This is a genomic window from Staphylococcus sp. HMSC13A10, from assembly GCF_001808005.1.
Taxonomy (GTDB): Bacteria; Bacillota; Bacilli; order Staphylococcales; family Staphylococcaceae; genus Staphylococcus; species Staphylococcus pasteuri.
In genome coordinates this window covers 127,675-171,618 of the sequence record NZ_KV791842.1, presented here as the reverse complement: position 1 = coordinate 171,618, position 43,944 = coordinate 127,675, and the positions used below count along the sequence as shown (strand labels likewise).

The window sequence follows — 43,944 nt, the reverse complement described above, 5'->3', positions numbered from 1 at the left end:
TGTGTACAACGAAAAAATATTAATAGAATTAAGTTGTTTTAATTGGTATTTTAATTTAATTCATGATACTATGTACATGTAGTTATTAAGTAACTACAAAGTCTTTTATATTCATGAACATAATACTCCTGGATGGCGTTACCCAGCGTCATCCTCTTTTTATGCAAAAATTTAAGTGATATTGCAATTTGCATTTTATAAATTATTTAAAAACCATTTACTTTATTTATTAACTATCTTTTAGGGTACAAAATAAATGAGGAGGGTTTTTATGAAAACACTTATTATAATATTAGGCATACTAGTTATGTTGTCATGGAGTTACCTATTCTATGTATTTAAAAAGAAGGGGTATGGCCAACAATCAATTAGAATTCAAAATATTATCCTTCTTTCTTGTCTTTTAACACTTCTAATGACCATTTTAGCAAGCATATACGTAGAATAATGATGAATTGATACTTACAGTTTCAAAATAAGATTATATATAAAAATAGAGATGTCCTTATTTTCGAAGGTCATCTCTATAACTATATTTCAATTATTTTTTTCTTAAAGCTTTTAAGATTAATGAAACTACAAAAATTAAAATAATTGAACCTAGTAATGCTGGGAAGATATGAATTCTACCTAATTCTGGACCCCAATGTCCAAAAATCATTGATCCAACCCAAGCACCAACGATACCAGCAATAACATTACCTAAAATACCGCCTGGGATATCTTTACCAAGAATTGCGCCTGCAATCCAACCGATAAGACCACCTACGATGATCATTCCTATTAGACCCATGTATCTTCACTCCTTTCAATATGTAATTATTATATTGTCTACTTAAGGTGTATACCCCATATTCACTATTCAAAACGAATTTGGATAAAAATTAATTAAATTCAGTAAATAAATAGATATTTATTGATTGATTCTTATTAATCATTAGTTTAAAATTTTTAATTGCGATTAATTTAACAAAAATAAATAACTACTAACTCAATGGGATGGTTGTTAACATAATGATTATGGGAGGATGCATTATATGAAGAAAAATAAACTATCCTTTTTTAAAATATGCTTCGATGTGTTGAGTGGTATTTCAATTATTCTAATCCTATCTATTATTACGCTTAACTTTTTTATCAAAGGTCATTTACACGGTCAGTTTGAAATCGGATTTCATGTGGAAAGCAAACAAATATATTTAATGACATTTTTAATTCTATTAATTATTTGTAGCAGCTTAACTTCATATATTATTGGCCATGTTAGTAAGAATAAATAGGAAAAAGCTATGGTTATGACATTTATTATCAAGTGTCTTAACCATAGCTTTTTTGATGATTTATATTTGACTTTATTCAGGAATAAATACTTCTGTTTCACTATCATTGGGATAGTAATATCCGTTTGGAATACATTGCAATTCTATCAATAAGTTCCATTCTGTTTTTAAATAAACACTGCTACTCTTTTCACTATCTTCATATCTAGAATTATCATGTTTTTCTGATAAAGGTATTGCTCCTGCTTCTACAGCTTGTTTGATTGCTAAATCCATATCTTCTACAAAAATTGAAATGTGATTAAAACCTAAATCCTCTAATCTCAATGGTGATTTTTGATCACTATTTTGAATTTCAAACATTTCTATATTGGCACCATTACCTATGACAATCATTCTTTGCTTTATAATTTCTGCTCCTTCTGATAAACCAAGCATTCTCTCAACCTCTTTGCCCTTACGAGGTTCGTCATCATAAGTTAATCCATCATAAGCAACTTTTGCTCTAAATGCATTTTTTAAAAACTTTGTTGCTTCATCGATATTGGGAACAGTTAAACCTACATGATTAATACCTTTAATATTATTACTCATCAACAATACTCCTAACCGTATTTTTATTAACTCGTTACTTCTAATAACAAGTTGTAACAAACGATTTAATTTACTCTACTTACTTTCCCCTATTTAATGGAGCATATTCATTGATAAGATTTTTAATAATATTAAGATATTACTTACCTATCTTTTCTAAATCATTCGTACATTGCCTTATCTCTAGTTTTAAAAAACACAAAAATAACCCCGTAAGCATTAAGCTTACGGGGTTTGACAATAAATTATATATATTATTGTTCTTCTTTAACATATGGTAATAAAGCCATATGACGTGCACGTTTGATAGCAGCTGTCAACATACGTTGATATTTAGCTGAAGTACCAGTTACACGACGTGGTAAAATTTTACCGCGTTCTGAGATAAAACGTTTTAATAATTCAGTGTCTTTATAATCGATATGAGTAATACCATTTGCTGTGAAATAGCATACTTTTTTACGACGACGTCCGCCTCTTCTTGGTCCACCTGCCATGGTTAACTGCCTCCTTTTAATTTATTTTTTAATTAGTTATTTTTTAGAATGGTAAATCATCATCACTAATATCAATAGGTCCGTTTGCATTTGCAAATGGGTTATCTGATTGATTTGAATTAGATTTAGATGAATTGTTGTTATACGAAGTATTTTGTCCTGATTGTTGACCACCGAATCCTTGACCGTAATCTTGGAATTCGTTGTTTTGTGAACGTTGGCCACCACCGTTTTGTGAATTTTTAGGTTCAAGGAATTGAACACTGTCACAAACGACTTCAGTTACAAAGATACGACGACCTTCTTGATTTTCATAACTACGTGACTGTATGCGACCATCAACGCCAGCTAAACTACCTTTAGATAAGTAGTTATTTACATTTTCTGCTTGTCTTCTGAAAACAACACAGTTAATGAAATCTGCTTCGCGTTCCCCTTGAGCATTCGTGAAAGTACGATTAACTGCTAGAGTAAATGTCGCTACACTTACGCCTGAGGGAGTGGTTCTGTATTCTGGATCTTTCGTCAAACGACCTACTAATACAACTCTATTTATCATTTAAACGCCCCCGTCCAATTATTACTTATCTTGGTCTTCACGGATAACGATGTAACGAATGATATCGTCATTGATTTTAGCTAAACGTTGGAATTCGTCAGTAGCTCTATTGTTATCTGATTTGATACGTACGATGTTATAGAAACCTTCTTTGAAATCATTGATTTCATAAGCTAGGCGACGTTTACCCCAGTCTTTTACTTCTAAAACTTCTGATCCTTCTGAAGCTAAGATACCGTTAAAGCGTTCTACAACTGCTTTTTTCGCATCTTCTTCAATGTTTGGACGTACGATGTACATAATTTCATATGTTCTCATTGTATATTTGCACCTCCTTGTGGTCTATACGGCTTACCATCATTTTTGTGATAAGCAAGGAATAATTTTCATTACTCACAATCAAGAATTATAGCACAGAGTATTACTTTTTACAATCATATTTAATAATACATAGTCCTTAAAAATTATCATTAGCTTAGTAACTGACAGTTATCCATTAATTTAGAATGCCCGCTCACTTATTTTGCATAATTTTTTTAATAATTTTTTATAAAAATAAACATTAATCTACATAGTAAAATCTATTGGTATATTGTGCAATTTTCATCATTGTAAATAGAATTTAATTGTAATAATATCATTGTTATGTTTTTAATTTAATTGCATTTAATTTTTATAAACAAAGGAGTACATATATGTTAAAGAAAGTATCATACTCGATGTTAGCCGCATCGATGTTAACTACAATTTCAAGTATCAATTTATCATACGCTGACGAAAATTCAAAAAATACTGATGGCAATAAAAATGAAAAAGGCACAATGGGTTATGGTTATCAACAATATATGAAAAAACATCCAGAAAAAGCTGAAAATAAAACACAAAATCGTTCTACTTTTTCAACTAAATCTCGTGCAGCAACAACAAATAATGGTGAGCGAGTATTAGATATTTCTGAATGGCAAGGTAATTTGACTGACGCTCAAGTCAAACAATTAAAGAAAAAGTATGACTTTATAATCATTCGAGGACAATACGGATCTGAATATGTCGATAAATGTTTACAACATAATTCTGAACTATTAGATAAGAACAATATGAAGTTTGGTGTTTATTCGTATAGTATGTATGAAAATGCTGACGATGCTCGCTACGAAGCGAAAATGTTATATAATCGTGCGCCAAAAGCTGAATTTTATGTTAATGACTACGAACAACAAACTGTTACTTCTGGCGATGCTAATACCGCCACAACAGCATGGGCTAACCAAATGAAAAAATTAGCTGGCGATAAAAAAGTTCTATTCTACTCTTATGAGAATTTTATGGTAAACAATGTGGCAAATGCCGTTAGTTCATACGATGGTTACTGGTTAGCGTCATATCAAGCTCAAGAACCAACTCGCGAAAAAGTACTTTGGCAATATACTGATAGTTTCTACTCACCTGAGTTAAACCAGAACGTAGATGCTAACTATGTAGATTCAAACGTAAACACAAACTGGTTTACATCATAAATTTTCATAAAAAGCACTTCACAAATACGAACACTTGTTCTATAATGATGTTGAGGTGTCAAACATGAAATTGAATTTAGATTGGGATAAAGACTTTCAAGAGTTTCAAGATATATTAAATTGTGGTTTACACCCAGAATGGTTGTATAATGCTAAAGCAAATATGATTTTAGAACCTGCCTATACTGGTGAAGGTAAACAATTTTTTAGAACAACAGATATTATTAAAGCAAGCGAAACTATTCCCTTCTTTTAAAATAAATTATCTTTAAATCAAGCAATGTAGTCTGTCACTAAGCAACTCCGACCTAGCACTACATTGCTTTTTTTAATATTAAAAAACTACTCTAGGTATTCTAGAGTAGTTATAATCCGTATTATTTAACGTTTATACATTAAATCTGAAGTGAACAATGTCGCCATCTTGCATGATATAATCCTTACCTTCTAAGCGTTGTCTACCCGCTTCTTTAGCACCATGTTCTCCACCATGTTCAACGTAATCACTATAACTTGTTACTTCTGCACGAATGAAACCACGTTCGAAGTCTGTATGAATAATTCCGGCACATTGAGGTGCTGTCATTCCTTGTACGAATGTCCATGCACGTACTTCTTGTACACCAGCAGTGAAATATGTTGATAATCCTAATAAATCATAAGTTGTACGAATTAAACGATCTAATCCTGGTTCTTCGATACCTAAATCTTCTAAGAACATTTCTTTATCTTCGTCATCTAATGTTGCTATTTCTTCTTCGATTTTCGCACTAATTACAATTACTTCAGAATCTTCTTGTGCAGCATAATCACGAATTGCTTTAACTTTATCGTTTTCTTCATCGCCAATTTCATCTTCACCAACATTAGCAATATATAACATTTTTTTAGATGTTAATAATTGTGCTTGGTTAACCCATTTTTGATCTTCATCATTGAATTCAATACTACGAACTGGTTTACCTTCTTCTAACGTTTCTTTGATTTTTGATAAAATGCGTAATTCCATTTCCGCTGTTTTATCTTTTTGTCGAGCCATTTTTTCAATCTTAGGTAAGCGTTTCTCTACTGATTCTAAATCTGCTAATACTAATTCCATGTTGATAACTTCAATGTCATCTAATGGATTTACTCGTCCAGAAACGTGAGTAACATTTTCATCATCAAACGCACGTACAACTTGGCAAATTGCATCTACTTCTCTAATGTGTGATAAGAATTTATTTCCTAGACCTTCACCTTTTGACGCACCTTTAACAATACCAGCAATATCCGTGAATTCGAATGTTGTCGGAATCGTTTTCTTAGGTTGAACCATTTCTTCTAATTTTAACAAACGTGAATCCGGAACTTCTACGATTCCTACGTTTGGATCAATTGTTGCGAATGGGTAGTTCGCCGCTAAAGCCCCCGCTTTAGTAATTGCATTAAAAAGTGTAGACTTCCCTACGTTTGGTAAACCTACAATACCTGCTGTTAAAGCCATTAATCATTCTCCTAACTTTCTGTATCTTGATTGGATACTAAAATTTTCTTTAATTTTTTATTAAACGTCTGACGTGGAATCATAATACTACGATGACAATTTTCACATTTAATTCTTATATCAGCGCCCATTCTTATGATTTTAAAACGATTTGTTCCACATGCATGTTGTTTTTTCATTTCTACTATATCATTTATTCCGTAATTTGACGTCATGAAATTACCTCCAATGATAACTAGCCACGTTTTCGCTCATCGTATGGGGCAAAAATAGGTTTAGGCATCTTAATATTTTCTCTAACAAATAATCGTTGTACTTCTTTTCTAATAATTCTTCCTCCAGATGCACCTTCGCCTGGTATTGTTTCAGCAGAAATTCTAATAGTAACTTTATTATTGTCTATAGAATCAATACCTTCTACTACTGGATCACTCACAAATAAGTAATACTTACTTCTAAGTGATTGGAATAATTTATTTAACTCTTTCTCAACGTGATCTAAATTTTCTTCTACTGAAACTGGTATAGCTACAATGGATGTACCATTAGTAATAGAAAAGTTAGTAATTTCACCCATACTACCATTTGGCAAGATTGTTAATTCACCAGAAATTGTATTAATACGCGTTGATCTAAGCCCGATAGATTTTACAGTTCCCTCAGCGACTGTAGTACCACCGCTATTAATTTTAACATAGTCACCAACATCAAATTGATTTTCAAATATAATAAAAAATCCAGTTATGATATCTTTAACTATTGTTTGCGCACCAAAACCAACTGCTAGTCCTACTACACCAGCACTAGCTATAATGCCTTCAACACTGATACCAAATTTACTTAAAATTGTAGTAATAACAATAAACCATACTATATATTTAACTACATTTTGTACGAGTGATATTAATGTATTGGAACGTTTTTTATTTCCTTTTTTACTTTTGTTTTGAATTTTAAATCCTTGTTCTATAACTTTGTTCAAAATACTTATTACAATAATAGCAGCTACAATATAAATCAAAATTGTAATAATTTTAATAGCTAAGTTTTCATATGTTTCTACTTTTGTAAGTGGTTCTAATAAAGAAGAAAGGATATGTTTGACCTGATTCATTGTGTAATTACCTCCTCATCTCAATCATTTCATAATTAAATCATTATATCTTAAAATCATGATTTTTTAATCGGTCTACGGTTTTATAAGCTACTAATATATTGCTGTTTATATTATTTTAATCATTACGATTACTCAAAATTTTGATTAAGTTGTTTAATTAACAACTTAAATTCTTCTTCTGATTTGAATTCAAATGTAATTTTTCCAACACTCTTTTTAGTTGATATATCAACTTTAGCACCATATTGTTCTTTTAGTTCTCTTTCTTGTTTTTGAATAAATTTAGGTTTGTTTAATTTAGGTTCGTCTGTATTTATCTTTGTGGAGTTTTGGTTTAAATAATCATTGATATAACTTTCTAAGTATCTTACGCTCCATGATTCTTTAGCTGCTTTTTTAGCTACTGTTTTCATTTTTTGAGGAGATTTTAAACCTAATAGTGTACGTCCATGGGCTCCAGATAACTCACCATTTCTCACCATCTTAGCAACATCAGTAGGAAGTTTTAATAATCGCAACATGTTAGCAATATATGGACGTGATTTAGCAAGTCGTTGAGCTACTTCTTGTTGTGTTATATTTAAATCTTCCATAAGTTTCTTATAACTTTCAGCTTCTTCAATCGCGTTTAAATCTTCTCGTTGTAAATTCTCAATGATGGCTAATTCCATCATATCTTCATCAGATAAATCTTTAACAATTGCAGGAATTTCAGTTAAACCTAATTGTTTAGATGCTCTAAAACGTCTCTCACCTACAACAATATAGTAACCTTGAACAGTTTTTCTTAAAACAATAGGTTGTAATACACCATGTTGTTTTATCGATTGTGCCAAATCATTTAATTTATACTCATCAAATGTTTTTCTCGGTTGATAAGGATTAGCTTTGATTAATGCTAATGAAACGGAATGTATATGTTCATCTTTGTTTAATTTTAATCTTTGATCTTCTTGATGAGCCATTTTTTCACATCTTTCTATATGAATTTAACGCTTTGATATTGATGTATATCGTATCTCTATTCATTTTAAAAATTTACATCTTTTTTCACAAGTAGTAATGATAACTTACAAGAAATTCTTTTCATATTGTTTAACTATGTCATCAGCGTAACATTAATATCTGAATTTATTTTTTAATCTAAATTTTCAGAAAAATTGTTGACAAATGATTCTACTATATGTAAGCTATGTATTAACAATTACAAAACGAAACATTTTACACACTATAAAAAGGAAAGTAAGACTTACACTGCTTATACAGAGAATCTTCACAAGCTGAGAGAAGATATTGAAAGAAAGTTTGAAAATGGCCTTGGAGTGTTGATGCCAATACGAGGTATCAACGGGTTCGCCCGTTATAGCGATACAGTATTAACATTTTGTTAAATGGCGTACTGGAATTTCTAGACGCACATTTTATCGTTAATACTCATTTCTTCAGTTTGAATTAATGAGTTTTTTTAATGATAATTTTGTGATTCTTATTATTTATCAGTGCCTCTTATTTTAGCAATATGGTGTACTGATAGAGGTTACTTTAGCAATAAAGTAGCAAACAAAGGTGGTACCACGAAACTAAAGCTTTCGTCCTTTACATCCGAATCTATCGGGTTTAAAGGACGGAAGCTTTTTTATTTTAATTAAGGAGGGTCTAGTAATGAAGGATACAGAACTAGCACAAATAGCTTTAACTAAAGATCATACAGGAGCTATCGCAAATCCAATATATTTATCAACTGCTTACCAACATCCTCAACTAGGTCAGTCAACAGGTTATGACTATACAAGAACTAAAAATCCTACTCGCTCAGCATTTGAAGAATCATTCGCCAAATTAGAGAAAGGTGTTGCATCATTTGCGACATCTAGCGGAATGGCTGCAATTCAGTTAGTTTGTAATTTATTCAAACCAGGAGATGAAGTCTTAGTCGCTTTTGATTTATACGGCGGCACTTTTAGATTATTTGATTTCTATGAACGACAATATGGCGTGAAGTTTAAATACGTTGATTTTCTAAATTATGAAGAAGTTGAAAAGGCAATCACACCACAAACAAAAGCACTTTTCATTGAACCTATTTCAAACCCGCAAATGATAGATATTGATGTCACACCATATTACGTATTAAGTAAACAACGTCATTTACTAACAATCATTGATAATACGTTTTTAACGCCATATCTCTCAACACCATTAGAAGAAGGCGCTGATATTGTTTTACATTCAGCAACCAAATATATAGGCCGACACAATGATGTTTTAGCTGGTGTAGTAACAGTTAAAGATGAAAGTTTAGCTGAAGAATTGGGACAATTTCATAATATGATAGGTGCTACCCTTTCCCCTTTAGATAGCTATTTATTACAAAGAGGGCTTAAAACATTACATCTTCGTATTGACCGTTCTCAAGAAAATGCTAAAAAATTAGCTACTAAATGTCAGGAATTAGAAGCAATTGATGAAGTACTATATAGTGGTCGCACTGGAATGTTAAGTTTACGCCTCAATAAGGCGTTTAGAGTCCCTAAATTTTTGGAAAATTTAGATATTTGTATATTTGCTGAAAGCTTAGGCGGTACTGAAACATTTATTACATTCCCTTATACCCAAACTCACGTTGACATGCCTGACGTAGAGAAAGACAAACGTGGTATCGATGAACAGTTAATTAGATTATCAGTCGGAATAGAAGATTATAACGATATTGAAGCAGATATTATTCAAGCTTTAGCGCATTCAAAATTAGGAGTGATTTCATGAATTTATCAATAGATACTGAAGTGATTTTTGATGAACGACGCGGAAAAGATTATATTTCAGCAAATCCACCTTACTATGATTCATCAACATTTCACCAAGATAAACTTGGTGGCAATCAGTTATATGACTATGCAAGAAGTGGTAACCCAAACAGAAAAATTTTAGAAGAAAAATTGGCACACTTAGAAAATGGAAAATATGGATATGCTTTTGCTTCTGGCATAGCAGCAATATCTGCAGTTTTACTTACTTTAAAAACTGGTGACCATGTCATATTACCTAATGATGTATATGGTGGTACTTTTCGCTTAACAGAAGATATTTTAAAACGATTTAATATCGAGTTTACAACAGTAGACGCTACTCATTCAGAAAATATTAAAAAAGCTGTTCAATCTAATACAAAGTTAATTTATGTTGAAACACCATCTAATCCCTGTTTTAAAGTGACAGATATAAGATCCGTTGCAAAAATAGCTAAAACACATCAGTTATTACTGGCAGTTGACAATACATTTATGACACCACTAGGTCAATCCCCTCTAGAACTTGGTGCAGATATTGTCATTCACAGTGCAACCAAATTTTTAGGTGGGCATAGCGACCTACTTGCTGGTGCAGTTATCACTAATCGTGAAGATGTAGCTGACGCATTATATTTAATACAAAATGGCACTGGAAATGCCTTATCCTCATATGATAGTTGGACATTAGCCAAACATCTTAAAACATTTCCTGTCAGATTCAAACAATCTGTAACAAATGCAGAAAAGCTTGTAACATTTTTAAATCAAAGAGATGAAATATCTGAAGTATATTACCCAGGAAATAACAAAATACATCTTAAACAAGCTAAGACCGGTGGAGCAGTTATTGGCTTTAGGTTAAAAGATGAAACAAAAGCACAAGCATTTGTAGACGCCCTTACTATCCCACTCGTGTCAGTTAGTTTAGGTGGTGTTGAGACGATATTATCTCATCCTGCCACCATGTCACATGCAGCAATACCAGAAAATATTAGAAACGAAAGAGGTATTACATTTGGATTATTCCGCTTAAGCGTAGGATTAGAAAATCCGGATGAACTCATTGCTGACATCAACTACGCTTTAAAGGAGGCATTTAATGAGTCAATTCCTGAAGAAATTACAGAACAACGTTTTAGTAGCTGACGGTGCAATGGGAACTATTCTTTATTCCGAAGGCTTGGACACCTGCCCTGAAGCTTATAACTTAACGCATCCTGAAAAGGTTGAACGTATCCATCGATCCTATATAGAAGCTGGCGCTGATGTTATTCAAACCAATACGTATGGAGCCAATTTTGAAAAGTTAAAAGTCTTTGGTTTAGAACATAAAGTTAAAGAAATTCACAAAGCCGCTGTCCAAATTGCTAAAAAAGCCGCAAACAATGACACTTTCATATTAGGAACAGTTGGTGGCTTTAGAGGTGTTAAACAAGATGAATTAAGTCTTTCAACAATTCAATATCACACGGAAAATCAAATAGATACTTTAGTAGATGAAGGTGTAGATGCCCTATTATTCGAAACTTATTATGATTTAGAAGAATTAACAGGCATTATCGTTTCTACTAAAAGAAAATATGACATTCCAATCGTAGCGCAATTGACCGCTTCAAATACAAATTATTTGGTAGATGGAACACCTATCAACGATGCGTTAAAACATCTTGTAGAATGTGGTGCAGATATTGTAGGACTCAATTGTCATCACGGTCCACATCATATGCAACGTTCATTTTCACATATTGAATTACCTAATAATGCTTTTCTTTCCTGCTATCCGAACGCAAGCTTATTAGATATTAAGAATAGTGAATTTAAATATAGTGATAACGCTCAATATTTTGGTGATATAGCTCAGGAATTAATACACGAAGGTGTGAGATTAATAGGTGGTTGTTGCGGCACCACTCCTGAACATATTAATTACATTAAAACATCAGTTTCTAATTTAAAACCGATCAATCATAAAAACGTTATACCAATTCATAAGAAAGTTAATCGCGAGAAAGATATTAGTTTCAAACAGTCTCTGACTTCAAAGGTGAAACAAGGACCTACAGTTATAGTCGAACTTGATACACCTAAACACTTAGACACTGAACAATTCTTTAATAATATTGGCAAACTAGATGATGCCGATATTGATGCTGTCACTCTAGCAGATAATTCATTAGCTACTGTCCGTGTTAGTAACATTGCTGCTGCAAGTATTATCAAACAACGATTCAACATTGAACCGTTAGTTCATATTACTTGTCGTGACCGAAATCTAATAGGCTTACAATCTCATCTGTTAGGCCTATCATTAATTGGCGTAAATGAAATTTTAGCCATTACAGGTGATCCTTCCAAAGTCGGTCATTTACCAGGAGCAACTAATGTCTATGATGTTAACTCAAAAGGTTTAACTGAAATCGCACTTCGCTTTAACCAAGGTATTAACACAGATGGTGATGCGCTGAAGAAACATACGAACTTTAACATCGCCGGAGCATTTGATCCGAATGTAAGAAAACTTGATGGAGCAGTTAAACGCCTTGAAAAGAAAGTAGCAAGTGGCATGAGCTATTTCATAACACAACCTGTATATAGTAAAGAAAAGATTAAACAGGTCTATGAAGCTACGAAACACTTAAACACACCTTTCTTTATAGGTATTATGCCAATCGCAAGTTATAACAATGCTCTATTTTTACACAACGAAGTACCTGGCATAAAAATGTCAGAAGATGTACTTAATCAATTCAAAGCAGTTAAAGATGATAAAGAAAAAACAAAAGAACTTAGCCTTAGACTTTCTAAGGAACTTATCGACACGGTACATGAATACTTTAATGGATTGTACATTATCACACCTTTTCAAAAGGTCGATTATTCATTAGAACTAGCAGCATATTCAAAATCTATTACCACTCATAAGGAGGCAATATTATGACAACAATTAAAACATCAAACTTAGGATTCCCAAGATTAGGTAGAAAAAGAGAATGGAAGAAAGCTATTGAGAGCTATTGGGCTCAAAAAATTGATAAACAAACTTTAGATCAAACACTAACTGACTTACACAAAGAGAACCTTTTACTACAAAAAAATTATAATTTAGACAGCATTCCTGTAGGTGATTTCTCTTTATACGACCATATCTTAGATACATCATTATTATTCAACATCATTCCTGAACGTTTCCAAGGCAGAGAAGTCAACGATGACTTGTTATTTGATATTGCACGTGGTAATAAAGAACATGTCGCAAGTGCCTTAATCAAATGGTTTAACACAAATTATCACTATATTGTACCTGAATGGAATAACGCGGAGCCAAAAGTAAATCATAATGTATTATTAGAACGATTTAAATATGCACAATCAATTAATGTTAATGCACACCCTGTTATTGTAGGACCGATTACTTTTGTGAAATTATCAAAAGGTGGTCACCAATCATTTGAAGAAAAAGTAAACACGTTACTTCCATTATATAAAGAAGTACTACAATCTCTTGTTGACGCTGGCGCTGAATATATCCAAGTTGATGAGCCAGTCTTGGTTACAGATGAAAGTGAAAGTTATGAAAGTATTACTAAAGAAGCTTATGATTATTTTGCAGAAGCAGGTTTAGGAGAAAAATTAGTTATTCAAACATATTTTGAGCGTGTAAATCTTAAATTCTTAAGTTCATTACCAGTTGGTGGTTTAGGATTAGATTTCGTTCATGATCATGGATTCAACTTAGAACAAATTAAAGATGGTGAATTTGATAAGAATAAAACTTTATACGCAGGTATTATCGATGGCCGAAACGTTTGGGCTGCTGATATCGAATCTAAAAAATCACTTATCGAAACATTACAACAATATGCACAAAATATTGTTATTCAACCATCATCTTCATTATTACATGTCCCTGTTTCATTAGATGACGAAACGCTAGATGAATCTATTGCTGAAGGTTTAAGCTTTGCGACTGAAAAATTAGATGAATTAGATGCTTTACGTCGTGTATTTAACGACAACGACACTACTAAATTTGATGAACTTAAATCTCGATATGAACGATTCCAAAGTCAATCATTCAAAAACTTAGAGTATGATTTTGATAGTGTTCCAACACAACGTCAATCACCATTCTCACAACGTAAGCAAGCACAATACGAAAGATTAAACTTACCAGATTTACCAACAACAACAATCGGTTCATTCCCACAAACACGAGAAGTTCGTAAATTCCGTGCTGATTGGAAAAATAATCGTATTTCAGATGAAGCTTATAATGAGTTTTTAGAAAATGAAATTGCACGTTGGATTAAAATTCAAGAAGATATCGGTCTTGATGTACTTGTACATGGTGAATTCGAACGAAATGACATGGTTGAATTCTTTGGCGAAAAATTACAAGGATTTTTAGTTACAAAATTTGGTTGGGTTCAATCATATGGTTCACGTGCTGTAAAACCACCTGTAATTTATGGCGACGTAAAATGGACTGAGCCACTAACAGTTAAAGAAACTGTTTATGCTCAAAGTTTAACTGATAAGCCAGTTAAAGGTATGCTTACTGGCCCAGTTACAATTTTAAACTGGTCATTTGAACGTGTAGATATCCCACGCAAAACAGTACAAGATCAAATCGCCCTAGCTATTGATGCTGAAGTATTAGCATTAGAAGAAAATGGTATTAAAGTAATCCAAATAGACGAACCAGCCCTACGAGAAGGTTTACCGCTTCGTTCTGAATACCATGAACAATATCTTAAAGATGCCGTACATTCATTTAAATTAGCAACATCATCTGTCAAAGATGAAACACAAATTCATACGCATATGTGTTATTCTCAATTTGGTCAAATCATTCATGCCATTCATGATCTAGATGCAGATGTGATTTCTATTGAAACTTCTCGTAGTCATGGTGATTTGATTAAAGACTTTGAAGATATTAATTATGACTTAGGTATTGGTTTAGGGGTATATGATATCCATAGTCCTCGCATTCCTACAGAAAATGAAATTACAACTGCTATTAATCGTTCTTTACAGCAAATTGATCGCTCATTATTCTGGGTAAATCCAGACTGCGGATTAAAAACACGTAAAGAAGATGAGGTTAAAGAAGCATTAACTGTACTAGTTAACGCTGTAAGAAAGAAACGTGAAGAAAATAATGCTACAACAGCATAAAACAAATTAAGGGTGATGCTTATGACAAACTATCCTTTATGGGATCAATTAAATCAATTGAAAGAATCAACATGGGTCGATTTAACACATACTTTCGACCCTGATATTCCAAGGTTCAGTGATTTTGAAAAAGGTGAAGTATCTACATTATTTACAGTTAAAGAACATGGTTTCTATGTGCAAAGATGGAATATTGTAACCCAATATGGTACACACATAGACGCACCTATTCATTTTGTTGAAAATCAAAGATATCTTGCGGAATTAGATTTAAAAGAATTAGTATTACCATTGATTGTCTTAGATTTTTCAAAAGAAGTTGCAGAAAACCCAGATTTTATTGTAACTCGTGAACATTTAGAACAGTGGGAAGCTGAAAATGGTCAAATTGAAGATGGCACATTTGTTGCACTGCGCACAGATTGGTCTAAACGTTGGCCAGATATTGAAGCATTTGAAAACAAAGATGAAGATGGTAACCAGCATTTACCTGGTTGGGGATTAGACGCACTCAAGTTCTTAATTGAAGAACGTCATATTAAATCAGTTGGCCATGAAACATTTGATACTGATGCTTCAGTTGATATTGCTAAAAACGGCGATATTGTAGGAGAACGATATGTTTTAGGGAAAGATACATTCCAAGTCGAATTATTAACTAACCTAGATCAATTACCTACACGTGGTGCCGTCATTTATGCAATCAGCCCTAAACCTAAAGACGCACCTGGTTTCCCAGTTCGCGCATTTGCGATAAAGCCCTAGTAAGTATAGAGCCCCCCTGTTCTATACTTGAGCATTGACACATATCCAAAATAACGATAAAACACCCCCTAATATAAATCATGCAACGGATAACGTACTATTTAAAGTGCGCTCTACCCGTTGCATTTTTAATTACATCATTTTATGTAGTCTTTTACTTTTCATTACCATTAAAAACTTTGCTAATACTTATTAAAATAAGGATTGTTACTATTCCACCTATGATCATAGGTACCAACGTAAAACCTCCTATGTATATTAATCATCTTTCAATGAAGTTGTGTCTACTTTAGATACATTACCGTTTTCATCTAATAAAGGTGTAACGCCTCCACCTGTACTTACCCACGTTGCAAGATATTGAATGCCCGTATCTTTATCCGTTAATACATAACAACGTACATTTGAGTTCTTAGAGACATTTTCTACATTAAAGCGATTATCATTCTTTTTGTTATTAAACATCAATAAAAGCCTCCTTTATTATAAATTTCTAATTATCTATTTCACTAAACTATTATTTGAAACGTATAATTTGGTTGCCATTAAGAAAAGTAGCATATGCTATGAACAAGCCACTATGATAAGTGGCTGCATCGTTGCTTTGTTTACGCATTGGCAACGTAAACGCAACGATAAATAGGTGACTTTAGCCACACTAAAAACCCCCTAACTATAGGCGTAGTTAGGGGGTTTGGTGCATGATATAAATAAAGTGTTTAATCATATCAAGACCACTGCAATAAGTGGCTGCATCGTTGCTATGTTTGCGTATTGGCTACGTAAGCGTAACGATAAATAGGTGACTTTAGTCGTGCTAATAATTATTTAGCTACATCATTAGCTAAGAAATATTAACACTACTGTTGCTTATATAGTAACATAATACACTAAAAAAATAAATATACTTTATGTATCGAATAAGATATCAAACCTTTATTTTTTATCCTGTATTTATAATAGACAATTCTTCTATTTCCCTTAGATTCCATCTACATATTCACGTATTTTCTTAAGTGCATATTCAATATTTTCCTTGGATTCATAAGCAAATGATAGACTAATAGCATTCATATATCGACTAAATATTCAAAAGAAAGTATTTAATTAAAAGCCAAACTGGAATCCCCTTTTAATCAAGTTAAATTGACTAGACAAAAATCATTAACCTTTTCAGATTCTTTTCCAAAACATCATAAAATTTTGTTACTATAAATTTAAACGAATTGGTAATTTTATTTAAGAATGCTAATTGGAGTTGATAATATGAGTACTATTAATAAAGATGAGAAAAACACAAATATAAACAAATTATCCTTTTACTTGAATATAGCTAGTGGGACATTGATTATTATAGGTATATTAATATTTATCCTTCGTATCATATTGGATACTATGTATGGAGGTTCTCCTTTTAAATCAGTAGAGAGCATCTTTATTGTTGCCGGATTATTAATATCAATTGTGGCATATGCTTTAGAGAAAAACTGGAAAGAAGTCATCATATCTATTATTGTTACTCTATTCGTCATATTCATTCTATTCACATAAATTAACAAGCACTCAACTACGAGTGCTTGTTTTATTTTGAGAAATAATAGAACTCATATTAATCACTTTAACCATAAATCCCTCTCTCTCAATTATTACAACTTTCTGTAATGTTAATGCGCATTCAATAAAGCCAAAATATTAAATTAATATAGTAAACATCTACACTTCACGTTTTGTTACAGCAAGTAATATTGGAAAGTCTATTGTTACGGAGATGTGCAACTGAGTTGAATTTCAATTACGAAAACGTAACATCGCCCATAACCTCAAATTCTTCTGTTAGAGTAAACCTTGTCGTTGGGAGCGACGAAAAAATATAAATAAAACTGACAGTGTATTCTACCTATCGCTACTTCAATCAATGGTAGAATCACAAATTTTTGGGAGGACTTATTTATTATGAAAAAAATCGTTACAATTTCAACTCTAACAGCAGGCATCGGTGTAGCAGCAATAGGAATAAATGCTAATCATGCAGACGCTGCAGAATATAATCACCATCAAGCACCTCAACAACAAGGACAATTTAATCAACAAGGACCTAGAGGGTTTAATGGACAATTTAATCATCAAAATCATCAAAATTATAATCAAATGAATGGTCAATGGCATCCGCAATATAATCATCAATCTAGCGGTTATAAACAACCTCAGTTTAAACAACAATCATTCAATCATAATAACAACACATCAAATTCAACATCAGTAAGTAATAGTTCGTCATCAAGTTCAAGCAGCTCTAGCTCATCATCAAGTAGTTCATCTACAACTACATCAACTTCAAAACAAACAACATCATCTACATCTGGTAACTTATATACTGCTGGACAATGTACTTGGTACGTTTATGATAGAACTGGTGGAAAAATCCCTAGTACTTGGGGCAATGCGAACAACTGGGCAAGTGCAGCACAATCTTCTGGTTACACTGTAGACAATAGTCCTGAAAAAGGTTCTATCCTACAAACATCTGAAGGTACTTATGGTCACGTAGCTTATGTAGAAAGTGTCGGTAGTGATGGATCCGTTACTGTTTCAGAAATGAACTATTCAGGCGGACCTTATGTAACAGATACACGTACGATTTCAGCTAGCCAAGCTAAATCTTATAATTATATCCACTTATAAAAGTTTGAATTCGACATATGTTTTTGAAACTTGAAAATGTTTAACTGTTTAACTTATAAAAAAAGCGATTAAAAAATGCGATAAATATCCAAAAACACCCCTGCTAGCCATATGGTTAACAGGGGTGTTTGTTGTGTTTAAATTTATAATATTTACCTATACAAATGCACCCCATAAAGTTAGATTTTAGTCCAACTTTTGGGGTGCAACATTAGTCTTACGTCTTAAATTTCTACGTCCTCAACTATATTAGCTTCAAACTCATCAAGCAGTTCACGTGCTTCGGCAATTGATTTTGTCTCCATCAATTGGTGTCGTAATTGACTAGCACCTTTGATACCTCTTACGTATATTTTGAAGAATCTACGTAAGCTTTTGAATTGTTTGGCTTCATCTTTATCATATTTTTGGAATAATGATAAATGTAGTCTTAACAATCCTAATAATTCTTTACTCGTATGTTCACGTGGTTCTTTTTCAAAGGCAAATGGATTGTGGAAAATACCTCTACCAATCATGACACCATCAACGCCATATTTTTCAGCAAGTTCAAGACCTGTTTGTCTGTCTGGAATATCACCATTAATTGTTAATAATGTATTCGGTGCAATTTCATCTCGCAATTGTTTAATGGCTTCGATGAGTTCCCAGTGTGCGTCGACTTTACTCATTTCTTTACGTGTACGAAGATGGATAGAAAGATTTGCGATGTCTTGTTCGAAGACGTGTCTCAACCAATCTCTCCATTCATCAATTTCATAATAACCTAATCTCGTTTTAACACTTACAGGTAATCCGCCTTCTTTAGTCGCTTGAATGATTTCAGCCGCAACTTCAGGTCGTAAAATTAAGCCAGATCCTTTACCTTTTTTAGCAACGTTTGCTACAGGACAGCCCATATTTAAATCAATGCCTTTAAAGCCCATCTCTGCTAAACGGACGCTCGTCTCACGGAATTGCTCGGGTTTATCTCCCCATATATGTGCAACCATAGGCTGTTCATCTTCACTAAATGTTAAACGTCCACGAACACTGTGCACGCCTTCAGGATGACAAAAACTCTCTGTATTCGTAAATTCAGTGAAAAACACATCCGGTCTAGCCGCTTCACTCACGACATGACGAAAGACAATATCCGTCACATCTTCCATAGGAGCTAAAATGAAAAACGGACGTGGTAGTTCACTCCAAAAATTTTCCTTCATGATATATTTAAACCTTCTTATCTATTAGTATCTCGTATTTTTATGCATGATGATATTACCACAAATCCTGAACTTATACAAAAGGAATTTAGCCTAGTCACCCACTTGATCCAAGTATGTCTAAAAGTAGTCTAAAATTCATATGATCATAAAACAAATGTCTACTCTATTCTATTATTAGTTATACAATTTAACATTTAAAGGCTAATATTCTTATTTCTGAATGCCTATTTTTTTGATCGTAGTTTAAATATCCTTCAAATAAGTTAACCCCTTGATTTTGTAAATAAAACTATATACTTCAACCAATAATATAGACATTTAATGACAATTATTTTGTATTGTCTAAATACTAAGAATTATTTTAAAAATATTATTTTTTTATTTAGTAGCCTATGTTATTATTTAGTTGCAATATTCAAAAAATTATAGATGGGAGATATTTTTATGAAAACAACTAAAATTTTAGGGGCAACAACTTTAGCAGGAGCATTATTATTTACAGGGGTTAATGCGCACGCTGCTGAAAACGTATCTAAATCACAAGCTGAAGATAGTGTGAGAAATTTAGTAACTAATAATAGTAACTTTCATCCTAAAGAAGGTACTAACTTTACTGAGTTTTATCAAGATGATGTAGATTATCCAGTTGATAATAGTTATCCAATTATTTTTGGTGAAGAACCCAACCAATCTCCTACAACATTATTTGTTAAGAAAGATACTGGTGATATTTATGATTATGATGGTAATTTAGTTCAAAAAGGTTCAGTTGGTTCTGAAGATACTAATCAAAATAATGAACAACAAACACCAGCTACTGATAACACAGTAACTCAAGACAATACTCAATCACAATCTGAAGCTCAAACATTACCAGAAACTGGTGAAACATCTAACACAACTTTAGTTACTATGATTGCAGCAGTAATGTTAGCAGCAGGTTCACTATTAACTTTCAAACGCTTTTCTAAAGATAATAAATAAGTTCATATAGATTAATTTAGAGTACAAAGCATTGCTTTGTACTCTTTTTCTATTATTTTTGTTTTTCATAGTTCATCTGCCATTTTTGGGCGCTAATTTATCTCTTAATATTAAACAAATAATCATTAAAATGATAATTGGTATAAAGTAATAAAACGCATTTATATTTGTAAAAAATTCAAGTCCAAAGTAAAGAACGAATAATACAGAAAAGATAATATTAAATAATAGTCTTAAGTTTCTTTTTGTCATACCTCGTTCAAACCTCCACTCTAATTTTAGAAACTTGCCTCTCAAAATATATTTAAGCAAATATATTATTTATAAAATCTGTAAAGTAGGTTTCTAAAAAGGCTGCGATAATATATAGAGGTAAAGCAATTAAAACATAGATTTTGATTAGGTTAGTAAAGGCTAATTTAATAGAATAATTAGTTTTTTTAGTTTTTCTAAACATATTACTTACTTTTCTGACAATTGCTTGATTAAATTTATACAATGCACTAACTACGAAACAAAATGCTAGTAATTCTATAATTGCATGTGGAATCGATGAAACTACCATTATTGTACCTTTATGCAAATCAAAGTTAATCGCAAAACCAAACATTATTCCAGTTATGATTGTAGTAGATATTAAATTTAAGCAATATAAAAATGGAATTGGAATTAAAGAAAGTATGAACATTTGTAACGGAGTTTTAAAACCATTATTTACAATATATTGCCAAACTTTTCCTAAACCATGTGTTGCAGTTATACTAACTTTATCTCCAATATGTTTGAATGTCTCTAATGAGGGACTAAATATAAGCGCTAATATAAATGTGATCATCAAAACAACCATTGTACAAATAAATACTTTGAATGCACGTTTTACATAATTTTCATCTTTAATTTCGAACACTACTCACACCTCATTAATGAAAGTTTTAAAATATGTTAAATCTTTAAAAAATTATTCTCTCTTATATTTTTAACATAAAATGATTTCTAGTTACCATTAATTTTTAATTTATTTTTTAATTTACAATCTGAATTTATTAATTATATTCCATCTACATTAGATTCTGCTATAGAACTTTGTTAATATTTTATTACTTTTTATTCTATTAAATATTTTAATATTACATGATTTGGTTAATAATAAATGTTTTTCTACAAAGAAATCATTAATATTGATTTATTAAAATATTTAACTCCAATTTTAATAAAAAGAATGCCATAGAAGGAGACTTTATTATGAAGCATCTTCGGAGATTTTTATTCTTTTTTATATTAATTTTTATAATTCATTACGTTATTGACTGGATTTTAGGTAAAGATTTTTCATGGGGTGACTGTCTAGCAACAAGTATTATATTAGCTTTATTTTTCACTCCAACTTCTGATTTACTGAAGGATAAAAATAAATAAAAGTTCGAAGCTAGTACATAAAGATGAAAGAGGTCGATGATATGTCTACATTAAGAACTATTTTAATAATTTTTATATCTATTTTTGTTGGTAATATGGTATTGATGATTTTTGAAAGTGCTCCAATCAATATATGGATTGCTAGATTAATTGGTGGCATCGCATGTGCTATTACTGCCTTGATAATTACTCGCTATTATCAAAACAAAAAATCTAAAAATTGAAAAACTATCATAGTCAAATATTGACTTAAAATACAAAAGGCAACTTTTAATGTAAGTTGTCTTTTTTCTGACTTTGCAATAAAACCTACATATTCCATAAGGTAATAAGACTTATATGATGAAATATAAAACAAAAAGTAGTATTTTAAAGTTGACGATTTCTATATGATTACTCAAAAAGGGGACTTCTTTATGCGGTTTATGGATATTTTTAAAAATTGGGCAAACGATTATGACCAAACAGTTAATGGTAATAACGAGGAATATTATGATGTATTTTATAACTATAACGATCTAATTTCACAAATATCTAAAAAGGTTTATGGTGATGTTCTAGATATTGGTGCTGGTACCGGAAATTTAACAGAGTTAATGTATAAAAATAATGACATTAAAAATATTTTCTCTATTGATCCTTCAAAAGAAATGCGTGAGGTAGCCAAAAGAGATAAGAATATCAATATTGAATATGGTCATTTTTTAGATATTCCTACGACTAAGAAATTCGATTTTATCGTTGCTTCATTTTCTTTTCATCATCTTACTTATAAAGAGAAAGATACTGCGTTTAAGAATATGAAAAGGCATTTAAATACGGATGGACGTATTATTATATTAGATACGTTATTCAAAGATGAATTATCTAAAAAAGAAATTATAGAGAAGTATACAAAAAAGAACTACATTAATTTAGTTGAAGACTTAAAAACCGAATACTATCCCTATCTAGAAGAGATAGACACTTTACTTAAGAAAAATGATTTCCAATACAAAATCACTCAAAAAAACACCTTTGCATGGGAAATCATTATAGAAAACAAATGATGATTAAAAAGGCTAAAAATTGAAGATGATTTGAGTCAAATGCTGAATTAAAATACAAACAGCCTGGGACATAAATCAATGTCTCAGGCTACAATTATATATAGGCAGTAGTTGACTGAATTGAAAATGCACTTGTATCAAGCTTTTTTCAATTATAGTCAACCTTGCCGGGGTGGGACAACGAAATAAATTTTGGAAAAATGTTATTTCTGTCCCACTCCCTTAATACTGTCTATTCGATTATACGAGTTAAATACATATAATCCCTATTATTGTTTAATTTTTTTAAGGATAAAAGAAACACAAGCACATACTACGATTAAACCAATTAGTATAGCTCCAGAAACCAAAGTATTTCCTGTCCATTCAATTCCTACCTCTGAACTACCATTACTTTCAAAATTAGCGTAAGAATTAAATATCAATAATAATAAGAGACCAATGCTTGAAACCACACCAACAACATCAAAAATGAATTTAGTATATGGATACTTTATGTTTTTAGTTAGCATATTTTCCACACCCTTTTTCTTCAACATAACATATTAATTTATATGTGTAATCGGTATATATGAATTATTCATTTTAATTTAATATTTTTCACTTTAAATATCTTAATCTAATTCCTTTATTTTTATAAAAATAAATAAAATATGTAGATGAATATTGTATTTTTAAGTTAACATGAATTATAAGGAACTTTTTAATGAAAAGGGTATTTTTATGATAAACATTATATTCAATAATCAAAACTAGATGAATAAATATGCTTTTCATTAAAAATCATTAGCAATCCCGTTAAAAATCTTATTTATAAAAAATAGAATTTTAAAAGTAACGTGAAAGGTTGAATATACTATGACTAAATCTAAAATAAGAACTATTTCTTTTTTACTTTTAACTTTATTTGTAATCGTATATGGAATACTTGTCATTACAACAGATTACATTAATGCTTTATATTCATTGCTATTTGTTGCTATTGTCGCAGTATGGGGATTTACCACAGACATTTTAACTAAACCTAATAAGGAAGATGATGAACATAGAAATGATTAAATTGTATATATAGAGGTGAAACATAATAAATGAAAAAACATAAATCAATGCTTGTTTTAACCACTATTTTATTTTTAATTTGTCTAACTGTTGCTGCCTATTTCATTTTTTATGAGCACAACTATTTGGCTAGTTTATATCCATTAATTTTGGCTTTTGTAGATAGTGTTAAATTTTATACATCCTATCAAAAAGTGAAAGAACATAAATAATTTAAACAAATGAGGTATTTTAACATGAACGCTGAAATTTTATTCATAATCATGATTTGTTGTGGTTTATTACCGATAATCATTTCTATGAACGAACGTAATAAGAAAAATAAAAAATAAACTATATTATTATAGATAAATGTATCCCCTCAAAGTTAGATTCCACTTCTAATTTTGAGGGGATTTTTCATTGATAAAACATACAAATTTCGTTTTAAAAAAATACCAAAAATATAAAGAACATATGCCATATTCACTGTTCAACAAAATCATCCATTTTTCTAAAACAGTCCGCTATACATATCAGTTATGTTTTATTCGAGATTTAAACCAAAACATTCCTAAAACTGCTGATAACGCACATGATAGAGTGAGTAATACAATATGACTGTTTTCTATTAAAATACCTCCAACGACAGAACTTAATGTGATGCCTAAATACATTGCTGTTTGATTCCATGACATGGCACTGCCGGATGTTTCACGATGGCGTTTAGATATAAAGGCTTGAAAGGCTGAAAATACAATATAGCCACTAATACCTAATAATGTTAATAATGGATAAACCAGATAGATATTTTTAAACGTAATCCCTACTAGCACTAAAGCAATGGCTAGTCCGATAAATGTGCTAGAAATCAATGTATTATTTTTCAAACGATCGGAAAGTACGCCACCTAGTAGACTTCCTACAAGTGCTCCCACACCATAAAATACAAAGGCAATTCCCACAATGCTTGAATTTAAATGATTGATATCTCGTAGTGCACTGCCTAAATAAGTATACAAACCATAAATCGCAAATGCCCAAAATGTAGTCACAACAACATCTTTGATAATAGGAGAAAGTGTTTTAGCATCAAGCTGACGATCACTTCCAGAATTAATATGATTTGGATATATAAATATGATTAAAATAGCACTGATGATTGAAGCTATTGAAAGATATAAAAAGACAGTTCTCCAATTTGTGATATTACTTAAAAGATTTCCTAGTGGTGCACCAATCCAAATTGAAGTTAAAAATCCAGAAGTTGCTATTGATAGCCATAGTCCTTTTTTAGAAGACGGTGCGAGATCCCCTGTTATCGCAAACACTGAAGATGTAATCATAGATGCAGAGGTACCTGCAATTATTCTACTAATTAACAGTAATACAAAGTTGGGAGTTAAAAACGTTAAAAAACTAGATAAAGCAAAGAAGATTAAACCAACGACTATATTACGTTTTTTCCCCCATTTATCCGTTAATATCCCAAATATTGGAGCCATGATAGCATACATAATTGAAAATACTGTCACAGACCAACTAGCTTCATATTTAGAGATATCAAAATTTTGTTGAATGTTTGGCAACAAAGGCGATATGACAAATAAATCCGTACCAATGATAAATAACGTAATCCATGAAATCGCTAATTCTAGTATTTTAGTAATTTTAATATTCACGACCAACACCTCTAAAATTTATTATCTATATATAATTGTAATCCTTTTAATTTGAATTTTAAAATTAATTACAATTAATCAATTAATGAATTATATTTTTAAAGGATAACGATATTATTTAGACATTTAACGAGATATACGAAAGCAATCACCCCAAAAGTGGATATTCAATCCACCTTTGGGGCTTTTTAAATACATTGCTACCTCCCACTACCATTTCTCTCGCAACTTTTTCAACATCACACACCACAAAACCAAAATCGAAATTATTTTTTCAAAGAAAAAATAATTTTTAACTGCACGTTCTCTCCTTATACTGCAACACATCCCTATCCCCTCCTCCAAATGAAACTTTGTTCATTCCAAAGTTCAAGTTCAAGAGAAACAATTTTCAATTGTTTCTTAGTTTACAACTTGAATACGTAAAAAAGGAGGAAGAGACATGACATATATTCAAGTTTATATTGAACTATTAATAAAACACAGTGCCCCACCATAATCACAAATCAATCATTACTAAGACGACTAGAACCACGACACATTTTGTCAGTGGTTCTATTTTTATTTCTACCAACTTAAAACACTCAAAACATCATGATAAAGCGTTTTAAATCCATATCTACAAAATCATTGAAACGACAATTATCAAGCAACTTTTTCAATATAATATGGCTAGGGAGGGCACGACACTGTGGGGTACAAAACAAAAAGAATTTTATCTATTTATAAAAAATTGTTATCTAACCATCACGTGAACGTTAAACATATGGCTGAATTTTTTAATACAAATGAACGCACGATTCAAAGAGATATTAAAGATATTAAGTCATTTTTAAATACACATAATCAAACAATAATATATGAAAAGTCAACATGTAATTATTATTTATCATATCAATTCACTCAAGACAATAACCCTACTTATATCAATGTAACTTATGAAATGACTTATCAACTTTATAGACAATTAAACAAACAATATGAAACGTATACCATTCAAAGGACACGTCAAACAATCACAGTGGTACTTGCGATATCAGAGTCTGATGCACTTAACCTCTGTTTCATGTATCGACATTCTTTACGTTTGGTGTCACCTCAAACATTAATTGAGACATTTAGCAAAGAACTATGGAAATTACAAAATAACTATATATTAAATAAAATTTAAGGGAGATTCCTCACATGAAAAAAATTCTAATACTATTAACTTTACTAATTACTTTTGCGGCGGCTTGTTCTAATGGCCCCGCAAAACAAGCTGAAGGAAAATGGAAAAACAGTGAAGGTCAAGAACTGACAGTTAAAGACGATAAATTAAAAGTTAACATTGAAGGATCTACAGTTGAAGGAACGATTAAAGACGATGAAGACCATAAAGATTTAGCTAAGATCAAATTGGTAGGTGAAACAGCTTACGTTAAAGTCAAAGATGACACACTTACAGTTACCGAAGAACCCGGTGAAGCAGCAGATGACGAAACTACATTCACACGTGTGAAATAATATTTTAAATTCAAAGGATGTTTTTTATAGTGAAAAGAATTTTAGTAAGTATATTAGGCGCAACATTACTATTAACAGCTTGTAGTACATCACATCAAGACGACGGTCAGTCTAACTCAAGTCACAAAGCGGAATCAGACAAACATCAAACTAAGGATAGTTCACATCATTCAACTAAAACTGTTCAACTTAAACAATTGTTAGACAATCCAAAAGAACAATTAATCGTTACATTAAAAAACGATAGTATTCCAAGTGAAAAAGTATCTAACAACGATTTCATCAAACATCCAAAAGATAGTTTGAAAAAATTCAGTATCACTAATATTGGCTATATTAAAGACGGACAAGGTTACAACTATAGCGACAAAATCAATGATCAAGTAAGTTTTGACCAACTTGTTAGTACTGATGTTTCAGATATTGACCGTAAATTAACTAAGTTAACTGAATATGAGATGAATCATGGCATTAATGATGACCAAAATAAAGTCAACATTAAATACGAGCCTTCTGATTTGAAAACTATTTTATACACTAAAAAAGGTGACGTCCTCAAAGAAGACGTGCAATTAGCCGATTATCAAAGAGAAATGGATATGAGTGGTGACATTGGTGAAGAAAAAACAGATTGGCTATCTAACCATAACAAAATTGATGAAGATGGCTTAAAAAGTAACTTCCCTCAATCGTCAGACTACGAAATCGAGCCATTTGAATATAAAGGTAAAACATTTGCCGGATTTGCGACATTAACGAGTGATGTTGATAATGACAATCAACCTAAAATTGATCAATATATTTCAGAATTAACATTAGTTGAAGTACCAAAAAATACTAAAGTCACTAAAGATGACAAAGATGACGTAACTAAAGTTATTGATTATAACGATACCGATTCTGGCAAACAAGAGAAAGACAAAGAAGATCATTCATTCGACAATTTATAAACTTCTATGTATAGGCACCATTAATCACTGTATTTATGGTGTCTTTCATTTTATAAATCATTATCTTGTTTCATTTTAAAAAACCTGTATTGGGAGGTTAAAAAACATGACGAACTATTTATCTAAATTTATATTTTACGATTAATCATCACTGTGAAATATAAATAAAAATCACAAAAATAATGAGGAGTGTTTTTAAATGAAAAAATTAACCATATTAGGTGCAACAACATTAGCAGGAACTTTATTATTTACAGGAGTTAATACACATGATGCAAATGCATCTGAATACCAATTAAATGGTAATAATGTTCAATCTATTGCTACATCAGTTTGGCAAAATAATGGTGGCAATCCTGACAGAGTTAAGTTCGACAAAACGCAAGATAAAGGAGACTATTATCTTTTAAATTATCATAATGCTTCTAATGTTGGCGGTGGTGCTATCAGAGTATATAAAGACGGAACTGTAGAAAATGGTTCAGGTCTTTTAGCATCAAACGATGATTCTGATGCTGAATTTTATAAATTAGGTAAATATGATTTTGATAATTCAAAAAGCAATGACCAACAACAAGCGACTGACAATAATGTAGCTACTCAAAACAATAATCAATCAGAAAAAGCGACTGACAATACAGTAAATACTCAACAAAACGATCAACAAACACAAGCTACAAATAGTAATGCTACAATTCAAAACAATACCCAAGAACAATCACAAGCTAAAGCATTACCAGAAACAGGACAATCTAATACAACATTCGTTACAACAGTAGCAGCTATTTTATTAGCTGTAGGTTCATTACTAACATTCAGACGTGTATCTAAAAACCAATAACAACTAATTAAGGAAGTATCTCAAATCATAGATACTCCCTTTTTTATTATTCATTTGAATCCATATCTATTTCTGTAGTATTTCCACGTTCTAAATCAGCTATAGATTTAGCTAAATGTTTAGCGTTGGCCGGTGATTGTTGTAAGTACATTGTTTCCATGATGGCATTATAATTATTTTCGGAAATCAATACAGCATTATGTTCATTAGTAGTAATAATCACAAAATCTAAATCAGTATTCACTTTATTTATCAGACTTCTAAAATTTTTTATAGCATATGAATAAAAAACTACGGTCATAATAAAAAACACCTCCGTTTAAATTTATTTTATTATAAATTCAACGAAAGTGTTTCTAATTTATTAATACTATTTAGAAAGAGGACATATAAATATCTTCTCCGACTATTTCCTTAATAAACCATAATTGATATCTCTATTTAATCTTCATAACGTGAAACGACTGTAGCGATACCTTGTCCGCCACCAATACATAATGAGGCAAGTCCTGTTGGTTTGTCCTCGTTTAATTGATGTAAAAGTGTTACTAAAATGCGTGCACCTGATGCGCCGATAGGATGACCTAACGCAATTGCGCCGCCTTTAGTATTAACTTTATCTTCTGGTAATTGAAGTTCTTGATTTACAGCTAAGGCTTGTGATGCAAATGCCTCGTTTAACTCAAATACATCAATGTCATCTACTGATTTATTTGTACGTTGTAATACTTTATTAACCGCTTCAACTGGTCCAATACCCATAATAGAAGGATCAACACCACTTGTACCGAAACCATCTAACACTGCGATAGGTTTGATGTTTAATTCTTTAGCTTTATCTTCAGTCATCACTAACATCACAGATGCACCGTCATTAATGCCTGAAGCGTTACCTGCAGTCACTGAGCCATCCTTTTTAAAGACTGGTCTTAAATGACTTAATTTATCCGCTGTTGTTCCTTTGCGAACGCCTTCATCTTGAGATACTACTAGAGGTTCACCTTTACGTTGTGGTACTTCAACTGGCACAATCTCTGCGTCAAAAGCGCCACTATTTTGTGCTGCTTCTGCTTTTTGTTGGGATTGAGCTGCAAATTCATCTTGAGCTTCACGACTAATGTTATATTTGTCGACTAAGTTTTCAGCAGTAATACCCATATGATAGTCATTAAAGACGTCCGTTAGACCATCTGCTACCATACTATCGACTAATTTTTGGTCGCCCATTTTAAATCCAAAGCGCGCATTTTTCATTAGCATTGGGGACTGTGACATGCTTTCCATACCGCCTGCGAGTACGACTTCATTATCGCCAGCTAGAATAGATTGATACGCAAGTTGAATAGATTTCAAACCTGATCCACATACTTTATTAACTGTAAATGATGGTACTGTTTCTGGTAAGCCACCTTTCATCGCCGCAATTCGTGCAGGGTTTTGTCCTTGGCCAGCTTGTAAAACATTGCCTAAGATAACTTCATTAATTTCTTTAGGATCGATATTTGTTGTTTTTAAAATGTGTTGTATTAAAGTTGCTCCTAATTCGTAGGCAGGTAGGTCTTTAAATGCACCTCCAAAAACGCCAATTGGTGTACGATATGCTTCAGCTAAAACGATTCTAGACATAAGACATATTCATCTCCTTCTCATTTATATATAGGTATGTCATGTTTTCATCATTAATGAATAAATCAACGTTTCCTCACCCATAACATCATGGATAAATCACTCATCAATTGAGTTAACATGAAAAGTTAGTGACTAAATTTTTATTTACTCATTGTTGACATTTTACCAAAATTTTATTCATATTTACCAGAAAGAGCCTATTAACAAGCATCATTATTTTAAATTAAAACAGCAATTGAAAATGAAACACTAGAGTATTCATATAGTTCTTTAAAATGATTAAAATAGTATTCAGCATTTAAAAATAAATCTATAGACTAATACGTCATATTTATAGCGAGACCCCCGAGAAAACCGTACTAGTTGAAGACCCTAGAAATATTCACGGATTTATCTGTGTCGTATTTCTGGCTAAAACTGAACCTTGGGAAGGGTACTAATTGAAAGCAGTATATAAAAATAAACCAACTAAAGTTGGAGGCTTTAGTTGGTTTTATATGTTGGTCTGTTTATATTTTATATTTTTTAGCTTACATTATAACTCTTCGTTAAGGTTTGGGTTTAGGTTCGATTATGATTTATAACCGAAATCTGGAATATTATGCCAACGCTCTTTAAAGTAATGTGCGATAGCTTTTGGCTTACGATCACGAGTGAAGATACCTTTTTTATTACCTTGAACACGGATAATACCATTTGATGTTTCAAAATCAGCAAAGTTCCATGTTTGTTCACCAATAAATTGAGGATATTGATCCATCACTTCATGATTGGCTTTATAGTATCTTAATTGATATTCTTCTGTAAACATTTGATCATCAATCGCATGCATACCTGCAACTGTATCAGCGCCATATTCTGTAAACATAATTGGTTTATTAGGTTGACGCTTAGACCATTCAGACAATTCTTTATCCAATGCTTCTTTAGCACTTTCTAAATCACCTGATTGTGTGTACCAACCGTAATATCTATTGAGACAAAGTACATCAACTAAATCTTGTACTTCACAAACATCTGGTTGCGCCATTAGAATTGTAACAATTGTCACTGGTCTATTTTGTGGATCTTTTACTCTAGCTAGGTTAATAAATGGTTCAAAGTATTCTTTCGCACCTTTTTCATTAGAAGCTGGTTCATTCGCAATAGACCACATTACTACACATGCGTGATTTTTATCTCTTTCAATTAATCCTTCAATCACTTCTTTGTGCGCTTGATGTGTTTGAATATCTTTCCACGTATCTTGTTGTTCGGCATCACCAATAAGTTCGACTGCGAAGTTAAGATGAATACCAACACCAGTTGTTTCATCAATCACAACAATACCTTGTTCATCAGCTAGACGCATCATTTCCTCTGAATAAGGATAGTGTGATGTTCTAAATGAGTTTGCGCCAATCCATTTCATCAAGTTAATATCCATCACATTAGCTGATTCATTTAAGCCACGTCCATTATAAAAAGTATCTTCGTGTTTACCGAATCCTTTAAAGTAAAATGGCTTATTATTAATTAAGAATTGACCGTTTTTCACTTCAACTGAACGAATACCAAAACGTTCAGTATAAACATCCACGCACTCAGTACCATTTAATAATTCTACTTTCATATTGTATAAATAAGCATTCAATGGTTCCCATAGACGTGGATTTTCAATAGTAATCTGACCTTCAGTACCCTCATGTTCAGCGACTACTGTTCCTTCTTCATCTAAAACAGTTACTTTAACTTTGTCGATTTGATCACCGTGTTGTTGTGTGCTCACTTTGTAATTCACAATACTTTGTGATTCACTTTTTACTTCAGGATTAATAACAATGTCCTCAATATAAGTTTGAGGTGTTGAATAAATTTTCACTGGGCGATGAATACCTGAGTAGTTAAAGAAGTCAAAGTTAGGTACATTGACAGGTGTCACATTGCCGTCTTTATCTGTACGTTCACTATAGTTTCCTACAGGTAATGTACTGTGTGTCAGAACATTGTTCACAACAACTGTTAAACGGTGTGCACCAACAGTAGCGATATCAGAAATATCCGCTTCAAATGGTAAAAATCCACCTGAATGTGTCACGACTTCTTGTCCATCAATATAAACTTTAGCGTGATGTGTCACAGAGCCGAATCTTAATACAATGCGTTCACCTTTTAGATGTTTAGGAATAACGATGTCGCGTTCATAACATACATCACCTACGTGATTTCTAATTGTTTGAATCACACCTTGATCATTAAATGAACCGGGAACAGCCATGACCTCATCTGTATCTAAAGGTTGACTCACATCAATTTTCTCTTGATGCTGAATTAATTTAAATTTCCATGTTCCACATAAATCAAGTAGTTGTCTTGTTTCTGTAAATATTGGATATAACAACTTAAGCTCCTCCTATTCATTAAACACCAGAATATGCGTTAAATCCTCCATCAATCGGTAATACTACACCATTTATAAAGCTAGATGCTTCTTCGCTTACTAGGAATAATAATGCACCAATAAGTTCTTCTGGTTTACCAAAGCGTTCCATAGGTGTCGCATTGATGATTTTTCTAGAGCGGTCAGTGTAACTTCCGTCTTCATTCAATAATAACGCTTCATTTTGTTTTGTTAATAAAAATCCTGGTGCAATCGCATTGACGCGAATATTAGTTTTAGAGAAGTAAACACTTAACCATTGTGTAAAGTTACTAATTGCTGCTTTAGCACCACTATAACCAGGAATTTTAGTTAATGGTGTAAATGCGTTCATAGATGAAATGTTGATAATTGATGCTTCTTCTTTATCTAACATATCAGTTGCGAATACTTGTGAAGGAATAAATGTACCTAAGAAGTTAAGATCCATCACAAATCCTACGCTCTTTTCATCTAAATCGAAGAATGTCTTACCTTCTTGATCAAGTTGGCCTTCAAAACGTTCATCATCAGTTGTACCTTTTGGAGAATTTCCGCCAGCACCATTAATTAAAATATCAACGCTACCGAAAGCTTCATTAACTTCTTTTTTTACTCTTTCCATGTCCGCTTTTTTAGTGACGTCTCCTAAAAATACTTTAGATTCTCCACCTAATGCTTTGATTTGATCAACTAAACCATTATTATCATCTGCAATTCCAACCATAGCGACTTTAGCACCACTTTGTGCTAATGCTGTTGACATCGCACTTCCAAGTACGCCTGTTCCGCCTGTAATTACTACTACTTTGTTAGTTAAATCTATATTGAAAGGTAATTTCATAAATTGATTTCTCCTTTAGTTTATTTGTTAGTTTTACTAACTGCTTCATATAACCCGTTTAAATATGTTGCACCTAAGGCACGGTCATACAATCCATAACCTGGTTTGCCTGTTTCGCCCCATATCATACGTCCATGGTCAGGTCTAATTGGTCCTTCATATCCGAAATCATACATTGCTTGAACGACTTCATACATATCAATAGATCCATCTTCAGATAAATGACCAGATTCTTGGAATGATTTGTCACCAATTAATTTAACATTACGTGCATGTACAAAATGAACACGGTCTTTTTGGCCGAAATAACGTAACATATCTACAAAGTCATTTTTTCTATCTGCACCTAAAGAACCAGAACACATTGTTAATCCATTACTTCTAGAATCATATAAGTTAATGAATCGTTCTAAGTTTTCTTTGTTAGTGATGATACGTGGTAAGCCAAAGATATTCCAAGGTGGATCGTCCGGATGTATCGCCATTAGAACGTCTTCCTCTTCAGCAACCGGAATGACTTTTTGAATAAAGTAATTTAAGTTTTCCCATAATTTTTCTTCATCCACTTGTTTATAATCTTCAAATAATTGATTTAAGTCTTCTTTTGTATAACTTGAATCCCAACCAGGTAATGATAATTCACCACTTAGTGGATTCATTTTTTCAACATCTTTCTCATCATAAATTAAGCATGTAGATCCATCGTCTAAGCGATAATCTAATTGAGATCTTGTCCAGTCGAATACTGGCATAAAGTTATAACATACTGTGTTAATACCAACTTGTCCTAAATTGCGTAAAGTTTGGCAATAATTTTCAATATATTTATCTCTTGTCGGTTTACCTAATTTAATATCTTCATGTACTGGTACACTTTCAATCACAGATATTTCCATACCTGCATCTTCTACTTCTTGTTTTAATGCTTTGATTTTATCTAATGGCCATACCTCTCCAACTGGCACATCGTATATCGCAGTTACAATACCTTTCATCCCTGGTATTTGTTTAATATATTCTAAGCTAATGGGATCATCTTTCCCATACCATCTAAATGACATTTTCATAATATTGTCCTCCTAAATAAGTTTGAAATAATGATATGCATTGTTATAACAGATGTTCTCAATCATTCGTTGTAACAATTGATCATCATTTGGAATTTCACCTTTTTCTACTAAATCACCTATAAAAGTAGATAAAATTCGTCTAAAGTAATCATGTCTTGAGTATGAAATAAAGCTTCTTGAATCAGTAAGCATACCTACGAAATGCATTAATAATCCTTGGTCTGCTAATGATGACATTTGGCGTAACATACCTCGTTTTGTATCATTAAACCACCAACCAGCACCGTGTTGAACTTTACTTTGAATACCAGGTTCAGTTTGGAAGTTTGCAATCGTAGAACCTACAATATCGTTATAAATTGGGTTTAAATTATATAAAATCGTTTTTGGTAAATGATTACCTTGTTCCATCATGTCTAACGTTGCGTTTAAATGATACGCTAAGTTGTCTTGATCTCGGATAGAATCAAATCCAGCATCTCTACCTACTTTTTCAAACATTTTAGTATTGTTATTTCGGATAGCGCCAAAGTGAATTTGCATTACCCAACTATGTTCATGATAGGCTTTACTTAATTCGTTCAAAATAAATGTTTGGAATTGGAATGCTTCATATTTTGAAACGTCTTCATTATTTATAGCCTTATTGAAGATTGCTTCAATATCTTGTGTTGTATAACTTTCAAAATGTATTTCTTCTAAACCATGGTCAGCAAGACGTCCGCCTTTGTCATGGAAGTATTGAATACGTTGATTTAACGCATCTACAAATTGAGATGGATTATCTATTTTATGTGTTAAGCCTTCTAATTTTTGTATTAAATCAGTAAATGCTTTGTCACCAACTTTGAACACATCATCAGGTCTAAACGCTGGTAAGACTACAGTTTTAAAATCGTTTTGTTCTTTAATTTCATCATGATATTTTAAGTCATCTGTTGGGTTATCAGTTGTACAAATCAAATTAACATTTGAATTAGTGATTAATGATTGTGTCGTCACGTTATGTTCTTTTAAATAATCATTTGCCCGGTGATAAATCTCTTCGGCGTTGTCACTTGTTAATAAGTCTTCAATTTCAAAGTACATTTTTAATTCTAATTGTGACCAGTGATATAGTGGATTACCAATTGAATTTTCTAATGCTTCAGCCCACTTTTTAAATTTCTCAAGTGGTTCAGCGTCTCCAGTAATGTATCTTTCTTCAATACCTTGTGCACGCATTGCACGCCATTTATAATGGTCACCACTTAACCATAAGTCAGCAATATTATCGCATTTAACATTATCACTAATTTGTTTTGGATCTAGGTGACAATGATAGTCGTAAATCGGCATTTCTTTCGCGAAATCATGATACAAGTGTTTAGCTGTTTCATTTTCTAGCATAAAGTCTTCGTTAATAAAAGCCATGCTCATTTCACTCCTTATATTTCTTCTCTTAATGCAAGTTCTTTAACAATTTGTTTATGTCGTTTATCTGTTAATGGATACCATATGAAGAAGATAATTAATGCAAGTAAACAAGCCACTGCCGGTACTGCGAAGAATAATATTTTAAGACCTTGAATTGTACCAGCTGATTGTTCTACATTTGGTTTGTATCCTATTAATGTTAAAGCTAAACCAGGTACAAATCCTGCAAGTGCTTGTAATACTTTTCTTGTGAAACTGTAACTAGAATACGTAATACCTTCAGAACGTAATCCAAATTTCCATTGTCCGTATTCCACAACGTCAGCAATGAATGCCCAAATAACAGTGTTTGGAATAACTAAGAAGAATTGTGCAATAGTATTCATTACTAAGAACATGATGTGGTTTTCACTAAATAATAGGAAATTTATAGATTCGAATACTACAAAACCACCAATACCGATAAGTGCTGTTGCTTTTTTACCCATTTTTTTACTAATAAGTGTTGTTGCATATAATGCAGGTAATAATACAACAAAGTTCAATGTACTTACTAAACCTACTAAATTAGGTTCATCTAATACATATTTAAAGTAGTAAAGCTGACAAGATTGAATTAAGAACATTGACATGATTGTTAATAATGTAAAGATTGCTAATACTGCAAATGCTTCGTTTTTCACTAAGTTAAAGAATGCTTTTTTATTAAGACCTTTTTCTTTAGGACGTTCAACAACGTGACGTTCTTTAACACCTTTATAGCAAATCAAATGGAATATAACACCGAATACTGCTAATCCAGCAACAACTACTGGATAACCTATAGCATGGTTATCAAATTTTGATACTAATGGTATAACGACAATTCCTGCTATAAATAATGCACTTTGTGAACCTAAGTTTCTAAATACAGATAATTGTGTTCTGTCATCTGAGTTCATTGTCATAGCAGCAGATAATGAACCGTAAGGAATGTTAACAACTGAATATGCGGCATTGAATAGTAAGTATGTAGCAAATGCCCACACTACTTTTCCTGTATAACTAAAATCGGGTGCAGTAAATGATAAGACCGTTACAATTGCTAATGGTACAGTTCCATATAAAATAAATGGTTTGAATTTACCTTTGGGACCAATATTACGTCGTGAGTCGACGATAGTACCTACACCAGTATCAACAAATGCATCAAATATCTTTGCTACCAAAAATACAAGACCACCATAAAATGCTGAAATACCTAAAATATCTGTAAAGAACATCATTAAATAAATTTGTCCCATGTCAAACATCATACCGTTACCTAAGTCACCAAAACCGTATGATAACTTTTCTTTAAATCCTAAAGCAGGTTCTGCAATATGATTAAGTTTTTTAACTTTTCTACTTTCTCTTTTTTCAACTGTGTCTCCCATAATCGTGCCTTCTTTCTATCTATTAATGTCTCGGTTACTTTGAATAGACGCGTAAATATTTTCTAGACTTGCATAACTAAAATCACCAAATATATTGTGTTTATAGCTCATGTTATAAATTCCAAATTCAACAATTTTTGCTAAATTCCATTTCTGCATAATCCCATAAATGACACCTACGCTAAATGCATCCCCAGTTCCTAATCTATCCAATATATCGACATCTATAGGATCAGTTTTTACTATCTGATTCTGTGTAGATAGAAATACTTGTAAGCGGTTTCTTTTATGGCTAAAAATTTTTCTCTGTACAAACGCAATATATTTAATATTGTATTTATCGTGAATTTGTTCTAAATATGGTTGTATTTCCTCAATGTCAGCCATTCTATCTAATCCATCTTTTTGGTCATGTCCTTCATTGTCTGGCAATGCAATTGGTTCATAACCGAAGACTAAATCCACATCATATAATATGTCTGACATTTCTTTTCTAGCTGTTTCAAAATCCCATAAAGCAGCTCTAAAATTCAAATCGCAACTTACAAATAGACCTAGCTTTTTGGCTACTTTTACAGCTTTTTTCAAAAATTGTAATAGCTCGTTATTCAAACCAGCTGTAATACCTGTTATGTGGAACCAATCATGCCCCTTTAGTATTACTTCGATATCATCATCACGATGATAAAATTGACTAAATGTACTCATTTGACGATCATAGATAAGTCGATGTGCGCGTTGTGCATATCCACTTTCAGTAAAATAGAGTCCTAACCTTCCTTCTGCTTGGCTCACATGCTTTGTATCAACGTTATACCGTTTTAAGTTTTGAATGATTTGGTTTCCTAAATCATTGTTAGGTACAGCGCTAATCATTGCAGTATCAACGCCTAATCCTGATAATCCTATGGCGACGTTCATTTCTGCACCGCCGTAGTACGTATCAAATGATTGAGCTTGATTGAAGGTTTGATGATTCGGTGTGCTTAATCGCATTAAAATTTCGCCAAATGTGATGAATGACATCTCATCACCCTCTTATTTTTTTGAATTTTTCGACAAATTTTTGTGTGTTTTCTTTGATAACTGAATCGTTACCGTCTTTGGAACCTTTCATTAATGCACTACCAATTCCAACTGCATACGCACCTTTTTGATACCAGTCTTCCATGTTATCTAATGACACGCCACCAGATGGCATTAATTCAATATGTGGAATAGGTCCATGTATATTTTTAATAAAATTAGCTCCTAATAAATCTCCAGGGAATAATTTCACTAAATCAACACCTGTTTCCATTGCTTGAACAATTTCTGTGACTGATCCACAACCTGGTAAATAAGGTATTGAATAACGGTTACACATTTTAGCAATTTCAGGATCAAAGTGTGGACTAACTACATATTCTGCTCCATTTAAAATAGCTAATCGAGCGGTAGTACTATCTAAAACTGTACCTGCACCAATCACTACATCGTCATGTGTTTGATGTTGATTTAAATATTGAATAACTTCTTCAGCTTGTGGTGTTGTAAAGGTAATTTCGATGTTGTAAATACCGCCTTCTATCATTTGATTTACAGCTGCGATAGCATCATCTTTACTTTTACCTCTTACAACAGCTACAAGGTAATTTTCATGTAAACGATTTAATATCTCTGCTTTTTTCATTTACTCAGCTCCTTGCTATTTAAAAAGTTTTTTTCTTCGCCAACCCAACTTCATTATATTTCCAAATGAGAAAACGTCAATTCAGTGTAAACTACTAGGAATTAATAAAAAATAAAAACCCTCTCATCCAATCTTTAAAAAGAGTTGGTATCAAAGGGTTTTTAAAATATGCTCATTTTCAGTGTGAATTCAACGAGTGAAACAATTAGACGTACTAAATTGCATTTGAGAAGCATAATTTTATATGATTTTTTGTAATTTTTTTAAGTCTTTTATAAAATTTTGACGTTATTTTCAGAAAAATCAGCTATTTGCATATTTTTCTTTGTGTTTAACTAGTGAAAAACAAAAATGAATGATAATTTTAAAATGTAATGTAAAAGTTAAACAAAATCATAAACATTTACATTATGTAACTTTTTCATCGTTTTCACCATTGTAAGATTTTTTATATTCTAAGGGCGCAAGTTGATATTGTTCCTTAAAACATTTTGAAAAATAGCCTTGTTGTTTAAAACCTACATAGTTTGCTATTTCTTCAATTGTCATAGGCGTATTGATTAATAGATCTCGTCCTTTTTCAACACGTAGTTTCATAATGTATTGAGACATAGACTGACCTGTTTCTTTCTTAAATAATCTTGAAAGATATGATGGCGCCAACCCAACTAAATCAGCCAATTCTTCTAGATGTATCGGGTGGTCTAAGTTAATTTTAATATGTTGAATGACTGTGTTGATATTAGAACTATAATTTAATGATGTTACATTTAATGCTGTTCGCGCATAATCACTGATCATTTGTTTTGAAACCATTTCTAATGTTTCGACATCCATAGCATCATCAATTTTAGCAGCATAATATGCTGATAGTTCATTGATGATGAGTAAATTCACTTCTGCTTTTTCTATACTTTTACGGCATAGCGTATTAAGCAGATAGGCTTTGTATTTTTGATTTAATAAATCATCTTTTACACGCCTAATACCGGAAACAGAAACTTTCATTATGGAATATAGATTTAACGCTTCATCAATATTGCCATTTTGAATTGCTGTAAGCATCTTATTCTCAATGTCATAAGCTGTTTTGATTTGGTTAAATGTATATTCATATTGTTCTTTGTCGTGCGAATGGGATTCAGGATTACGATGAAAACTAAAATCTAATTCTTCAACTTTATAATTTACATTTCTATTTTTCAAATATCGTACTGTTAGACGCCCCATTTTTAATGCTTGGCTATACTGACAAACAGGTATTTGTAAAAGGTATTGTTTTAAAATTGATAATTTAGAATATTTAATTTGTACTTGTTGTAACATCTCATGGCATCTTTTTTCATTAGGACGTTGATGTAAAAAAGGTCCGAGAATGACAACTCGATTATATTTTCTATACTTAAATAATAAAAAATTAACATCAAATTGATTCACATAATGATAAATACAATCACTTTTCATATTTTCTAAAAGTTTCTTTAACTCTAATTTGTATTTTTTACTTTTAGTATTGGTAAAAGGAGACTTTAAATGGTTACTGATATTTTTAATATCGGATAAGTCATAATGATTTATATCAACCATTAATAATTCAAACGCATGTACTTTTAAAACATCAAAAATTTGTTGATTCAACATAATAATCACCTTCACTTAAGACTATAAACAGAATGGAAAGGATTGAAAAATTTGAATTATTCACTAGAACATTTTCAACCTCAACATGACTATCTCATTTGTGTAGATTCTGATGGTTGCGGTATGGATACAATGACAATTAAACATGAACGTGCTTTTGGTCCAGCCCTACTTGATATTTGGAACTTGGACGATATAAAAGACGAAGTACTAGAACGTTGGAACCAATTTAACCTATATGAAATTACACGAGGTATTAATCGATTTCAAGGTCTGGAAAAAATGCTCACAGAATTACATGAGCAAGGTCGTACAGTTGACGGCTATCAAGACATTAAAGAATGGGTAGACAACACTTCAACATTTTCTAATCCTCAATTAGAACAAGATATGAAAGCGCATCCAGAAAAGAAAGGACTACGCTTAGCTTTAGATTGGTCTAATAGAGTAAATGAATTAATCGTGAATTTACCTAGTATAGGTCCATTTGATAATGTACATTCTGCTTTGAAACATGCACATAAAGATGCAGATATTGTTATTGTATCATCTGCCAATTTAAAAGCAGTAGAAACTGAATGGACAGAGCATGAGCTTACACCATTTCTTTCAAGTATATTTGCGCAAGAAGCAGGCACTAAAAAGCATTGTATTAACCAACTAAAACCATTTTACAAATCTGGCCATATTTTAGTATTAGGAGATGCCAGAGGAGATTTACAAGCAGCTCAAGACAATCATGTTCATTTTTATCCAATATTAGCGGGACATGAAGCACAATCTTGGTATGACCTAGATCATACTTATATCGATTTATTTACTAATAATCAGTTTGATAATACTATTCAAGACCGTGTAATTCAACAATTTTATAATAATTTTGACTAAGGAGTGGCTTATTTATGGTAAAAGTAGATCTAAAATCTAAACCTTATAATCTTAACGATCAACAAATTCAATGGGTAGAAAATACACTATCAGAACTTACAGATGAAGAAAAAATTGGTCAATTATTTTTCAATTTATTCTTTTTAGAAGACGATGCAAACTTTAATGATAATGAATTAACAAATAAAGATATTCTTGATAAATACCATATTGGAGGCGCAAGATTCCAAGGTGGCAATGGACAACAAGTACAACACTTACTTAACGATTTACAACATAACAGTAAAATCCCATTACTCATCGCTGCCAATTGTGATTCAGGTGGTAATGGCGCTTGTAAAGACGGTACTTACATTGCTTCTGCAGCTCAATGTGAAGCAGCTCAAGATACTAAAGTTGCATATAATGCAGGATATGTTTCTGGACAAGAATCTAGTGCATTAGGTGTAAATATCAACTTTGACCCTTGTGTTGATATTCTTGAAAATTGGAGAAATACTATCGTTAATACTCGCGCATACGGAACAAATGCTGACACAGTGATTAAATATACAAATGCCTTTATCGAAGGCTTTAACCAAACAAAAGATATGATTACATGTATCAAACATTTCCCAGGTGATGGCACAGAAGAACGAGATCAACACCTTGTTTTAGGCGTAAATGAAATGACTCCAGACGAATGGGATCAAAGTTTCCGTAAAGTATATGCTAATCACATTGATAATGGCGTTGAAATGATTATGTCTGGTCATATCGCACTACCTCACTACTCTAAAAAATTAAACCCAGCTTTAAATGATGAAGACATTTTACCAGCAACATTATCTAAAGAATTAATTACAGATTTATTGAAAGATGATTTAAACTTTAACGGACTTGTTGTAACTGATGCGAGTCATATGTTAGGTATGACAGCTGCGATGAAACGTGAAGATTATGTACCTCAAGCCATTGCTGCTGGTTGTGACATGTTCTTATTCTTTAACGATATTGAAGAAGATTTTAATTTCATGCTTAATGGTTATAAAAACGGCGTTATTACTGACGAACGTTTAAATGATGCTGTAAGACGTATTCTTGGATTAAAAGCAAAAATTAATCTACATGAAAAACAAGCTAATAACACTTTAGAAAAAGATGAAAAAGCATTAGAAGTTGTTGGTTGTGATAAACATATTGAAATGCAAAAAGAAGCAGCTGATTTAGGTATTACACTAGTGAAAAATACACTTAACCAATTACCTATTCGACCTGAAACACATAAAAACATTCGTCTTTATGTTATTGAAGGTGAAAAAAATGGATTGTATAAATCTGATGACTCACTTACAGATAATTTAGTATCTATATTAGAAAAACGAGGCTTTAATGTAACAGTAAACGACGGCTCAACACGTATTAAAGGTAAAACTTTAGAATATCGTGATGAAGTTGATGCTGCTTTAGTATTTGCCAATATTGTAGGTTACGCAGCTGAAAACAACTACCGTATCCGTTGGTCAACTGCTATGAGTAATGAAATTCCTTGGTATGTACATGAAGTGCCAACAGTATTCACTTCACTTAACTTCACAACTCATTTACATGACGCAACAATGGTTAAAGCATATATCAATGCTTATCATTCAAATCAAATCAGTTTAGAAACAGTGGTAGATAAAATCATGGGAGAATCAGCCTTTAAAGGGGTACCAAACGACCTAGTTTGGACAAATAAATGGCAAGCTAAATTATAGAAGTTAGTGGTATTTCTGCTTAATATGCTTGTTATAGAACAAAAAACAGTATAAGAATAAACCCTAGAAAAATAGCCAGTAAATGAGT

47 protein-coding genes and 1 other annotated feature are annotated in these 43,944 nt (G+C 31.9%); of the genes, 23 read left to right on the top strand and 24 right to left on the bottom strand.

Annotated elements, in window-relative coordinates:
• Positions 1–541 precede the first annotated feature (541 nt).
• Positions 542–793 (bottom strand): GlsB/YeaQ/YmgE family stress response membrane protein, encoded by a 252-nt coding sequence (locus HMPREF3125_RS03100; protein WP_070451885.1) that lies wholly within the window; start codon positions 791–793, stop codon positions 542–544.
• Between the two features lie 244 nt (positions 794–1,037).
• Between HMPREF3125_RS03100 and HMPREF3125_RS03095 the strand changes: the two genes are divergently transcribed.
• Entirely contained in the window at positions 1,038–1,280 is a 243-nt protein-coding gene (locus tag HMPREF3125_RS03095) for a hypothetical protein (RefSeq protein ID WP_070451882.1), read from the top strand.
• Between the two features lie 72 nt (positions 1,281–1,352).
• Here HMPREF3125_RS03095 and HMPREF3125_RS03090 read toward each other — a convergent pair whose 3' ends face one another.
• The 4 genes from HMPREF3125_RS03090 to rpsF all read right to left on the bottom strand — a co-directional run bounded on the left by HMPREF3125_RS03090 (position 1,353) and on the right by rpsF (position 3,248).
• Positions 1,353–1,874 (bottom strand): VOC family protein, encoded by a 522-nt coding sequence (locus tag HMPREF3125_RS03090; protein WP_070451879.1) that lies wholly within the window; start codon positions 1,872–1,874, stop codon positions 1,353–1,355.
• 254 nt (positions 1,875–2,128) lie between these two features.
• Entirely contained in the window at positions 2,129–2,371 is a 243-nt protein-coding gene (gene rpsR, locus HMPREF3125_RS03085; protein ID WP_002451519.1) for a 30S ribosomal protein S18, read from the bottom strand.
• A gap of 43 nt (positions 2,372–2,414) precedes the next feature.
• The gene (gene ssb, locus HMPREF3125_RS03080) at positions 2,415–2,930 is read right to left on the bottom strand and encodes a single-stranded DNA-binding protein (RefSeq protein ID WP_017637494.1); all 516 of its coding nucleotides are present in this window, start codon (positions 2,928–2,930) and stop codon (positions 2,415–2,417) included.
• 21 nt (positions 2,931–2,951) lie between these two features.
• A complete protein-coding gene (rpsF, locus tag HMPREF3125_RS03075; protein ID WP_017637495.1) occupies positions 2,952–3,248 on the bottom strand; it encodes a 30S ribosomal protein S6 in 297 nt (98 codons plus the stop codon).
• Between the two features lie 377 nt (positions 3,249–3,625).
• Between rpsF and HMPREF3125_RS03070 the strand changes: the two genes are divergently transcribed.
• Together HMPREF3125_RS03070 and HMPREF3125_RS03065 are read left to right on the top strand one after the other, a co-directional pair.
• Positions 3,626–4,447 (top strand): GH25 family lysozyme, encoded by an 822-nt coding sequence (locus HMPREF3125_RS03070; protein WP_070451877.1) that lies wholly within the window; start codon positions 3,626–3,628, stop codon positions 4,445–4,447.
• Between the two features lie 64 nt (positions 4,448–4,511).
• The gene (locus HMPREF3125_RS03065; protein WP_017637497.1) at positions 4,512–4,703 is read left to right on the top strand and encodes a hypothetical protein; all 192 of its coding nucleotides are present in this window, start codon (positions 4,512–4,514) and stop codon (positions 4,701–4,703) included.
• 132 nt (positions 4,704–4,835) lie between these two features.
• On the opposite strand, the gene ychF is transcribed toward HMPREF3125_RS03065, so the two are convergent.
• From ychF to HMPREF3125_RS03045, 4 genes are all read right to left on the bottom strand, one after another.
• The gene (gene ychF, locus HMPREF3125_RS03060; protein WP_017637498.1) at positions 4,836–5,933 is read right to left on the bottom strand and encodes a redox-regulated ATPase YchF; all 1,098 of its coding nucleotides are present in this window, start codon (positions 5,931–5,933) and stop codon (positions 4,836–4,838) included.
• An 11-nt stretch (positions 5,934–5,944) separates the two neighbouring features.
• On the bottom strand, positions 5,945–6,148 hold the full coding sequence (locus HMPREF3125_RS03055) for a DUF951 domain-containing protein (protein WP_017637499.1): 204 nt from the start codon (positions 6,146–6,148) through the stop codon (positions 5,945–5,947).
• 20 nt (positions 6,149–6,168) lie between these two features.
• Positions 6,169–7,047 carry a mechanosensitive ion channel family protein gene (locus tag HMPREF3125_RS03050; RefSeq protein WP_070451875.1) on the bottom strand — a complete coding sequence of 293 codons (879 nt, stop codon included), beginning with the start codon at positions 7,045–7,047 and terminating at the stop codon, positions 6,169–6,171.
• Positions 7,048–7,178: 131 nt separating this feature from the next.
• Entirely contained in the window at positions 7,179–8,015 is an 837-nt protein-coding gene (locus tag HMPREF3125_RS03045; protein ID WP_029056596.1) for a ParB/RepB/Spo0J family partition protein, read from the bottom strand.
• A 256-nt stretch (positions 8,016–8,271) separates the two neighbouring features.
• Positions 8,272–8,650, top strand: a binding site (T-box leader).
• A gap of 62 nt (positions 8,651–8,712) precedes the next feature.
• Here HMPREF3125_RS03045 and HMPREF3125_RS03040 point away from each other — a divergent pair.
• From HMPREF3125_RS03040 to HMPREF3125_RS03020, 5 genes are read left to right on the top strand one after another with little or no spacing between them, the layout of a single operon-like run.
• The gene (locus tag HMPREF3125_RS03040) at positions 8,713–9,816 is read left to right on the top strand and encodes a PLP-dependent transferase (protein ID WP_070451874.1); all 1,104 of its coding nucleotides are present in this window, start codon (positions 8,713–8,715) and stop codon (positions 9,814–9,816) included.
• Positions 9,813–10,988 (top strand): cystathionine beta-lyase MetC, encoded by a 1,176-nt coding sequence (gene metC, locus HMPREF3125_RS03035; protein ID WP_070451872.1) that lies wholly within the window; start codon positions 9,813–9,815, stop codon positions 10,986–10,988. The genes HMPREF3125_RS03040 and metC overlap by 4 nt, the downstream gene beginning before the upstream one ends.
• Positions 10,942–12,780, top strand: coding sequence for a bifunctional homocysteine S-methyltransferase/methylenetetrahydrofolate reductase (locus tag HMPREF3125_RS03030; protein ID WP_070451870.1), 1,839 nt, complete (start codon positions 10,942–10,944; stop codon positions 12,778–12,780). The genes metC and HMPREF3125_RS03030 overlap by 47 nt, the downstream gene beginning before the upstream one ends.
• Positions 12,777–15,023, top strand: a complete 2,247-nt coding sequence (gene metE / locus HMPREF3125_RS03025) for a 5-methyltetrahydropteroyltriglutamate--homocysteine S-methyltransferase (RefSeq protein ID WP_070451867.1) — start codon at positions 12,777–12,779, stop codon at positions 15,021–15,023. The genes HMPREF3125_RS03030 and metE overlap by 4 nt, the downstream gene beginning before the upstream one ends.
• A gap of 21 nt (positions 15,024–15,044) precedes the next feature.
• Positions 15,045–15,788, top strand: a complete 744-nt coding sequence (locus tag HMPREF3125_RS03020; RefSeq protein WP_070451866.1) for a cyclase family protein — start codon at positions 15,045–15,047, stop codon at positions 15,786–15,788.
• Positions 15,789–16,046: 258 nt separating this feature from the next.
• On the opposite strand, the gene HMPREF3125_RS03015 is transcribed toward HMPREF3125_RS03020, so the two are convergent.
• The gene (locus HMPREF3125_RS03015) at positions 16,047–16,253 is read right to left on the bottom strand and encodes a DUF6440 family protein (RefSeq protein WP_070451864.1); all 207 of its coding nucleotides are present in this window, start codon (positions 16,251–16,253) and stop codon (positions 16,047–16,049) included.
• A 94-nt stretch (positions 16,254–16,347) separates the two neighbouring features.
• Between HMPREF3125_RS03015 and HMPREF3125_RS12625 the strand changes: the two genes are divergently transcribed.
• From HMPREF3125_RS12625 to HMPREF3125_RS03005, 4 genes are all read left to right on the top strand, one after another.
• Positions 16,348–16,431: a type I toxin-antitoxin system Fst family toxin gene (locus HMPREF3125_RS12625; RefSeq protein WP_231290210.1), complete on the top strand. Its 84-nt coding sequence runs from the start codon at positions 16,348–16,350 to the stop codon at positions 16,429–16,431.
• 63 nt (positions 16,432–16,494) lie between these two features.
• The gene (locus HMPREF3125_RS12620; protein ID WP_108000192.1) at positions 16,495–16,590 is read left to right on the top strand and encodes a type I toxin-antitoxin system Fst family toxin; all 96 of its coding nucleotides are present in this window, start codon (positions 16,495–16,497) and stop codon (positions 16,588–16,590) included.
• 464 nt (positions 16,591–17,054) lie between these two features.
• Positions 17,055–17,339, top strand: coding sequence for a hypothetical protein (locus HMPREF3125_RS03010; RefSeq protein WP_123186392.1), 285 nt, complete (start codon positions 17,055–17,057; stop codon positions 17,337–17,339).
• 402 nt (positions 17,340–17,741) lie between these two features.
• The gene (locus HMPREF3125_RS03005; RefSeq protein ID WP_070451861.1) at positions 17,742–18,470 is read left to right on the top strand and encodes a CHAP domain-containing protein; all 729 of its coding nucleotides are present in this window, start codon (positions 17,742–17,744) and stop codon (positions 18,468–18,470) included.
• Positions 18,471–18,694: 224 nt separating this feature from the next.
• Here the strand turns inward: HMPREF3125_RS03005 and HMPREF3125_RS03000 are convergent, their stop codons facing one another.
• Positions 18,695–19,675 carry a tRNA dihydrouridine synthase gene (locus HMPREF3125_RS03000; RefSeq protein WP_017637509.1) on the bottom strand — a complete coding sequence of 327 codons (981 nt, stop codon included), beginning with the start codon at positions 19,673–19,675 and terminating at the stop codon, positions 18,695–18,697.
• Positions 19,676–20,122: 447 nt separating this feature from the next.
• Between HMPREF3125_RS03000 and HMPREF3125_RS02995 the strand changes: the two genes are divergently transcribed.
• Positions 20,123–20,662, top strand: a complete 540-nt coding sequence (locus HMPREF3125_RS02995) for an LPXTG cell wall anchor domain-containing protein (RefSeq protein WP_017637510.1) — start codon at positions 20,123–20,125, stop codon at positions 20,660–20,662.
• A gap of 304 nt (positions 20,663–20,966) precedes the next feature.
• Here the strand turns inward: HMPREF3125_RS02995 and HMPREF3125_RS02990 are convergent, their stop codons facing one another.
• Positions 20,967–21,569, bottom strand: coding sequence for a stage II sporulation protein M (locus HMPREF3125_RS02990; RefSeq protein ID WP_070451855.1), 603 nt, complete (start codon positions 21,567–21,569; stop codon positions 20,967–20,969).
• A 335-nt stretch (positions 21,570–21,904) separates the two neighbouring features.
• Between HMPREF3125_RS02990 and HMPREF3125_RS12780 the strand changes: the two genes are divergently transcribed.
• The 3 genes from HMPREF3125_RS12780 to HMPREF3125_RS02980 all read left to right on the top strand — a co-directional run bounded on the left by HMPREF3125_RS12780 (position 21,905) and on the right by HMPREF3125_RS02980 (position 23,127).
• The gene (locus HMPREF3125_RS12780) at positions 21,905–22,078 is read left to right on the top strand and encodes a hypothetical protein (protein ID WP_176745275.1); all 174 of its coding nucleotides are present in this window, start codon (positions 21,905–21,907) and stop codon (positions 22,076–22,078) included.
• Between the two features lie 41 nt (positions 22,079–22,119).
• Positions 22,120–22,302: a hypothetical protein gene (locus HMPREF3125_RS02985; protein WP_046467340.1), complete on the top strand. Its 183-nt coding sequence runs from the start codon at positions 22,120–22,122 to the stop codon at positions 22,300–22,302.
• 192 nt (positions 22,303–22,494) lie between these two features.
• Positions 22,495–23,127: a class I SAM-dependent methyltransferase gene (locus HMPREF3125_RS02980; RefSeq protein WP_070451852.1), complete on the top strand. Its 633-nt coding sequence runs from the start codon at positions 22,495–22,497 to the stop codon at positions 23,125–23,127.
• Positions 23,128–23,396: 269 nt separating this feature from the next.
• On the opposite strand, the gene HMPREF3125_RS02975 is transcribed toward HMPREF3125_RS02980, so the two are convergent.
• The gene (locus tag HMPREF3125_RS02975; protein ID WP_017638433.1) at positions 23,397–23,639 is read right to left on the bottom strand and encodes a hypothetical protein; all 243 of its coding nucleotides are present in this window, start codon (positions 23,637–23,639) and stop codon (positions 23,397–23,399) included.
• Positions 23,640–23,985: 346 nt separating this feature from the next.
• Here HMPREF3125_RS02975 and HMPREF3125_RS02970 point away from each other — a divergent pair, with 346 nt between their 5' ends.
• Positions 23,986–24,186 carry a mobilization protein gene (locus tag HMPREF3125_RS02970; protein ID WP_070451849.1) on the top strand — a complete coding sequence of 67 codons (201 nt, stop codon included), beginning with the start codon at positions 23,986–23,988 and terminating at the stop codon, positions 24,184–24,186.
• Positions 24,187–24,701: 515 nt separating this feature from the next.
• Here the strand turns inward: HMPREF3125_RS02970 and HMPREF3125_RS02960 are convergent.
• Positions 24,702–25,847: an MFS transporter gene (locus tag HMPREF3125_RS02960; RefSeq protein WP_070451842.1), complete on the bottom strand. Its 1,146-nt coding sequence runs from the start codon at positions 25,845–25,847 to the stop codon at positions 24,702–24,704.
• Between the two features lie 691 nt (positions 25,848–26,538).
• On the opposite strand from HMPREF3125_RS02960, the gene HMPREF3125_RS02955 reads away from it, so the two are divergent.
• The 4 genes from HMPREF3125_RS02955 to HMPREF3125_RS02940 all read left to right on the top strand — a co-directional run bounded on the left by HMPREF3125_RS02955 (position 26,539) and on the right by HMPREF3125_RS02940 (position 29,144).
• Positions 26,539–27,018 (top strand): HTH domain-containing protein, encoded by a 480-nt coding sequence (locus HMPREF3125_RS02955; RefSeq protein WP_070451840.1) that lies wholly within the window; start codon positions 26,539–26,541, stop codon positions 27,016–27,018.
• Positions 27,019–27,032: 14 nt separating this feature from the next.
• Positions 27,033–27,353 (top strand): hypothetical protein, encoded by a 321-nt coding sequence (locus HMPREF3125_RS02950; RefSeq protein ID WP_017637593.1) that lies wholly within the window; start codon positions 27,033–27,035, stop codon positions 27,351–27,353.
• A 29-nt stretch (positions 27,354–27,382) separates the two neighbouring features.
• Positions 27,383–28,303 carry a membrane lipoprotein lipid attachment site-containing protein gene (locus HMPREF3125_RS02945; protein WP_070451837.1) on the top strand — a complete coding sequence of 307 codons (921 nt, stop codon included), beginning with the start codon at positions 27,383–27,385 and terminating at the stop codon, positions 28,301–28,303.
• A 199-nt stretch (positions 28,304–28,502) separates the two neighbouring features.
• Positions 28,503–29,144, top strand: coding sequence for an LPXTG cell wall anchor domain-containing protein (locus tag HMPREF3125_RS02940; RefSeq protein WP_070451832.1), 642 nt, complete (start codon positions 28,503–28,505; stop codon positions 29,142–29,144).
• A gap of 46 nt (positions 29,145–29,190) precedes the next feature.
• Here HMPREF3125_RS02940 and HMPREF3125_RS02935 read toward each other — a convergent pair whose 3' ends face one another.
• The 10 genes from HMPREF3125_RS02935 to HMPREF3125_RS02890 form a co-directional block, all read right to left on the bottom strand.
• Positions 29,191–29,445: a type II toxin-antitoxin system Phd/YefM family antitoxin gene (locus HMPREF3125_RS02935; RefSeq protein ID WP_070451829.1), complete on the bottom strand. Its 255-nt coding sequence runs from the start codon at positions 29,443–29,445 to the stop codon at positions 29,191–29,193.
• Between the two features lie 140 nt (positions 29,446–29,585).
• The gene (locus HMPREF3125_RS02930) at positions 29,586–30,770 is read right to left on the bottom strand and encodes an acetyl-CoA C-acetyltransferase (protein WP_070451827.1); all 1,185 of its coding nucleotides are present in this window, start codon (positions 30,768–30,770) and stop codon (positions 29,586–29,588) included.
• A gap of 574 nt (positions 30,771–31,344) precedes the next feature.
• Entirely contained in the window at positions 31,345–33,153 is a 1,809-nt protein-coding gene (gene uidA, locus HMPREF3125_RS02925; RefSeq protein WP_070451824.1) for a beta-glucuronidase, read from the bottom strand.
• A gap of 19 nt (positions 33,154–33,172) precedes the next feature.
• A complete protein-coding gene (locus HMPREF3125_RS02920) occupies positions 33,173–34,015 on the bottom strand; it encodes an SDR family oxidoreductase (protein ID WP_017636681.1) in 843 nt (280 codons plus the stop codon).
• Between the two features lie 20 nt (positions 34,016–34,035).
• Positions 34,036–35,082, bottom strand: a complete 1,047-nt coding sequence (uxuA, locus tag HMPREF3125_RS02915; protein WP_046467332.1) for a mannonate dehydratase — start codon at positions 35,080–35,082, stop codon at positions 34,036–34,038.
• A 12-nt stretch (positions 35,083–35,094) separates the two neighbouring features.
• Positions 35,095–36,498, bottom strand: coding sequence for a glucuronate isomerase (gene uxaC / locus HMPREF3125_RS02910; protein WP_070451820.1), 1,404 nt, complete (start codon positions 36,496–36,498; stop codon positions 35,095–35,097).
• Between the two features lie 14 nt (positions 36,499–36,512).
• Positions 36,513–37,916 (bottom strand): glycoside-pentoside-hexuronide (GPH):cation symporter, encoded by a 1,404-nt coding sequence (locus HMPREF3125_RS02905; protein WP_070451818.1) that lies wholly within the window; start codon positions 37,914–37,916, stop codon positions 36,513–36,515.
• 15 nt (positions 37,917–37,931) lie between these two features.
• A complete protein-coding gene (locus HMPREF3125_RS02900; protein ID WP_070451815.1) occupies positions 37,932–38,942 on the bottom strand; it encodes a sugar kinase in 1,011 nt (336 codons plus the stop codon).
• Positions 38,943–38,946: 4 nt separating this feature from the next.
• Positions 38,947–39,588 carry a bifunctional 2-keto-4-hydroxyglutarate aldolase/2-keto-3-deoxy-6-phosphogluconate aldolase gene (locus HMPREF3125_RS02895; protein WP_029056615.1) on the bottom strand — a complete coding sequence of 214 codons (642 nt, stop codon included), beginning with the start codon at positions 39,586–39,588 and terminating at the stop codon, positions 38,947–38,949.
• 408 nt (positions 39,589–39,996) lie between these two features.
• Positions 39,997–41,229 (bottom strand): helix-turn-helix domain-containing protein, encoded by a 1,233-nt coding sequence (locus HMPREF3125_RS02890; RefSeq protein ID WP_070451812.1) that lies wholly within the window; start codon positions 41,227–41,229, stop codon positions 39,997–39,999.
• Positions 41,230–41,280: 51 nt separating this feature from the next.
• Between HMPREF3125_RS02890 and HMPREF3125_RS02885 the strand changes: the two genes are divergently transcribed.
• Both HMPREF3125_RS02885 and HMPREF3125_RS02880 read left to right on the top strand, forming a co-directional pair.
• Positions 41,281–42,117 (top strand): HAD family hydrolase, encoded by an 837-nt coding sequence (locus tag HMPREF3125_RS02885; RefSeq protein ID WP_070451809.1) that lies wholly within the window; start codon positions 41,281–41,283, stop codon positions 42,115–42,117.
• Between the two features lie 14 nt (positions 42,118–42,131).
• Complete coding sequence (locus HMPREF3125_RS02880; protein ID WP_070451805.1) at positions 42,132–43,856, top strand: glycoside hydrolase family 3 protein; 1,725 nt, start codon at positions 42,132–42,134, stop codon at positions 43,854–43,856.
• Positions 43,857–43,944 lie beyond the last annotated feature (88 nt).

Bases quoted from the DNA above. Each gene is read 5' to 3' on its own strand.
- HMPREF3125_RS03100 (WP_070451885.1), bottom strand. From the start codon at position 793: ATGGGTCTAATAGGAATGATCATCGTAGGTGGTCTTATCGGTTGGATT.
- HMPREF3125_RS03095 (WP_070451882.1), top strand. From the start codon at position 1,038: ATGAAGAAAAATAAACTATCCTTTTTTAAAATATGCTTCGATGTGTTG.
- HMPREF3125_RS03090 (WP_070451879.1), bottom strand. From the start codon at position 1,874: ATGAGTAATAATATTAAAGGTATTAATCATGTAGGTTTAACTGTTCCC.
- rpsR (WP_002451519.1), bottom strand. From the start codon at position 2,371: ATGGCAGGTGGACCAAGAAGAGGCGGACGTCGTCGTAAAAAAGTATGC.
- ssb (WP_017637494.1), bottom strand. From the start codon at position 2,930: ATGATAAATAGAGTTGTATTAGTAGGTCGTTTGACGAAAGATCCAGAA.
- rpsF (WP_017637495.1), bottom strand. From the start codon at position 3,248: ATGAGAACATATGAAATTATGTACATCGTACGTCCAAACATTGAAGAA.
- HMPREF3125_RS03070 (WP_070451877.1), top strand. From the start codon at position 3,626: ATGTTAAAGAAAGTATCATACTCGATGTTAGCCGCATCGATGTTAACT.
- HMPREF3125_RS03065 (WP_017637497.1), top strand. From the start codon at position 4,512: ATGAAATTGAATTTAGATTGGGATAAAGACTTTCAAGAGTTTCAAGAT.
- ychF (WP_017637498.1), bottom strand. From the start codon at position 5,933: ATGGCTTTAACAGCAGGTATTGTAGGTTTACCAAACGTAGGGAAGTCT.
- HMPREF3125_RS03055 (WP_017637499.1), bottom strand. From the start codon at position 6,148: ATGACGTCAAATTACGGAATAAATGATATAGTAGAAATGAAAAAACAA.
- HMPREF3125_RS03050 (WP_070451875.1), bottom strand. From the start codon at position 7,047: ATGAATCAGGTCAAACATATCCTTTCTTCTTTATTAGAACCACTTACA.
- HMPREF3125_RS03045 (WP_029056596.1), bottom strand. From the start codon at position 8,015: ATGGCTCATCAAGAAGATCAAAGATTAAAATTAAACAAAGATGAACAT.
- HMPREF3125_RS03040 (WP_070451874.1), top strand. From the start codon at position 8,713: ATGAAGGATACAGAACTAGCACAAATAGCTTTAACTAAAGATCATACA.
- metC (WP_070451872.1), top strand. From the start codon at position 9,813: ATGAATTTATCAATAGATACTGAAGTGATTTTTGATGAACGACGCGGA.
- HMPREF3125_RS03030 (WP_070451870.1), top strand. From the start codon at position 10,942: ATGAGTCAATTCCTGAAGAAATTACAGAACAACGTTTTAGTAGCTGAC.
- metE (WP_070451867.1), top strand. From the start codon at position 12,777: ATGACAACAATTAAAACATCAAACTTAGGATTCCCAAGATTAGGTAGA.
- HMPREF3125_RS03020 (WP_070451866.1), top strand. From the start codon at position 15,045: ATGACAAACTATCCTTTATGGGATCAATTAAATCAATTGAAAGAATCA.
- HMPREF3125_RS03015 (WP_070451864.1), bottom strand. From the start codon at position 16,253: ATGTTTAATAACAAAAAGAATGATAATCGCTTTAATGTAGAAAATGTC.
- HMPREF3125_RS03010 (WP_123186392.1), top strand. From the start codon at position 17,055: ATGAGTACTATTAATAAAGATGAGAAAAACACAAATATAAACAAATTA.
- HMPREF3125_RS03005 (WP_070451861.1), top strand. From the start codon at position 17,742: ATGAAAAAAATCGTTACAATTTCAACTCTAACAGCAGGCATCGGTGTA.
- HMPREF3125_RS03000 (WP_017637509.1), bottom strand. From the start codon at position 19,675: ATGAAGGAAAATTTTTGGAGTGAACTACCACGTCCGTTTTTCATTTTA.
- HMPREF3125_RS02995 (WP_017637510.1), top strand. From the start codon at position 20,123: ATGAAAACAACTAAAATTTTAGGGGCAACAACTTTAGCAGGAGCATTA.
- HMPREF3125_RS12780 (WP_176745275.1), top strand. From the start codon at position 21,905: ATGAAGCATCTTCGGAGATTTTTATTCTTTTTTATATTAATTTTTATA.
- HMPREF3125_RS02985 (WP_046467340.1), top strand. From the start codon at position 22,120: ATGTCTACATTAAGAACTATTTTAATAATTTTTATATCTATTTTTGTT.
- HMPREF3125_RS02980 (WP_070451852.1), top strand. From the start codon at position 22,495: ATGCGGTTTATGGATATTTTTAAAAATTGGGCAAACGATTATGACCAA.
- HMPREF3125_RS02975 (WP_017638433.1), bottom strand. From the start codon at position 23,639: ATGCTAACTAAAAACATAAAGTATCCATATACTAAATTCATTTTTGAT.
- HMPREF3125_RS02970 (WP_070451849.1), top strand. From the start codon at position 23,986: ATGACTAAATCTAAAATAAGAACTATTTCTTTTTTACTTTTAACTTTA.
- HMPREF3125_RS02950 (WP_017637593.1), top strand. From the start codon at position 27,033: ATGAAAAAAATTCTAATACTATTAACTTTACTAATTACTTTTGCGGCG.
- HMPREF3125_RS02940 (WP_070451832.1), top strand. From the start codon at position 28,503: ATGAAAAAATTAACCATATTAGGTGCAACAACATTAGCAGGAACTTTA.
- HMPREF3125_RS02935 (WP_070451829.1), bottom strand. From the start codon at position 29,445: ATGACCGTAGTTTTTTATTCATATGCTATAAAAAATTTTAGAAGTCTG.
- HMPREF3125_RS02930 (WP_070451827.1), bottom strand. From the start codon at position 30,770: ATGTCTAGAATCGTTTTAGCTGAAGCATATCGTACACCAATTGGCGTT.
- HMPREF3125_RS02920 (WP_017636681.1), bottom strand. From the start codon at position 34,015: ATGAAATTACCTTTCAATATAGATTTAACTAACAAAGTAGTAGTAATT.
- uxuA (WP_046467332.1), bottom strand. From the start codon at position 35,082: ATGAAAATGTCATTTAGATGGTATGGGAAAGATGATCCCATTAGCTTA.
- uxaC (WP_070451820.1), bottom strand. From the start codon at position 36,498: ATGGCTTTTATTAACGAAGACTTTATGCTAGAAAATGAAACAGCTAAA.
- HMPREF3125_RS02905 (WP_070451818.1), bottom strand. From the start codon at position 37,916: ATGGGAGACACAGTTGAAAAAAGAGAAAGTAGAAAAGTTAAAAAACTT.
- HMPREF3125_RS02900 (WP_070451815.1), bottom strand. From the start codon at position 38,942: ATGTCATTCATCACATTTGGCGAAATTTTAATGCGATTAAGCACACCG.
- HMPREF3125_RS02895 (WP_029056615.1), bottom strand. From the start codon at position 39,588: ATGAAAAAAGCAGAGATATTAAATCGTTTACATGAAAATTACCTTGTA.
- HMPREF3125_RS02890 (WP_070451812.1), bottom strand. From the start codon at position 41,229: ATGTTGAATCAACAAATTTTTGATGTTTTAAAAGTACATGCGTTTGAA.
- HMPREF3125_RS02880 (WP_070451805.1), top strand. From the start codon at position 42,132: ATGGTAAAAGTAGATCTAAAATCTAAACCTTATAATCTTAACGATCAA.